The 57,671-nt window shown below is 54.3% G+C and carries 43 protein-coding genes (2 of these 43 cut by a window edge); 20 read left to right on the top strand and 23 right to left on the bottom strand.

All coding sequences use genetic code 11. From position 1 onward, the window contains the following. The 7 genes from bioC to PspCFBP13508_RS08840 form a co-directional block, all read left to right on the top strand. Positions 1 to 690 carry the 3' portion of a malonyl-ACP O-methyltransferase BioC gene (bioC, locus tag PspCFBP13508_RS08870; protein ID WP_137214238.1) on the top strand. It extends 120 nt beyond the left edge of the window, so 690 of the gene's 810 nt are visible here — the last part of the coding sequence; the start codon falls outside the window, past its left edge; it ends in the stop codon at positions 688 to 690. Next, positions 687 to 1,367: a dethiobiotin synthase gene (gene bioD, locus PspCFBP13508_RS08865; protein ID WP_016772864.1), complete on the top strand. Its 681-nt coding sequence runs from the start codon at positions 687 to 689 to the stop codon at positions 1,365 to 1,367. Before bioC ends, bioD begins: the two co-directional genes overlap by 4 nt. Positions 1,368 to 1,475: 108 nt before the next feature. Beyond that, positions 1,476 to 1,772: a hypothetical protein gene (locus PspCFBP13508_RS08860; protein WP_016772865.1), complete on the top strand. Its 297-nt coding sequence runs from the start codon at positions 1,476 to 1,478 to the stop codon at positions 1,770 to 1,772. A 275-nt stretch (positions 1,773 to 2,047) separates the two neighbouring features. After that, positions 2,048 to 3,853 carry a phenylacyl-CoA dehydrogenase gene (locus PspCFBP13508_RS08855; protein ID WP_024014564.1) on the top strand — a complete coding sequence of 602 codons (1,806 nt, stop codon included), beginning with the start codon at positions 2,048 to 2,050 and terminating at the stop codon, positions 3,851 to 3,853. Positions 3,854 to 4,044: 191 nt separating this feature from the next. Next, complete coding sequence (locus PspCFBP13508_RS08850) at positions 4,045 to 5,334, top strand: GGDEF domain-containing protein (RefSeq protein ID WP_039757672.1); 1,290 nt, start codon at positions 4,045 to 4,047, stop codon at positions 5,332 to 5,334. A 90-nt stretch (positions 5,335 to 5,424) separates the two neighbouring features. Beyond that, complete coding sequence (locus PspCFBP13508_RS08845) at positions 5,425 to 7,221, top strand: acyl-CoA dehydrogenase C-terminal domain-containing protein (protein WP_137214237.1); 1,797 nt, start codon at positions 5,425 to 5,427, stop codon at positions 7,219 to 7,221. A gap of 155 nt (positions 7,222 to 7,376) precedes the next feature. Beyond that, complete coding sequence (locus PspCFBP13508_RS08840; protein WP_137214236.1) at positions 7,377 to 9,155, top strand: acyl-CoA dehydrogenase C-terminal domain-containing protein; 1,779 nt, start codon at positions 7,377 to 7,379, stop codon at positions 9,153 to 9,155. A gap of 228 nt (positions 9,156 to 9,383) precedes the next feature. On the opposite strand, the gene PspCFBP13508_RS08835 is transcribed toward PspCFBP13508_RS08840, so the two are convergent. Beyond that, the gene (locus PspCFBP13508_RS08835; RefSeq protein ID WP_130911402.1) at positions 9,384 to 10,298 is read right to left on the bottom strand and encodes a LysR family transcriptional regulator; all 915 of its coding nucleotides are present in this window, start codon (positions 10,296 to 10,298) and stop codon (positions 9,384 to 9,386) included. A 169-nt stretch (positions 10,299 to 10,467) separates the two neighbouring features. Between PspCFBP13508_RS08835 and PspCFBP13508_RS08830 the strand changes: the two genes are divergently transcribed. The 4 genes from PspCFBP13508_RS08830 (at position 10,468) to PspCFBP13508_RS08815 (ending at position 12,867) form a co-directional block, all read left to right on the top strand. After that, complete coding sequence (locus PspCFBP13508_RS08830; RefSeq protein ID WP_137214235.1) at positions 10,468 to 11,694, top strand: aminotransferase class III-fold pyridoxal phosphate-dependent enzyme; 1,227 nt, start codon at positions 10,468 to 10,470, stop codon at positions 11,692 to 11,694. A gap of 250 nt (positions 11,695 to 11,944) precedes the next feature. Further along, positions 11,945 to 12,301, top strand: a complete 357-nt coding sequence (locus tag PspCFBP13508_RS08825; protein ID WP_039757680.1) for a type II toxin-antitoxin system RelE/ParE family toxin — start codon at positions 11,945 to 11,947, stop codon at positions 12,299 to 12,301. After that, positions 12,294 to 12,614, top strand: a complete 321-nt coding sequence (locus tag PspCFBP13508_RS08820; RefSeq protein ID WP_137214234.1) for a DNA-binding transcriptional regulator — start codon at positions 12,294 to 12,296, stop codon at positions 12,612 to 12,614. The genes PspCFBP13508_RS08825 and PspCFBP13508_RS08820 overlap by 8 nt, the downstream gene beginning before the upstream one ends. Before the next feature lie 94 nt (positions 12,615 to 12,708). Continuing rightward, on the top strand, positions 12,709 to 12,867 hold the full coding sequence (locus tag PspCFBP13508_RS08815) for a YqaE/Pmp3 family membrane protein (RefSeq protein ID WP_003228885.1): 159 nt from the start codon (positions 12,709 to 12,711) through the stop codon (positions 12,865 to 12,867). Positions 12,868 to 12,983: 116 nt separating this feature from the next. On the opposite strand, the gene PspCFBP13508_RS08810 is transcribed toward PspCFBP13508_RS08815, so the two are convergent. The 11 genes from PspCFBP13508_RS08810 to PspCFBP13508_RS27510 form a co-directional block, all read right to left on the bottom strand. Continuing rightward, the gene (locus PspCFBP13508_RS08810; RefSeq protein WP_137214233.1) at positions 12,984 to 14,783 is read right to left on the bottom strand and encodes a S9 family peptidase; all 1,800 of its coding nucleotides are present in this window, start codon (positions 14,781 to 14,783) and stop codon (positions 12,984 to 12,986) included. Beyond that, positions 14,749 to 15,921, bottom strand: coding sequence for a pyrroloquinoline quinone biosynthesis protein PqqE (gene pqqE, locus PspCFBP13508_RS08805; protein WP_137214232.1), 1,173 nt, complete (start codon positions 15,919 to 15,921; stop codon positions 14,749 to 14,751). Before pqqE ends, PspCFBP13508_RS08810 begins: the two co-directional genes overlap by 35 nt. Continuing rightward, a complete protein-coding gene (pqqD, locus tag PspCFBP13508_RS08800; RefSeq protein WP_137214231.1) occupies positions 15,893 to 16,168 on the bottom strand; it encodes a pyrroloquinoline quinone biosynthesis peptide chaperone PqqD in 276 nt (91 codons plus the stop codon). Before pqqD ends, pqqE begins: the two co-directional genes overlap by 29 nt. Next, complete coding sequence (gene pqqC / locus PspCFBP13508_RS08795; RefSeq protein WP_137214230.1) at positions 16,165 to 16,917, bottom strand: pyrroloquinoline-quinone synthase PqqC; 753 nt, start codon at positions 16,915 to 16,917, stop codon at positions 16,165 to 16,167. The genes pqqD and pqqC overlap by 4 nt, the downstream gene beginning before the upstream one ends. A 139-nt stretch (positions 16,918 to 17,056) precedes the next feature. Next, positions 17,057 to 17,968: a pyrroloquinoline quinone biosynthesis protein PqqB gene (gene pqqB, locus PspCFBP13508_RS08790; protein WP_073476540.1), complete on the bottom strand. Its 912-nt coding sequence runs from the start codon at positions 17,966 to 17,968 to the stop codon at positions 17,057 to 17,059. An 81-nt stretch (positions 17,969 to 18,049) separates the two neighbouring features. Further along, on the bottom strand, positions 18,050 to 18,124 hold the full coding sequence (pqqA, locus tag PspCFBP13508_RS08785) for a pyrroloquinoline quinone precursor peptide PqqA (protein ID WP_003444522.1): 75 nt from the start codon (positions 18,122 to 18,124) through the stop codon (positions 18,050 to 18,052). Positions 18,125 to 18,280: 156 nt separating this feature from the next. Then, the gene (gene pqqF, locus PspCFBP13508_RS08780) at positions 18,281 to 20,692 is read right to left on the bottom strand and encodes a pyrroloquinoline quinone biosynthesis protein PqqF (protein WP_137214229.1); all 2,412 of its coding nucleotides are present in this window, start codon (positions 20,690 to 20,692) and stop codon (positions 18,281 to 18,283) included. A gap of 38 nt (positions 20,693 to 20,730) precedes the next feature. Further along, positions 20,731 to 21,525, bottom strand: coding sequence for a carbon-nitrogen hydrolase family protein (locus PspCFBP13508_RS08775; protein WP_137214228.1), 795 nt, complete (start codon positions 21,523 to 21,525; stop codon positions 20,731 to 20,733). Positions 21,526 to 21,537: 12 nt separating this feature from the next. Further along, a complete protein-coding gene (locus PspCFBP13508_RS08770; RefSeq protein WP_024014552.1) occupies positions 21,538 to 23,220 on the bottom strand; it encodes an NAD(P)/FAD-dependent oxidoreductase in 1,683 nt (560 codons plus the stop codon). A 215-nt stretch (positions 23,221 to 23,435) separates the two neighbouring features. After that, positions 23,436 to 23,897 (bottom strand): Lrp/AsnC family transcriptional regulator, encoded by a 462-nt coding sequence (locus tag PspCFBP13508_RS08765; protein WP_073476545.1) that lies wholly within the window; start codon positions 23,895 to 23,897, stop codon positions 23,436 to 23,438. A gap of 272 nt (positions 23,898 to 24,169) precedes the next feature. Further along, a complete protein-coding gene (locus tag PspCFBP13508_RS27510) occupies positions 24,170 to 24,436 on the bottom strand; it encodes a PBECR2 nuclease fold domain-containing protein (protein WP_241669509.1) in 267 nt (88 codons plus the stop codon). Positions 24,437 to 25,910: 1,474 nt separating this feature from the next. Between PspCFBP13508_RS27510 and PspCFBP13508_RS08755 the strand changes: the two genes are divergently transcribed. Then, positions 25,911 to 26,360 (top strand): antitoxin Xre/MbcA/ParS toxin-binding domain-containing protein, encoded by a 450-nt coding sequence (locus PspCFBP13508_RS08755; RefSeq protein ID WP_137214227.1) that lies wholly within the window; start codon positions 25,911 to 25,913, stop codon positions 26,358 to 26,360. A 1,206-nt stretch (positions 26,361 to 27,566) separates the two neighbouring features. On the opposite strand, the gene PspCFBP13508_RS08750 is transcribed toward PspCFBP13508_RS08755, so the two are convergent. The 6 genes from PspCFBP13508_RS08750 to PspCFBP13508_RS08725 form a co-directional block, all read right to left on the bottom strand. Continuing rightward, positions 27,567 to 28,436 (bottom strand): hypothetical protein, encoded by an 870-nt coding sequence (locus PspCFBP13508_RS08750; RefSeq protein ID WP_137214226.1) that lies wholly within the window; start codon positions 28,434 to 28,436, stop codon positions 27,567 to 27,569. Positions 28,437 to 28,475: 39 nt separating this feature from the next. After that, on the bottom strand, positions 28,476 to 30,077 hold the full coding sequence (locus PspCFBP13508_RS08745; RefSeq protein WP_137214225.1) for a hypothetical protein: 1,602 nt from the start codon (positions 30,075 to 30,077) through the stop codon (positions 28,476 to 28,478). 503 nt (positions 30,078 to 30,580) lie between these two features. Next, complete coding sequence (locus PspCFBP13508_RS08740) at positions 30,581 to 31,105, bottom strand: hypothetical protein (protein ID WP_137214224.1); 525 nt, start codon at positions 31,103 to 31,105, stop codon at positions 30,581 to 30,583. Between the two features lie 443 nt (positions 31,106 to 31,548). After that, positions 31,549 to 33,033: a hypothetical protein gene (locus tag PspCFBP13508_RS08735; protein ID WP_137214223.1), complete on the bottom strand. Its 1,485-nt coding sequence runs from the start codon at positions 33,031 to 33,033 to the stop codon at positions 31,549 to 31,551. 157 nt (positions 33,034 to 33,190) lie between these two features. Further along, positions 33,191 to 33,409, bottom strand: coding sequence for a hypothetical protein (locus PspCFBP13508_RS08730; RefSeq protein ID WP_137214222.1), 219 nt, complete (start codon positions 33,407 to 33,409; stop codon positions 33,191 to 33,193). Between the two features lie 179 nt (positions 33,410 to 33,588). Then, positions 33,589 to 33,999, bottom strand: a complete 411-nt coding sequence (locus PspCFBP13508_RS08725; protein ID WP_137214221.1) for a hypothetical protein — start codon at positions 33,997 to 33,999, stop codon at positions 33,589 to 33,591. A gap of 451 nt (positions 34,000 to 34,450) precedes the next feature. On the opposite strand from PspCFBP13508_RS08725, the gene PspCFBP13508_RS08720 reads away from it, so the two are divergent. The 8 genes from PspCFBP13508_RS08720 to PspCFBP13508_RS08685 all read left to right on the top strand — a co-directional run bounded on the left by PspCFBP13508_RS08720 (position 34,451) and on the right by PspCFBP13508_RS08685 (position 46,916). Beyond that, complete coding sequence (locus PspCFBP13508_RS08720) at positions 34,451 to 35,719, top strand: hypothetical protein (RefSeq protein ID WP_137214220.1); 1,269 nt, start codon at positions 34,451 to 34,453, stop codon at positions 35,717 to 35,719. A gap of 75 nt (positions 35,720 to 35,794) precedes the next feature. After that, positions 35,795 to 36,772 carry a hypothetical protein gene (locus PspCFBP13508_RS08715; protein ID WP_137214219.1) on the top strand — a complete coding sequence of 326 codons (978 nt, stop codon included), beginning with the start codon at positions 35,795 to 35,797 and terminating at the stop codon, positions 36,770 to 36,772. Between the two features lie 61 nt (positions 36,773 to 36,833). Then, on the top strand, positions 36,834 to 37,991 hold the full coding sequence (tcmP, locus tag PspCFBP13508_RS08710; RefSeq protein WP_137214218.1) for a three-Cys-motif partner protein TcmP: 1,158 nt from the start codon (positions 36,834 to 36,836) through the stop codon (positions 37,989 to 37,991). Between the two features lie 238 nt (positions 37,992 to 38,229). Then, positions 38,230 to 38,973: a phage Gp37/Gp68 family protein gene (locus tag PspCFBP13508_RS08705; protein ID WP_137214217.1), complete on the top strand. Its 744-nt coding sequence runs from the start codon at positions 38,230 to 38,232 to the stop codon at positions 38,971 to 38,973. Positions 38,974 to 38,990: 17 nt separating this feature from the next. Beyond that, on the top strand, positions 38,991 to 40,280 hold the full coding sequence (locus PspCFBP13508_RS08700) for a three-Cys-motif partner protein TcmP (protein ID WP_137214216.1): 1,290 nt from the start codon (positions 38,991 to 38,993) through the stop codon (positions 40,278 to 40,280). Positions 40,281 to 41,076: 796 nt separating this feature from the next. Further along, entirely contained in the window at positions 41,077 to 42,279 is a 1,203-nt protein-coding gene (locus tag PspCFBP13508_RS08695; protein ID WP_241669505.1) for a hypothetical protein, read from the top strand. Further along, the gene (locus tag PspCFBP13508_RS08690) at positions 42,279 to 45,359 is read left to right on the top strand and encodes an AAA family ATPase (protein ID WP_137214215.1); all 3,081 of its coding nucleotides are present in this window, start codon (positions 42,279 to 42,281) and stop codon (positions 45,357 to 45,359) included. The genes PspCFBP13508_RS08695 and PspCFBP13508_RS08690 overlap by 1 nt, the downstream gene beginning before the upstream one ends. 261 nt (positions 45,360 to 45,620) lie before the next feature. Beyond that, positions 45,621 to 46,916 (top strand): HEPN/Toprim-associated domain-containing protein, encoded by a 1,296-nt coding sequence (locus PspCFBP13508_RS08685; RefSeq protein WP_137214214.1) that lies wholly within the window; start codon positions 45,621 to 45,623, stop codon positions 46,914 to 46,916. A gap of 547 nt (positions 46,917 to 47,463) precedes the next feature. Here the strand turns inward: PspCFBP13508_RS08685 and PspCFBP13508_RS08680 are convergent. The 5 genes from PspCFBP13508_RS08680 to rpoD all read right to left on the bottom strand — a co-directional run. Then, the gene (locus PspCFBP13508_RS08680) at positions 47,464 to 48,132 is read right to left on the bottom strand and encodes a hypothetical protein (protein ID WP_137214213.1); all 669 of its coding nucleotides are present in this window, start codon (positions 48,130 to 48,132) and stop codon (positions 47,464 to 47,466) included. Beyond that, the gene (locus PspCFBP13508_RS08675; protein WP_137214212.1) at positions 48,129 to 51,368 is read right to left on the bottom strand and encodes a hypothetical protein; all 3,240 of its coding nucleotides are present in this window, start codon (positions 51,366 to 51,368) and stop codon (positions 48,129 to 48,131) included. The genes PspCFBP13508_RS08680 and PspCFBP13508_RS08675 overlap by 4 nt, the downstream gene beginning before the upstream one ends. After that, entirely contained in the window at positions 51,365 to 52,777 is a 1,413-nt protein-coding gene (locus PspCFBP13508_RS08670) for a site-specific integrase (RefSeq protein ID WP_137214211.1), read from the bottom strand. Before PspCFBP13508_RS08670 ends, PspCFBP13508_RS08675 begins: the two co-directional genes overlap by 4 nt. An 868-nt stretch (positions 52,778 to 53,645) precedes the next feature. Then, the gene (locus tag PspCFBP13508_RS08660; RefSeq protein WP_137214210.1) at positions 53,646 to 57,392 is read right to left on the bottom strand and encodes a bifunctional diguanylate cyclase/phosphodiesterase; all 3,747 of its coding nucleotides are present in this window, start codon (positions 57,390 to 57,392) and stop codon (positions 53,646 to 53,648) included. A 125-nt stretch (positions 57,393 to 57,517) separates the two neighbouring features. Continuing rightward, positions 57,518 to 57,671, bottom strand: partial view of an RNA polymerase sigma factor RpoD gene (gene rpoD, locus PspCFBP13508_RS08655; RefSeq protein ID WP_039757703.1) — the 3' portion only. It continues 1,694 nt past the right edge of the window; 154 of the gene's 1,848 nt are visible here — the last part of the coding sequence; its start codon lies off the right edge, out of view; its stop codon occupies positions 57,518 to 57,520.

The raw sequence follows: 57,671 nt of genomic DNA, 5'->3' as shown, positions 1-57,671 counted from the left end.
ACGCAGCTGCTTGAGCGTTTGCCTGGGAGTTTCATGCCGTCGCGGTGGCTCGATCTCGGTTGCGGCACCGGCTATTTCACCCGGGCGCTGGCCTCGCGTTTCACCCAGGGCAGCGGTGTCGCGCTGGACATCGCCGAGGGCATGCTCAATCACGCACGGCCATTGGGTGGCGCTGAGCATTTCATTGCTGGCGATGCCGAACGGCTGCCGTTGCAGGATGCGAGCGTCGATCTGATTTTCTCCAGTCTCGCGGTGCAGTGGTGCGCCGAATTCCAGGCGGTGCTCAGCGAAGCCTTGCGCGTGCTGAAACCGGGCGGGATTTTTGCCTTTGCTAGTCTGTGTACAGGAACGTTGTTCGAGTTGCGTGAGAGTTGGCAGCAGGTCGACGGGTTGGTGCACGTCAATCGCTTCCGCGAGTTCGCCCGCTATGAACAGTTATGTGCCGGCAGTGGCATGCGCATTTTGGCGCTGCAGAATCAGCCGCACGTGTTGCATTACCCGGATGTGCGCAGCCTGACCCATGAGCTGAAGGCATTGGGCGCGCACAATCTGAATCCCGGGCGGCCGGGCGGTTTGACCGGACGGGCGCGGATTCTCGGGTTGATCGACGCGTATGAGCAGTTCCGTCAGGCCTCGGGGCTGCCGGCAACCTATCAGGTGGTGTACGCCGTGTTGGAGAAAACTCTATGAGTGCAGCCTATTTCATCACCGGAACCGACACCGATGTCGGCAAGACCACCGTTGCTGCCGGATTGCTCCACGCGGCGCGTTCGGCAGGCTTGAGCACGGCGGCGGGCAAACCGGTGGCATCGGGTTGCGACGTCACGCCCAAAGGCTTGCGTAATTCCGATGCCTTGGCGCTGCTGGCCGAATGTTCGTTGCCGCTGACTTATCAACAGGTCAATCCGGTGGCGTTCGAGCCAGCGATCGCGCCGCACCTGGCGGCGCGCGAAGCAGGTGTCGCGCTGACGGTGCAATCGCTGCTGGCGCCAATGCGCGGGATTCTCGCGATGAATGCCGATTTCACCCTGATCGAAGGCGCGGGCGGCTGGCGGGTGCCGTTGGCCGACCAGGACAATCTCTCGGACCTGGCGATTGCGCTGAAGCTGCCGGTGATTCTGGTGGTGGGCGTGAGGCTGGGTTGTATCAGTCATGCGTTGCTGACCGCCGAGGCGATTGCCCGCGATGGTCTGCAATTGGCGGGATGGGTGGCCAATATTATCGATCCGAAAACTTCGCGGCTGGAGGAAAACCTTGCGACCCTGGCCGAGCGCATTCCCGCGCCGTGCCTGGGCCGGGTACCGAAACTCAAGGCGTTGAGCGCCGAAGCGGTGGCCGAGCATTTGCAACTGGATTTGCTCGATTAAGTTTCTCGCTATGAACAGGCACTGTGCCATTAGTGTTTTTGACGGGTGTTTTGCTGGCGCGTCTGCTTCAATGGCGAGCATTGATCCTTTGCAGGGATGAGAGTGACGATGGAAATCTCCGGCAACACAGCTTTCTATGCTGGGCTGAGCTCGATTCAGTCCGGGCAGAACCGCGTCGATCAGGCCGCCAGCCAGATCGCCAATAACACCATCGAACGCTCGGTGACCAGCCAGTCGTCCGAAGTGCAGGTCAATCGCCTGCGCGGTGTGGATCGCGCACAAGAATCGGATCTGGCGAGCAATATCGTCGAGCTGTCGCAGGGCAAGATCCAGGCAGAGCTGGGTGTGAAGGTGGCCAAAGCTTCCGACGAAGTGCTGGGGACGATCATCGATACCTTCGCCTGATTGAATTTGTTGTAGACCCCCGAAACGCCGCGCACTGTCGCGGCGTTTTTCGTTTAAGTCCTTCTTGCTCAACTAATCTTTCTTCAACGCTCGTGGCTTGTTTGAAGTCGCGGCGATTTGTCGTCTTCGACATTTGGCAAAACTGATGACGAACGGCAAAAGAACGACGCTTGACAAGATTTCGGCGTAAACGTATGTTTCAAACAACTGTTTGACCGTCACAACAACTCAACACGGTCGTTCATTCCCGGTTACATCAGCAGAGGTTTATCGCTATGCCTGACTACAAGGCCCCCTTGCGTGATATTCGCTTCGTTCGTGACGAGCTGCTCGGCTACGAAGCGCACTATCAGAGCCTGCCAGCGTGCGCAGACGCCACGCCGGACATGGTTGACGCCATCCTCGAGGAAGGCGCCAAGTTTTGTGAGCAGGTACTGGCGCCGCTGAACCGCGTGGGCGACATCGAAGGCTGCACCTGGAGCGAGTCCGGCGTGAAAACCCCGACTGGCTTCAAAGAGGCGTACAAGCAATTCGTCGAAGGCGGCTGGCCAAGCCTGGCCCACGACGTTGAGCATGGCGGTCAGGGCCTGCCTGAGTCGCTGGGCCTGGCAGTGAGCGAAATGGTCGGCGAAGCCAACTGGTCGTGGGGCATGTACCCAGGCCTGTCGCACGGTGCGATGAACACCATCTCCGAGCACGGCACCCCTGAGCAGCAGGAAGCCTATCTGACCAAACTGGTCTCCGGCGAATGGACCGGCACCATGTGCCTGACCGAACCGCACTGCGGCACCGACCTGGGCATGCTGCGCACCAAGGCCGAGCCGCAGGCCGACGGTTCCTACAAGGTTTCCGGCACCAAGATCTTCATCTCGGCCGGTGAGCACGACATGGCCGACAACATCGTCCACATCGTATTGGCCCGCCTGCCGGATGCTCCGGCTGGCACCAAAGGCATCTCGCTGTTCATCGTTCCAAAGTTCCTGCCAAACGCCGATGGCACCATTGGCGCTCGCAACGCAGTGAGCTGCGGTTCGCTGGAACACAAGATGGGCATCCACGGCAACGCCACCTGCGTGATGAACTTCGACGGCGCCACCGGTTACCTGATCGGCCCGGCGAACAAAGGCCTGAACTGCATGTTCACCTTTATGAACACCGCCCGTCTCGGTACCGCGCTGCAAGGTCTGGCCCACGCCGAAATCGGCTTCCAGGGCGGTCTGAAATACGCTCGTGATCGCCTGCAAATGCGCTCGCTGACTGGCCCGAAAGCGCCGGACAAAGCCGCTGACCCGATCATCGTCCACCCGGATGTGCGCCGCATGCTGTTGACCATGAAGGCGTTCGCCGAAGGCAACCGCGCGATGGTGTACTTCACCGCCAAGCAAGTCGACATCGTCAAATACGGCGTCGATGAAGAAGAGAAGAAGAAGGCCGACGCGCTGCTGGCGTTCATGACCCCGATCGCCAAAGCGTTCATGACCGAAGTCGGTTTCGAAGCCGCTAACCACGGCGTGCAGATCTACGGTGGCCACGGCTTCATCGCCGAGTGGGGCATGGAGCAGAACGTTCGCGACAGCCGCATTTCGATGCTGTACGAAGGCACCACCGGTATCCAGGCTCTCGACCTGCTCGGCCGCAAAGTGCTGATGACTCAAGGCGAAGCTCTGAAAGGCTTCACCAAGATCGTCCACAAGTTCTGCCAGACCAACGAAGGCAACGAAGCCGTCCAGGAATTCGTCGCGCCGCTGGCTGCACTGAACAAGGAATGGGGCGAGCTGACCATGAAGGTCGGTATGGCCGCCATGAAAGACCGCGAAGAAGTCGGCGCGGCCTCCGTGGACTACCTTATGTACTCCGGTTATGCCTGCCTGGCCTACTTCTGGGCTGACATGGCGCGTCTGGCTGCGGAAAAACTGGCTGCCGGCACCAGCGACGAGGCGTTCTACACCGCCAAGCTGCAAACCGCGCGCTTCTACTTCCAGCGCATCCTGCCGCGTACCCGCACGCACGTGGCCACTATGCTGTCGGGCGCTGGCAACCTGATGGACATGAAAGAAGAAGACTTCGCACTGGGCTACTAAGCCTTCACGCAGTCTGACGAAAACCGCTGCTCCCATTAGGGGGCAGCGGTTTTTTTGTTTGCGGATGGCTCAGATAGTCGAGCTTCCGGCCGTTACAGAGACCGTGTGTGATCTGGATCACATTGTATGGGCTTGGCCGCACTTTGCAGGCACAATGCCATCTCTTTGCTATGACGGGTCGGAGCTTACCCTTGCCGCGTTCTTCCGCTGTACGTTTCAGCCATTTCCTGCCATCACTGCTGTTATTGCTTGCGGGGCTGGCGGCTGCGTACGTCAAAGACCTCAGCGTATTTTTCACATCGCTGTTCAACGTGTTGCCGACATTGGTTCTGCTCCTCGGTGGCGCTTATTGCGCGGTGTATCGACGTCAGCGCGAACTATTTCTTATGCTGACGGTGTACATCGCCTACTTTTTGCTCGATACCCAGACCGATTTCTACCGCGACAACGGCAAGGTCCGCGAAGACGCTGCGGTGGTGTTTCATCTGGTCTGCCTGCTGCTGCCGTTGTTGTTCGGGCTATTCGCGGCGTGGCAGGAACGTACGCATCTATTCCAAGACATGGTCGCGCGCTTTGCCGTGCTGCTGGCATTCGGCAGCGTGGCGCTAGGGCTGGAACAAAGTTACCCACAGGCGCTGCTGCTGTGGTTGTCGGAGATCCGCTGGCCGGCGCTGCACGGCGCGTGGATGAGCCTGATCCAGTTGTCCTACCCGGTGTTCATCTCGGCCTTCCTGCTCCTGGCCTGGCAATACTGGCGCAACCCGCGTCCGTTGCACGCGGCGCAACTGGTCGGCTTGCTCGGGGTGTTCTGGATGTTGCCGAAGACCTTCATTCTGCCGTTCACCCTGAACATCATGTGCAGCCAGGTGATGCTGATGATCGCTGCGGCGGTTGCGCATGAGGCCTATCAAATGGCCTTCCGCGACGAGCTCACCGGTCTGCCAGGACGACGTGCGCTCAACGAGCGCATGCAGCGTCTGGGGCGCAACTATGTGCTGGCGATGAGCGATGTCGATCACTTCAAGAAATTCAACGACACCCATGGCCATGATGTCGGTGACCAGGTGCTGCGCCTGGTCGCCAGTAAACTGTCGAAAATCAGCGGTGGCGGTAGGGCGTATCGCTACGGCGGTGAGGAATTTGCCTTGGTGTTTGCAGGCAAAACCCTTGAGGAGTGCATGCCGCACCTGGAAGTGATTCGTGAGTCGATCGCTTCCTACAGCATTCAGTTGCGCAACCAGGAAAACCGCCCGCAGGACGACCAGCAAGGGCGCCAGCGCCGCAGCGGTTCCGGCGCCTCGGCCGTGTCGGTGACTGTGAGCATCGGCGTCGCCGAACGCGTGGAGCAGCGCACTCCCGAAGAAGTGCTCAAGTCCGCTGACCAGGCGTTGTACAGCGCCAAGGGCGCCGGGCGTAACTGCGTCATGGCATTCGGGCAGAACCGCCGTGGCGCGGTGCGCATGGACGCCGCTGCGGGTTGAGTGATGACGGCGCATTCAGCGCCCGCACGATGATTGTCGCGGGTGGTGGCCAGCAGTAGGTTGGAGGAATCTGCTGACGGAGAAGCCACCATGCCCGAGTACAAAGCTCCCCTGCGCGACATGCGCTTTCTGATCGATCACGTCTTCGACTTCCACTCCAGCTACGCCAATCTCGGCGCGCATGACGCCAGCCCGGACATGATCAGCGCGATCCTCGAAGAAGGCGCGAAGTTCTGCGAGAACGTTCTGGCCCCGCTCAATCGCAGCGGCGATGAAGAGGGCTGCCATTTCGACAACGGTGTGGTGACAACGCCTACAGGCTTCAAGCAGGCCTTCGCACAATATGTCGAGGGCGGCTGGCACGGTTTGGCGGCTGATCCGGCTTACGGTGGCCAAGGGTTGCCGAGCTCGCTGGGGCTGGTGATCAGCGAGATGGTCGGCTCCAGCAACACGTCCTGGGGCATGTACCCCGGCCTGACCCACGGCGCGATGTCGGCGATCCACGCCCACGGCACCGCCGAGCAGAAAGACACTTACCTGAGCAAACTCACCGCCGGCCAGTGGACCGGCACCATGTGCCTGACCGAAGCCCACTGCGGCACTGATCTGGGCATCATCAAGACTCGCGCGGTGCCCCGGGCCGACGGCAGCTACGCGATCACCGGCAGCAAGATTTTCATCTCCGCTGGTGAGCATGACCTGTGCGACAACATCATCCATCTGGTCCTGGCCAAGCTGCCGGACGCACCGGCCGGAACCAAGGGCATTTCCCTGTTTATCGTGCCGAAATTCCTGCCGGATGCAGCAGGCGAAGCGGGTGAGCGCAATGGCGTTTCCTGCGGCTCGATCGAGCACAAGATGGGCATCAAGGCTTCAGCCACCTGCGTGCTGAACTTCGATGCCGCCACCGGTTACCTGATCGGCGAGCCGAACAAAGGCCTCAACTGCATGTTCACCATGATGAACCACGCGCGCCTCGGCACCGGCATGCAGGGGCTGTGTCTGGGCGAGGCGAGTTTCCAGGGCGCGATCAAGTACGCCAACGACCGCCTGCAAATGCGTGCGCTGACCGGCGCCAAGGCCCCGGAAAAACCTGCTGACCCGATCATCGTCCACCCCGATGTGCGGCGCATGCTGCTGACCATGAAGGCTTTCAACGAAGGCAACCGCGCGCTGACCTATTTCACCGCGCAGATGCTCGATGTCGCGCACCTGAGCAGCGATGCCGAGGCGCGTCAGGAGGCTGAAGACCTGTTGGCGTTCCTGACGCCGATCTGCAAGGCCTTCATGACCGACACCGGGCTGGAAGTGACCAACCACGGCATGCAGGTGTTCGGTGGTCACGGTTTCATTCGTGAGTGGGGCATGGAGCAACTGGTGCGCGATTGCCGGATTGCACCGATCTACGAGGGCACCAACGGCATTCAGGCGCTGGACCTGCTCGGGCGCAAGGTGCTGGGCAGCCAGGGCAAGCTGCTGCGCGGCTTTACCAAAATCGTCCACAAGTTCTGCGCAGCGAACGCCGGCCACGCGCAATTGGGCGGCTTCGTCGCGCAACTTGACGGGCTCAATCAACAGTGGGGCGACCTGACCATGAAGGTCGGTATGGCCGCCATGAAGAACCCGGACGAAGTCGGCGCCGCGTCGGTAGATTATCTGATGTACAGCGGCTACATCGTCCTTGGTTACCTGTGGCTGCGCATGGCGTTGGTTGCCCAGGTACAGCTGGACGCAGGCGAGGGTGAGGCCGATTTCCTCAAGGGCAAACTGGCGACGTGCGAGTTCTACTTCAAACGTTTGTTGCCGCGCACGGCTTCGCATCAGGCAGCGATCGAGGCGGGCAGTGATTGTTTGATGAATTTGCCGGCGGAGGCGTTTGCTTTGTAGGGCAGATCGAAAGATCGCGGCGATCTTTTGCTGGTGACTAAAAATAACAAATCAGTCACCGGCTGACCCTATGTGTCGCAAAAGTTGTTGAGGTACACTCGGGCTCAGAAAACATCATTCCACGAACCACCTGTTTAGATCTTGCGAGGTTTGCCATGGCTGACTACAAAGCGCCGCTGCGCGATATGCGCTTCGTCCTCAATGAAGTGTTCGAAGTCGCCAAACTCTGGGCCGAGCTGCCGGCGCTGGCCGAGACCGTCGATGCCGAAACCGTTGAAGCGATTCTCGAAGAGGCCGGCAAGGTCACCAGCAAAAGCATCGCGCCGCTGAGCCGTGCCGCTGACGAGGAAGGTTGCCATTGGGCGGACGGTGCCGTCACCACGCCGGCCGGTTTCCCACAGGCCTATCAGACTTATGCCGAAGGCGGTTGGGTCGGCGTCGGCGGTGATCCGGCCTACGGCGGCATGGGCATGCCCAAAGCCGTGTCGGCGCAGGTCGAAGAAATGGTCAACTCCGCCAGCCTGGCGTTCGGTCTGTACCCGATGCTGACCGCCGGCGCCTGCCTGTCGATCAACGCCCACGCCAGTGAAGAACTGAAAGCTGCGTACCTGCCGAACATGTACGCCGGCATCTGGGCCGGTTCCATGTGCCTGACCGAGCCGCACGCCGGCACCGACCTGGGCATCATCCGCACCAAAGCCGAACCTCAGGCTGACGGTTCCTACAGGGTCAGCGGCACCAAGATCTTCATCACCGGCGGCGAGCACGACCTCACCGAAAACATCATTCACCTGGTACTGGCCAAGCTGCCGGACGCCCCGGCCGGTCCGAAAGGCATTTCGCTGTTCCTGGTGCCAAAGTTCATGGTCAATGCCGACGGCAGCCTCGGCGCGCGCAACCCGGCCAACTGCGGTTCGATCGAACACAAGATGGGCATCCAGGCTTCGGCGACCTGCGTGATGAATTTCGACGAAGCCGTAGGCTATCTGGTCGGCGAGCCGAACAAAGGCCTGGCGGCGATGTTCACCATGATGAACTACGAGCGCCTGGGCGTTGGCATTCAGGGCCTGGCCACCGGCGAGCGCTCTTATCAGAACGCTGTTGAATATGCGCGCGATCGTCTGCAGAGCCGTTCGCCGACCGGCGCGCAGAACAAGGACAAAGTTGCTGACCCGATCATCGTCCACCCGGACGTGCGACGCATGCTGCTGACCATGAAAGCCTCGAACGAAGGCGGCCGTGCGTTCTCCACGTATGTGGCGATGCAACTGGACACCGCCAAGTTCAGCGAAGACGCGACTACCCGCAAACGCGCGGAAGATCTAGTGGCGTTGCTGACGCCGGTAGCGAAAGCGTTCCTGACCGACCTGGGTCTGGAAACCACCGTCCACGGCCAGCAGATTTTTGGTGGCCACGGCTACATCCGCGAGTGGGGCCAGGAGCAATTGGTGCGTGATGTGCGCATCACCCAGATCTACGAAGGCACCAACGGTATTCAGGCGCTGGACCTGGTCGGGCGCAAGATCGTTGGCAGTGGCGGCGCGTTCTACCGGTTGTTCGCTGACGAGATCCGCCATTTCACCGCTACCGCCAGTGCTGATCTGGGCGAGTTCACCAAGCCGTTGAACGATGCCGTCGACACCCTCGACGAGCTGACCGCGTGGCTGCTGGACCGGGCGAAAAACAATCCGAACGAAATCGGCGCGGCCTCGGTCGAATATTTGCAAGCGTTCGGATACACCGCTTACGCCTACATGTGGGCGTTGATGGCCAAAGCCTCGCTGGGCAAGGAAGCGCAAGATGATTTCTATGCGAGCAAGCTGGGCACCGCACGCTTCTATTTCGCCCGTTTGCTGCCGCGTATCCACTCGTTGAGCGCGTCGGTCAAGGCCGGTAGCGAGTCGCTGTTCCTGCTGGATGCGGCGCAGTTTTGATCCCGTAGACGTCATGTAAGCATTTGCTTACGTGACGTGCTGCTGTTCTCCCATATCCGTATATTGGATCCACGGCTAATCTACATTTCATGGACGTCGCGCAGGAAGCGCAAAGTAAACAACACGGACACGTAGGATTCTGCCAGGGTGGCGGAGTGAAATGGATGTCAGGGAAACAGTCTGCAAAGCCCCGCTTCGGCGGGGTTTTCTTTTGCCTGAAGAAAAGTTTCAGGCAAGCGGATCGAGAGGCGGCTTCATTTCGCGATCGATTACCTCTTCAAGCAATGTCCGCAGCAGTGCCAGCGAGGCCTGCTGGCGCTGTACATCGCGGCACACCAGGCCAACTTTCAACGGCACCCGTGGTTCGCTCAGCGGTTTCCACAGCAGATCGGCATCGTCGTATTCCTTTTGCGAACGTCCCGGCAGCACCGTCGCCAGACGGGTATGCGGCAGGCTGTCGAGAATCCCCAGCATAGTGTTCAGCTCGGCCTGCACCTGCGGGCGTCGTCCGAGGCTGGTCAGTTGTGCCTGCCAGATCTGCCGGATCTGGAACTCTTCGCCGAGCAGCAACATGGGCAGCTCAGCAGCCTGGCGCATCGAGACCTTCTTGAACTCGCGCAAGGGATGGTCTGCCGGGATCACCAGCGTCAGTTCGTCTTCATACAGCAACACCCCGTGCAGACCGGGTTGGCGCGGCGGCAGATAGCTGATACCGATGTCCAGCGAACCGTTGAGCAAGCGCCGTTCGATTTCCAGCCCTGTCAGTTCATAGATCTGCACCACCAGATGCGGCTGCGCCTTGCGCACACGCTCGAGCATTTGCGGCACAAGGCTGGTGTGCACCGTTTGCAGCACACCGATCGCCAGGGTGCGCAACGCCTGCCCCTTGAAATTACCCAACGCCTCGCGCGCCCGCTGCAAGCCATCGAGCAGCGGCAACGCGTGGTTGTACAGCGTGTGCGCAGCGAGGGTCGGCAGCAGGCGTTTACTGCTGCGTTCGAACAGGGTGACGTCGAGATTCTGCTCCAGCTGACGGATCTGTTGCGACAGCGCCGGTTGCGAGATCGACAAGCGCTCAGCCGCACGGCCGACATGGCCTTCTTCGTAGACCGCGACGAAATAACGCAGTTGTTTGAAATCCATAAGTAGCGCTTATCGAAATGGCTGAAAAATCGAAATGGCCTGAAGCGGTTTGCGCGCCTAGTCTAACCGCATTCACAAGGCTTGCAGGGCCAGAAAGCGTGACGAATTCCATTTGCTTCGTTCCTGATTACATAGGCAGTTCAAAAAACCTCAAGCGAGGTTTTTCCGCATGAATCTGTTCAGTTTGCGGCGCCAGACGCCGAGTCTGGATGACCTCTGCTTCGAGGCGGGGCCATCTGCTATGACCGACCATCTCAATGCCCAACGCCTGATGCCCAGTGTCGAGCGGCCGCATCAAGTGTTCGTTCGCGGCCAGGGTTCATGGCTGTGGGACAGCAACGATCGCGCCTACCTCGACTTTTCCCAGGCCGGCGGCGCCAACAGCCTTGGCCACAGCCCCACGGCGCTGGTCAAAGCCATCGCCAATCAGGCCCAGGCGCTGATCAATCCCGGCTGCAATCTGCATAATCGCGGCATGCTCAGCCTCGCCGAACGTTTGTGCGCCAGCACGTCCAGCGATCAGGCATACCTGCTCAACAGTGGCAGCGAGGCTTGTGAGGCGGCGATCAAACTGGCGCGCAAATGGGGGCAACTGCATCGCGGTGGCGCTTCGCGGATCATCGTGGCGCAGCAGGGTTGCCATGGCCGCAGTCTGGCGACGGTCGATCAAGTGCCATTCAACGACCTGCCGGCGCTGCATGCGGCGGTTGATGCGCAGACCGTGGCAATCATGCTAGAGCCGATCCAGAGCGATGCCGGGGTTATTCCCGCGACCGAGCACTACCTCAAAGGCGTCGAGCGACTGTGTCGTGACCTAGGCATTCTGCTGATTCTCGACGAAGTGCAGACCGGCATCGGCCGTTGCGGCAGCTTGCTTGCCGAACAGTCCTACGGAATTCGCGCCGATATCGTCGTGCTCGGCAAAGGCCTTGGCGGCGGCTTGCCGCTGTCGGCCTTGGTGGCGCGAGGCAAGGCCTGCTGCTTCGCCACTGGCGAGCTGAGCGGCACCCATCACGGCAACGCCTTGATCACGGCGGCCGGTCTGGTAGTGCTCGACAGCATCCATGACCGCAGCTTCTTTCAGCAGGTCAACGACAACGGCCAGCACCTGCGCGAAGGCCTGGCGCGACTGGCGCACCGCTACGGTCACGGCGAGTTGCGCGGCCAAGGCCTGTTTTACGGGTTGACGCTGTCCGACGAATGCGCCGACGCCGTCGTTCACGCCGCACTTCACGAAGGCCTGATATTGAACGCCGCGCAGCCTGACTGCCTGCGCTTCACCCCGGCCCTCACTGTCGGCAAAGCCAACATCGACGAAATGCTGCTGCGCCTGGGCCGCGCCTTCTCGCGAGTGCGCACCGCCCAGTTGCAATGCCGCAAGGGCATTGCCGTCTGAGCTGAGTTACTCCAACCGATTACCCGAACCGTCTCGCGGTATAACGCACGCCCCACGCCTGATTCTTTTGGCGTGGGGCGTTTTTTTGTGGCCGGGTTTTACAGACGGGATTTAGAGCTTGAGGGATCGTACCGCGGATGGTCTTTTAGAGAATGCCAGCAAGGGATGCGGCCACGGCCTGATCAGTATCACCGAAAAAGCCGTTTTGCGATCTGTACCACTGGGTGGTATGTTTTTGGAAGGGATACCTATGCCATTGAGGTTGTTCAAGACCAAACGCTTCGCCCTCCAGGCCAGCAGGGCGTGGATCACAGATGAAGAGTTGCAGGAGGCGTTTCACCAGATGCTTCAGGGACAGGCGGACGATCTTGGCGGAGGCGTGTGGAAGAAGCGCTTGAAGGCGAACCGCCACCGTTCGATTGTTTTGGCAAAAGGTGGACATTACTGGATCTACCAAGTGCTTTTCGCCAAGCAGGATCAAAGCAATATCACGCCAACAGAATTGAAGGATTTACGTAAATTGGCAAAGGTTTATGCGCAACTGACCGAAGAGCAGATCAGCGACTTGTTGGCGATGAAGGAGTTTGTGGAGATATGTCATGAGTAAGAAATTCAAAAGTGAAGTCTTTGAATCGATACACGAATCAGTCGGGGCGTTGCTTGCTGTCGGAGCAATCAACAAAGCAACGATGCGAGAATTCGATGACTCCTGTCTGGCATCGGTTCCCTTAGCGATCCCGGCTGAGGAGATCAAGGCGCTACGCGAGCGTAACAAGGTCAGCCAGCCGGTGTTTGCACGCTATCTCAACACCAGTGCATCCACGGTCAAGCAATGGGAATCGGGTGACAAACATCCCAGCGGTATGGCGCTCAAACTACTGAGCATCGTACAAAAACATGGGTTGAAAATTCTCGCTTGAGCCTGACGCAGCTATTGCACTGAACCCTGACGAACGGCGCAGGTCGATTAGCTTGTATGGCTCAAGGAGCCAACCCCCATTCAGGAGCTGCCCCATGGATTTCATTCGCATCATCATCGCTATTCTGTTGCCGCCACTGGGCGTGTTTCTGCAGGTCGGGTTTGGCGGGGCGTTCTGGCTGAACATTCTGCTGACGTTGTGCGGCTACATTCCGGGGATCGTGCATGCGGTGTATATCATCGCCAAGCGTTGAGTCCGGTAGCGTCTATTAGATAGCTTTCGCGAGCAGGCTCGCTCCCACAGGGGATTTGTGAATGACGCAGATCCAATGTGGGAGCGAGCCTGCTCGCGAATGGGACGACACGGTTTTCAGTCAACCAGCCCCATCACCCGCCGATAAAACGTCCACTCCCGCTCCAGCGCATGCGCCTGGTTAGCCGCGCGACGAAAGCCGTGGCGTTCGTCAGGGTAGTAATGCGCTTCGACCGGGATGCCGTTGTGCTCCAGCGCCGCGACCATGTCGCGGGTCTGTTGCGGCACGACCACCGCGTCCAGTTCACCCTGGAAGAAAATCACCGGCACGCGAATGTTGTCTGCGTGCAGCAATGGCGTGCGTGAGGCATAGCGTTCGGCATCTCGCTCGGGATCGCCGATCAGCCAGTCCAGATAATCGCCCTCGAACTTGTGCGTGGCCCGTGCCAAAGCCACCGGATCGCTGACGCCGTAGAGGCTGGCGCCCGCGCGGAAAACCTGCCTGAACGCCAGTGCGCACAGTGTCGTGTACCCGCCCGCGCTGCCACCGCGAATGAACGCGCGGTCACCATCGATCAAACCTTGGTCAGCGAGATAACTCACCACCGCGCAGGCATCCTCGACATCCACCTCGCCCCAGCGCAAATGCAGCGCTTGACGATATTCGCGACCATAGCCACTGCTGCCGCGATAGTTGAGGTCGGCGACGGCAAAGCCGCGCTGCGTCCAGTACTGGATACGCGGATCGAGGATCGGATAGCACGCCGACGTCGGGCCGCCGTGGATGAACACCACCAGCGGCGGTTTCGCTTCACCGCTCATGGCCGGGTAGAAGAAGCCGTGCGCCTCGCCGGAGCCGCTCGGATAACGCAAGGTCTGCGGACGGCTGATGCGTTCGGCGGGCAATGGAGCCACGCCGCCAGCGAAGATTTTCGCTGCATGCGAGACACGATCAATGGCGATCACTGCCGACGGGCTGGTCGGCGATGCAGCGATGCAATAGATGAATTGTTGATCCATCGCCAAGTGGCGGAAGCGGCTGTAGTCACCGCCGAAATCTTCAACTCCAAGGGCCAGGCGACCGAAACCATCCTCGCTCCAGCTGGCTAAGAATTGATCACCGACAGGCAGCCAAGTGCAGCCGCCCAGTTGCCAGGGCGCAGGCGCGTGATCGGCCTCGGCACTCGGTAGCGCGTGCAAGCCATCGGTCGTTTCGACCCACGGCTGCCAGTAGCCGCCACGATCTGTCAGGCAGTAGAGCCGGCCGTCGGCGTCGAAACGCGGCTGCTGGATCGACTCCTCAATCTGCTCGCCGGCAACACAACGAGGCGCAGAAAAATCACCTTCCGCAATCATCAACCGCGTCGAGGTCCACGGCTGATACGGTCGGCTCCACTCGATCCATGCCAACCGCTGGCCGTCCGGGCTCAGCGTTGGCGACGCGTAGAAATCAGCACCTTCGGCCAGCACCTTGCGCGTACCGCTCGCCAGATCGATCGCCACCAGGCGATGTCGATCCTGCTGCTCTTCGACCGCCAACACCCGGCCAGCGGCGAATTGCAGATCGCCGTAGCGGCAGTCAGTCGATGTCAGCGCGACCGGCTCGCCATCCAGCGCCTGCCGATACATCTGCTGATCCGCTTCATTGACGAAAACCACCCCGTCAGGCGTCAGACAAAACGCACCACCGCCATATTCGTACACGCGGCTACGCACGCTGAAGCCGTCCGGCGTCAGACGTTTCGCTGCGCCATCGCGCCAATGCCAGATTCGGCACGCGGCATCCTCGGGGCGGTATTCATTCCAGAACACGCCATGGGCGCCGAGCTGCAGTTCGGCGAAGTCGGTTCCGGCGGCGACGGCTTGGGCGGCGCTGAAAGGCTCAGCCCTTGGCGATGAGGCGTGAGTTTCGTTCATTGCGAAAGGCCAATTGTTCGATGGTTTGAGTGGCGGTCTCGGCTTCTTCGCGGGCCTTGAGGATCACGCCGTGATGTTCGGACTTGCTGCACACCGGGTCGGCATTACTGGCATCGCCGGTGAGCATGAACGCCTGGCAGCGGCAGCCGCCGAAGTCTTTTTCTTTCTCATCGCAAGAGCGGCACGGCTCGGGCATCCAGTCGTAACCGCGAAAACGGTTGAAGCCGAACGAGTCGTACCAGATGTGTTGCATGCTGTGATCGCGCACGTTGGGAAACTGCACCGGCATCTGGCGGGCACCATGGCAGGGCAGGGCGGTGCCGTCCGGGGTGACGGTCAGGAAGATGCTGCCCCAGCCGTTCATGCAGGCTTTCGGGCGTTCTTCGTAGTAGTCCGGGGTAACGAAAATCAGCTTGCATGGATGCCCTTCGGCTTCCAGTCTGGCGCGGTATTCGTTGGTGATGCGTTCGGCGCGCACCAGTTGTTCCTTGGTCGGCAACAGACCGACACGGTTGAGCTGCGCCCAGCCGTAGAACTGGCAAGTGGCGAGTTCGACGAAGTCAGCCTCCAGCGCAATGCACAGTTCGATAATGCGGTCGATCTTGTCGATGTTGTGCCGATGGGTGACGAAGTTCAGCACCATCGGGTAGCCGTGGGCCTTCACCGCACGAGCCATTTCCAGCTTCTGCGCAAAGGCTTTTTTCGAGCCGGCGAGCAGGTTGTTCACTTGCTCGTCGCTGGCCTGAAAACTGATCTGGATGTGATCGAGCCCGGCTTTTTTGAAGTCGCTGATTTTCTGCTCGGTCAGGCCAATGCCGGAGGTGATCAGGTTGGTGTAGAAACCCAACTGCCGCGCTTCACGGATCAGTTCGGCCAAGTCCTGGCGCACCAGCGGTTCGCCGCCGGAAAAGCCCAATTGCGCCGCGCCCATCTCCCGCGCTTCGCGGAACACCTTGATCCATTGTTCGGTGGTCAGCTCTTTGCCCTGCTCGGCGAAATCCAGCGGATTGGAGCAGTACGGGCATTGCAGCGGGCAGCGGTAGGTCAGCTCGGCGAGCAGCCACAGCGGCAGGCCGACTTCAGGTTTTGGCGGGACTTGCACGGACGAATCAGGCAAGTTCGATCCAGTGCTGTGCACGGGCAACCTCCATGAATTGCTCGATGTCGTCACCAAGCTCGGGCACGCCGGGGAACTGCTCTTCGAGTCTGGCAATGATCGCCGCGACATCGCGCTCACCGTCAATCAGGTCGCCAATCAGCGCGGCCGTTTCGTTGAGCTTGATCATGCCTTCCGGGTACAGCAACACATGGCCCTTTTGCGCCGGTTCGTACTGGAAGCGATAGCCCGGGCGCCAGCTCGGCACTTTGCTGCGGTCGAAATTCATAAGGTGATTCCTTTATGCCAGACCCGTTGTTCGGTCACGCTGTGATACGGCGGACGGTTCAGTTCATAGGCCATGCTCATGGCATCGAGCATGCTCCAAAGAATGTCCAGTTTGAACTGGAGAATTTCCAGCATGCGCTCCTGGCCTTCGCGGGTCTTGTAATGCTCAAGGGTGATCGCCAGCCCATGCTCGACGTCACGCCGCGCCTGACCGAGGCGGGTGCGGAAGTATTCGTAACCGGCCGGGTCGATCCACGGATAATGCTGCGGCCAGCTGTCGAGGCGCGACTGGTGGATCTGCGGCGCGAACAATTCGGTCAGCGAGCTGCTGGCGGCTTCCTGCCAACTGGCGCGACGGGCGAAGTTGACGTATGCATCGACAGCGAAACGCACGCCGGGCAGCACCAGTTCCTGGGAGCGCAATTGCTCCGGGTCGAGGCCAACAGCCTGGCCCAGACGCAGCCAGGCTTCGATGCCGCCATCTTCACCGGGTGCGCCGTCGTGGTCGAGCAAGCGCTGAATCCACTCGCGACGGATTTCCCGATCCGGGCAGTTGGCGAGGATCGCCGCGTCTTTCAGGGGGATGTTCACCTGATAGTAGAAGCGGTTGGCGACCCAGCCCTGAATCTGCTCGCGGGTCGCACGGCCCTCGTACATCGCCACGTGGTACGGGTGGTAGATGTGGTAATAGGCGCCTTTGGCGCGCAGGGCCGCTTCGAATTCGGTGGGGGACAGCGGGGTGTCGGTCATGTCTGTTCTCCGGGAACAACCCTGGAAATCTCTGGTGTCTGTGCTGGCCTCTTCGCGAGCAGGCTCGCTCCCACAGTTGATCGCATTCCAATGTGGGAGCGAGCCTGCTCGCGATAGACCGCGCAGCGGTCTCGATTGCTTAAAGCACGATACTCATGCCATCAAACGCCACTTCAACATTACGCCGCACCAGCTCCGCACGCTCCGGGGAATCCTCGTCGAGGATCGGGTTGGTGTTGTTGATGTGGATAAGTACCTTGCGCTGCTCGGGCAACTGCTCCAGCACTTCCAGCATGCCGCCGGGGCCGTTCTGCGCCAGATGGCCCATCTCGCGACCGGTACGGGTGCCGACGCCACGGCGCTGCATTTCATCGTCATCCCACAGCGTGCCGTCGACCAGCAGGCAATCGCTGCCCGCCATGATTTCCAGCAGCGGCGCATCGACCTTGCCCAGCCCCGGCGCGTAGAACAGCTTGCCGCCGGTGTTGAGGTCTTCAACGATCAAACCGATGTTGTCGCCCGGATGCGGATCGAAACGGTGCGGCGAATACGGCGGCGCGGCGCTGCGCAATGGCAGCGGGGTGAAACGCAGGTTCGGGCAGGCCGCTACGGTGAAGCTCTGGTCGAGCTCGATACGGTTCCAGTCCAGCCCGCCATTCCAGTGGGTGAGCATCTTGAACAGGGGAAAACCGGTGCTCAGGTCTTCGTGAACCATGTCCGTGCACCAGACCTGATGCGGGCAGCCTTCGCGCAGGCTGAGCAGGCCGGTGGTGTGGTCGATCTGGCTGTCCATCAGGATGATCGCGCTGATGCCGGTGTCGCGCAGGGCCCGGCCCGGTTGCATCGGGGCGAAGCTTTGCAGTTGCGCGCGGATGTCCGGCGAGGCATTGCACAGCACCCAGTTCACGCCGTCATCGGAAATGGCGATGGACGATTGGGTGCGGGCCTTGGCATTCAGGCTGCCGTCGCGAAAGCCTGCGCAGTTGACGCAGTTGCAGTTCCACTGCGGAAAACCGCCACCGGCGGCCGAACCCAGAATCTGGACGAACATGAACGCTCCATCATTTCAACGCGGAAAATAAAACGCCTCGGCGAGCCGAGGCGTTGCACTGCGATTCTGCGTAGGCAGAACTCAGCGGCTGGCGAAGTACATGGTGACTTCGAAGCCGATACGCAGGTCGGTGTAAGCAGGTTTGGTCCAGGCCATGAGATGTCTCCTTCTGAGGGTTGGGATAGCGCTATCCATAGTTATAGTCCACGTCAGCGCGGTGATGTTCCAATTAGTTAGGCGGCTATGTTACTCAAAATTTCAACGGCGTGACCCGTGAATCTTTGAGAAAGCTCCTTGCAGCCTCGGTAATGATCAGTTTGTCGCTTGCCACGGCGCGTCCGGCATCGATTCATTGGCCAGGCAGTGCCAGCCGCCCTCGGCATTGATCAGACGCTGCGCAGCGGCCAGCAAAGCCTGACGATTCAGCTGCTGGATCGCCGCGACCAACTGCTCACGGTAATCCGACGAATGGCCGGCAAGTTTGCCTTGCCACAGCAGCTCGGCAGCATCGCTGCTGGACAGTGTGGCATCGTCGAACTGATCGGCGAGGCTTTGGCGCTGTTGCTTGAGGCTTGCGTCATCGAGCGTTTCGATCAACGCGGGAATGCCATTGAAAAACTCATGCATGTATTCGAGCAACTTGCCCGCCGCAGTCGTCGGCGATTGCACGCCAAAGACAATCGCAGTCCTGCCATGCAACTGACGCAGCGCGCTGAACACGGCGTACCCCAATTGCAATTCGACACGCAGGCGCTGGTAAAAAGGCGTCTGGCACACCTGAGCCAGAAGGCGCCATGCAGCTTCATCAGCGATGTCGCGGCTGGCAGTCGGGCAGACCAGCAGCAAGGCGTGTTCGCTGGAGGCCGTGTTGATCTGGCTCCAGTGGTACTGGGCTTGGGTGATCGGTGTCACCGGTAGCTGATTGTCCGGTGTGCCGGGAATGCGGCTCAGCGCCAGGCCCATGGCTGATTGGGTCTGTTGATTTAGCCCTAGAGCGAGGCCGTCCCAGCGCGAAGTTGTCCACAGCTGATGGGCGTCATCGCTGGTTTCAATCGTGGGCAGGGATTTCTCTGGCAACGCTTCGAGTAGTTGGCGGATCGGCATCGACGGTATCTGCACCTCGTCGCGCGGCGAATCGGCGTCGATCATCGTCAGACATTTCAGCGCATGCTCGAGGACGCTGGGCATCGGTTCCTGAAGTCCGGTCATTTTAAGCAGGCATTGGTTACCTGCGGCGCCGATAGACAACTCCACGCCGGCTTCGGACGCGTCTTGCCGGGTTTGCTGCAGACTGCGCTGTAATCTTGAACGCAGATCGACGCTGGCTGCCGCCTCGACCTGCCAGCGCAGGTAAATCGCGCCCTCATCGCTGTTGTCCGGCAGCGCCTGGCTGAACTGCATCGGCGATCGCTCGCGACGACTGCGCGAGCGATCCTGGGCGAAGGTGCGCAGGCCACGGTGGGCGCTGCTCTGGCCGCGAATCAGACCGGCGTTGGCCAGCGGTTCACTGACGCGCAAGAAAGGATTGGCTGCGGGCAGGCGCCACTGATCGCTGAAGTTATCCACAACGCCGATTTCCTGCAGGATGCGCTCAAGGGCGGCGGCAGCCGATTCGGACAGGCCGGATGCATGCTGCTCGACGTCGAGTCGCGCCAGTTGCAACGCGCCGCGGACTTGCTGCTGGCGCTGAAGCAGGGCGGCGTATTCCTCACGTAATGGTGTCCAGTCCTGGCGGGCGAAGAAGCTCAGCCAGTCCAGCAGTTGTTCGTGAATGGCATCTAGCCGGTTGCCAGCGGCATTGAATTGAAGATGCAGCAGCGCTTGGCCGGCGAACTGATAGATCGGCGTGGCTTTCAAATCATCGGCCAGTTTTTGTTGTCGCAAATGCGCGAGCAATCCACCGGATTTGGCGCTGTTCAACCAATGGCAGAGAAAGGCCATCGCCTCGGTGGATGACTCGGGCAAAGCGTCGAAAGCAAATAACAGGTTCGCGCGAGCGCCGACCTGTTGATAACTTTTCACTGTCAGCGGTGGCGGCGCCGCCTGGGCAACGTTATCGCCAACCGGCAACATCGCTGCAAATTGCAGCGCCAACTCGCGCAGCTCATCGATACTCTGCGGCCCAACCAGACTCAGGCTCATTTGTCCGGTTCGATAAAATCGCTGACGGAAATCTTTCAGCGCCGACTGAAACCCAGGCGATTCGACCTGCAAACTGTCCCGATTGCCCGCATGAAAACCGCGCAACGGGTGCTGCGCTGGTAAACCTTCGTACAAGGCAAACTGCTGTTGCGCTGTCGGATCCTGCGACCAGGCGACAAATTCCGCCTGCAGCACCTCCCGTTCACGCAGTTGATCGTCCAGATTCATACGTGGCCGGGCGAGCATGTCTGACAGACGCTCGAGCCCCGCGCTGAAGGCCGACACAGGCAACTCGAAGAAAAAATCCGTAGTGCGCTCGCGGGTGCTGGCATTCACCTGCCCGCCGTGAAGTTGCACGTAGGCCATCAGCCCTTCGTCTGTGGGAAAGCGCTCGGTACCGAGAAACAACAAGTGCTCAAGAAAATGCGCCAACCCCGGCCATGCCAACGGCACGTCGTGACTGCCGGCCGCCACGCGCAACGCGGCAGCGCTGCGCTTGAGACCGGGCACGTGGCGCAGGGTCACGCGCAGGCCGTTGGCCAGGGTTTCAGGGTGGGGGCGGGGATGAGTCGGCGCAGGCATGGGCACTTCCAGAACAGTGAAGTGCCCATGCTAGCGGATTAGCGGCGGTTGAGCGCGCCGTAAAGCTCTGGACGGCGATCGCTGAGATAGCGGTTGGCCTGGCGTGAGTCGTTCATCCGTTGGCGGTCCAGCTCACCGACGATCAACGCTTCGTCCAGACCTGCCAGCGCGATTTGGCTACCGTCCGGCGCGGCGATGCTGCTTTGCCCGCAGTACTGAATCTCGCCTTCATGCCCGCAGTAATTGGCGTAAGCCACGTAGCACTGGTTTTCGAAAGCGCGGGCGCGCACGGTGACATCGGCGACGAAATCGAACGGAATCATGTTCGCCGTCGGCACCACAATCAGCTCGGCGCCGGCCAAGGCCAGGCGCCGCGCGTTTTCCGGGAACTCCAGGTCGTAGCAGATCAGGAAGCCGAGCTTCCAGCCGTTCAATTCAACCACCGGCAAGTCGGAGTCACCGGGGCTGAACATCGACCGGTCGAGGTCGCCGAACAGGTGTGACTTGCGGTAATTGCACAGGCGCTCGCCATGGGCGTCGATCAGTTGCACGGCGTTGTAGATCTGCCCGTCGGCGGTGCGCTCCGGGTAACCGTAAACGATCGCCAGACCCGCAGCCTTGGCAATCCGGCCGATCTGCTGCGCCCATTCACCGTTGTAGACTTCGGCCAGCGTGCTGACCGCTTCGGCGCCGATGTTGTAGCCGGTCATGAACATCTCCGGCAGCACCAGCAAGTCGGCGCCCTTGGCCTCCATCGCTACCTGATGCAGGCGCTGCAGGTTGACGGCGGGGTCCAGTGGCAGCGGTGGACATTGGTAAACGGCTACGCGCATCGGCGAATCCTCTTACTCGGGCAGGGCGATAGGGCCGATGTCTTTGAACACATCACCCGGGCCAGGGTTCTCTTTATGTGTCGAGCCGCCGAAATGTTTCATGATGCCCCACACCGCGTTGAGCGAAGTCTGCACCGCGCCTTCGACCCACGCCGGTGTCCACGACACGTCGTCGCCAGCGATGAAAATCCCGCGCTGTTCGGCCGGCATATCGTCCTGCATGAAGTGCGCGTACATGCGCTGGTTGTAGCGGTAATGGCCGGGCAGGGCGCCCTTGAAGGCACCGAGGAAGTACGGATCGGCTTCCCACGATACGGTGATCGGATCGCCGATGATCCGCGCGGCGATGTCGACTTTCGGGTAGATCTTTTTCAGTGCGTTCAAGGCCAGCTCAACGCGTTTTTCCACCGGATGCGGGAGCATTTTCAACGCGTCGCTCATCCACGAATACGACAGGCAGATCACCCCCGGCTTGTCGTCGCCGTTGTCGAACAGATAGGTGCCACGGGTCAGGCGATCGGTGAGGGTCATGCTCATCACGTCGCGGCCGGTCTCCGGATCCTTGTCTTTCCAGAATGGCCGGTCGACCATCACGAAGGTTTTCGACGACTGCATGTAGCGCGTGCGGTCGAGGGCCATCCACATCTTCTGCGAGAACAGGGTTTCATCGCATTCGATCTGAGTGGTCAGCAGCCAGCTCTGGCAGGTTGTCAGGACGGCGGCGTATTCGCGGGTGTCACCGTTGTTGTCGGTAACGGCGAAACGGCCCTCCGGTGCGTGAGCAATTTTCTTCACGCCGGAACGCGGCGCGCCACGGTGCAGGGATTTCAGGCTGGTGCCGGCCGGCCAGTGCACGCAGCGTTCCGGCACATGGCGCCAGATGCCCTGCGGCACCTGCTCGACGCCACCGACCACCAGGTGCTGGTGATCGTCGCAATTGGTCATCACCACGCGGAAGATTTCCAGCATCGAATTGGGGAAGTCCGAATCCCAGCCGCCGGTGCCGAAACCGACCTGACCGAACACTTCGCGGTGCTGGAACGACAGTTTGGCGAAGGCCTTGGAGGTGGCGACGAAGTCATAAAAGGTCCGGTCGTCCCACAGCGGCACAAGTTTGTTCCACAACTCTTTCAGGCGCGGCACATCGCGATCACGGATGGCTTGCTGGATGTCGGAGAACTGCGAACCGGCTTCCAGCGCATCTGCCCAGGCGTCAGCCACTTCCTGAAACAATGCAGGAAGATCCTTCAGGCTTTCGGCGTAATAGGTTTCGCCTTCCAGATCGATCACCGTGCTGCCAGAAGCGCCGGTCAACGGGTTGGGAAAAGGCTTGGTTTCCAGGCCGAGCTTGTCGACGTAGTGATAGAACGCGGTGGAGGACACCGGAAAGCGCATGCCACCGAGCTCGGCGACGATAGCATCGGTGCCGTTGAAGGCCTGCGAGCGCAGACGACCACCGAGTTTCGACGCCTCGTACACCACCGGCTTCAAACCGAGTTTCATCAGTTCATACGCAGCCACCAGACCGGCAATGCCTGCACCGACAATCGCCACCTCGGCGCCATGGTGTTGCTCGGGAATGCTCCCCAGCCCGGCGGGATGCTCGATCCAGTCGTCAAACGCGAACGGAAAGTCCGGACCGAAAATGGTGACTGGTTTTTTTCCGTCTGCAGGATGGCGGTTGTTCTTGTTCATGGCTGACCTTGTTGACGACCCGACGCAGGATTCGCGTCTGAGTATAGGAAAAGATGCCAGCCATTCTAGGGAGCGTGGAGCGCGTTAATAAGACGCAATGTGTCGTCGTTTTGCCTGATTGTTGTGCAGACTGACGATTGCGGGCTGCATACCGACCAAAAAAGTGGGAGCGAGCACGCTTGCGAAGCGGCTCAGCCAGAATGCCCGGCCAATGCTCAGACCGGCTGCCCGCGATCAATCTTGCTGCTCAGAATGATCGAAGTCGTGGTTTTCTCCACCCCATCGACGCTGCCAATTTGATCCAGCAATTGATCCAACTGCTCCGGCGAATCGGTGCGCAACCACGCCACATAATCAAACTCGCCACTCACCGCACACAGCTGCTGCACCTGCGCCATCGCACTCAAACGTCGCAGCACGTCCTTGCCGGAACGCGGCTGCACCTTGATTCCGACGTAGGCCTGCAAGCCACCATCGACCACACGCTGACCCAAGCGCACACCATAACCGGTGATTACCTTGGCCTTTTCCAGGCGTGCCAGACGCGACGTCACCGTCGTGCGAGCAATGCCTAGCTGACGGGCGAGCATGGCCACGCTTTCACGGGCGTTGATCTGCAGCGCGGCGATCAGTTGGCGGTCGATTTCGTCGAGGCTGGGGTGGCGGGTGTCTGGCAAGGGAGGCTCCATTGGCGTTGAGTCGGAGGGAGGCGCACTTTACAGGCAAATAAGGAAAGGCTTTTGCGCCATAGCAAAGTGGTCACAGATGAACTTGGTGAAACAAATGTTCTGACAATTGATTTGACTTGTCTGCCCTGTTTCCCAAGAATGCCAACAAGAGCGCGAAATCTGCTGCCTTGCAGGGCATTAGCAGATGTAGGTACCTCAGCGATGCTGCAACATCGGTGTCAGGTGAGACCTCTTCATCCCATTTCCTGGGGATGCAAATATCAGGATTTAGATGTTACGGGCAGCCCGATGGCTGCCCTTTTTTTGTCCGTAAGAATGTACCGCCTATACAAAAGCTCGCCTTTTCGATGCCTGTTCATGGCTCTCGCCGGAGCGTGCATAAAATTCCAGAGAACGTGTCCATCCCGAATGTCCACAACCACAAGCATGTCATTTTTTGCCTCATAGGCATTGATAAATGCCACGCGGTGTCCGCCGTTATCGTATTGGACTTTCCATATTTCAAAGGGTCCCGTTAAGGTATCGATAGCGTGTCGAACATAGCGCTCGCGGGAGTCCGTGCGTTTTTCAACGATTGGGCCAGTTTTTGTCTGGCAACCGCAACGTTTCCAATCGGCGTCAGGATGGTGACGGCCATAACGGACTCATCGATGAATCCGAAGTATTCCAAGAGTATTCCCAAGGCACCCGCTGCATCGTCAGCCCTTTTTATTTCTGCAATTGCGGCTGATCGAAGTTCTTTCGAGAGTGTTCTCAAGTCGGGTAGGCAAGATCGATCCAGGTTGCTTGGCCGGCTGCTTCCCTGATTGTTGGAGCAGCATTCATGAGCATGAAAACAATCCTGGGCGGCGATGCGTCAGGAGATTAATTGCTTGCAGGAAAGCCTAACAAGGCTGCAAACGTCCCTGAAACATCGCTTCAGAATGTTCCTACAGATAGCGCAGCTTTCTTCCTGGGTCGGAATTCGCAAGACTTGATAACTGCACCCACAAAAAAGCCGCGCATCAAGCGCGGCTTTTCAATTTGGTGGGCCCACACGGACTCGAACTCTTATGTGGTGCTCAAATTTTCCCTCCGCATACTTTCTGCCCGGTCTTTCGACCAAGAATACCTAGGTGCCATTGTGCTTTTGCCCATTCTTTCATCAAATCATGATGATTTATTAAATGCAACCCGGGTGAGGTATTTGGAGTGGTGTTCATCTCGTCACTACGGCCACATAAGCACACCTTGGCACTGCTGATCACGCTCCGTGCACCACTTCCACCGCAAAGGCTGATCGCTTCCGCTGTATAGGATGTTGTCAATAAAAAACGATGCTTATCCGTGCTTCGAACAGTTCCAGTAATTGTTACCGCGAAATATTAGAGGCAAGAAATGAACCGCGAATTGATCGACAAGTCAGCAAATAAGGCCAAACACGAGCCTGTAGTCATAGTGTGAGTTGGTGGGGGGCTGAAAAAATCTGAGTCTACTCAGTTGGCGGTCGTTCAAAATGCGACCAAAACTATCACGTCTAGTCACATGAAGACTGTAAGGCATTATTAAACGAAAACGCTGTCTGACCACTAATTCTCTCCCCCACTTACTCTCTACTTTCCCTAGTCTCATTACCGTTCGGTCATTTAGATCATAGCTCTCTTGGTTGTGGGGAGAATGTGCACTAATATCAGTTATAAAGCATAACTAGCAACCTCAAAGCGATTCATTTTGATAAGCGCAGAAAAGTAGCTTTAGAAAAATTCAACATCGAAGTGGTGCATAAGACGAAGCGAAGAGTTATGGACAGTCTTTTGAACGCAGTGTACGCGGCTGAGCGAGACCTTGAACGGCGGCCAGCGTTACGTCGAGCTGCTCCTACACCAGGGGCACGAAGATTTATAGGTCTGGACAGTGATTACTGAAGAGCGCTTGTAACTAGGGTGAATAAGTCCATTCACCGTCAATGGTGCAAGATGAGTTGAGAACCTCGTGGAAAGAAGCGAACAAAATAGGTCCCCTATGCTTACAGATACTTTTCGTGAAGATTCTAAGCGCGCCTACCGGCTTCGCTTAGAACAGTCTCTTCATATCCCTATCGATGCCTCAGATCAGGATATCCACGATCTGATTGAGGCTGGATTCCCAGCCAGCATTGTCAATCACCTCTACGATCATGGGACCATAAGCGTTGAAGCACGTGACCTGATCATTTCGCTCAAGGCCCTCAAAACGAAGTTGATGCTAAATCAGCGGCTAACAGTAGACGAGAGTGACCGACTATTTCGTGTTGCACATACTACGGCCATGGCAGCGGTGGTTTTCGGAGACGATGAGAAAGCCGAAAACTGGCTCACAAAACCGAAATCCCGATTTTCGGGCAAAAACCCAATCGCAATGCTCTCCACAACACAGGGCACCCGCCGAGTAGACGAGCTGCTGATTCAGCTAGTGGAGGGGTTGGTCTTTTGATCCCGTGAATCATGAAAGCTTGCAAGAATGGACCTTTTCTTGACTTTAGGATTTGCTGATCATGTATTACTCCCCTTGTGAGCAGTCGTTGACGGACGAAACCAATTCCGGCCGAAAGAGTTTTTCAAGCGCTACTACGCTTAGCGTACTGAATGAAAGTCGGCCATCACAGTCGTTGCGCTTTTTGGTTCGAAGGGTCAGCAGATCCCAAATTTCTCAGGAGAGGTAAGTTGATAATTTTTCTAGATATCGATGGTGTTCTGCATCCTCTTTTTCCTCGAAAAGACCGGCCTGCAAAGGAGTCTGCACCGTTTGCGTACCTCCCGAGGTTATCGGCAGTTCTGCATGATTACCCAAGCACGTACGTCGTCATCAGCAGCACTTGGCGCGTGAATCGCACCTTGGATGAATTAAAGTCGCTATTTCCTTCATATCTGCAAGACCGAATCATTGGCTCAACTCCAATCCTGGAAGATTCCCAGCGTCCTGGTGGACGAGAGGGCGAAGCATTGAGCTGGCTTGACTCTCACCCTGAACACACAAGCTGGATTGCTGTCGATGATTGCGCGGTCTGCTGGTTTAGCCTCTCCAAACTCATTCTTTGCGACGATGGGTTCCGCGAAATAGAAGAGAGGGAGCTTCGTTCCGCCATTGAAAGCGAAAGCTTGCAGCTGCTGAGATACTAGGAATTCAGATCTGGCGACCAGCACAAACCACCGATGGATCACAATGTCAGGATGTTTTCCAAGGGCATGAGTATTGCGGAGATTCGCCAACGATTTTATACCGCGAATTAGACCTCCCAATGCCCACCTGCTTGCCTCAGCGTTCGTTATGACCCTTACATAGGTAAGCCAGTAAGTTGGCAACCACCGGTGTCGCGTCGATCGACTGGATATCAGGGCAGATGGGTATGCAGATTACAAACTGACCCGCCAGCATTACCGGACGTGATTCATTGAAAACGGGTCGGATGGTGTAGGTACTCTGTAATTGGCACTAAGCAAACCGCGAGATCCAGCCCAACGGAAATGCATTCACCAGCGCCGTCAGATGTTAACTCGCTGCATACTCGTCCAGACTCGAATCATAGGTACCGCACCAACCTTAAATCCGCTGTCCACTTTATTAGCGACGTTTTCAGCATACTGGAGACATCCGCTTGAACCACCACCGAGACGCTACCCCTGAGTCCGTTTATCCAGCTTAGTTGAGACCGCTCAACGCCTCGGGCATCGCACAGCGGTTTTGTTGCCTCATTTGTGATTTAAAAGTCGCGATCAAGGCTGCCTTGGTGGGTGCAGGAATTTGTGGCTGGGTGACGAATTCGATAAACTGCTGAGCGCGTGCCTCGGCCGAATTACAATCGCCGAGCGAAACCTCCGCAACCGCCCAGTCCGCTACCAAGTACGCCCTCATGCCGTTAATACCCCAGCCCGGCTCGTCTACGATTGCAGTCAAAGCCTGTTCAAAAGCACTACGACCTTCGTTGATACGTCCCCTTAAAAACATGAGACGCCCCTTATAACGCAGTGCCTCGGATTGCAAAGTGGGTATTGATTTTCGCGATACTGCTTCATTTACGAGCTTTTCGGCATTTTCCCAGTCATAAACATTGATCGCTTCAGAGATTAAAACTATTAACTGCGGGACACCTGCCGCTTTCCCGACCTCAGGCAACAAGGAGGTAGCATATTGTATGTTCGCCAGTACCTGCGGGGTCACCATAGAGTTCAACGCCATCTTCATTTCGTCATTAGTAGACTGGTAGCTGACCTGAATGAGGTTCTGCCGCAAGTTTGACACGGCATTGACTGACTTATTGAATTCCGCCATATCTCTGAAGGCCGCTTCCTTGGGCTGACTCCAGAACACGTTAAATAATGAAACTAGGCTGAGTACAATCCCGATAATCAAAGTTAGAAAGCTTCCTCGTTTCTGCACTTTTTCCAAAAGGCTGGTGTCCTTTGGTTTTTCAAGTAGCTTTAATCGTGCATCAAACGCATTAAAAGTTGAAGCAATCAGCGATGGATCGCTCTTTTCAGCAGCGACATAAAACCCTGAGTCATCCGCCATTTCACCGATCTCCACTCTACATTCGGATTTTCCTCAGGTTTACTCCCAAGGCTGCACTTTCAATCTCAATTGCCCTTTAATCCCGGGCTTGCGAATCTGATTAAATGGCAGCGAAACCTCCACGCAAGGATTATTCGCTGTGAACAGCAGATCCTGACTGATCACATCGTTCGGCTGCTCAATCCAGCCTAGACTGACATTCCAGGCAGCTTGGGGGGCGGACTGCGCAGGCGGGGTCAGCCTCACGATTGCCGTCCCCCTAAATAGGTCGGTTCCCTCGTAATGCACATTGGGAAGGAAGCGGCGGTCTACTACGTAGTCGGGGACTTTTGCGGCAAAAGTCATGACGTAGGTCAGTGCCCTGTCCGCATCAACCTTGCCCCTCTTGGATAGAAACACGGTGGACAGATACACAACCCTCCGAGACAAGTCATTGCTCGTCAGGTCGGCATGTGATCGACATGCGGGCGAGTCTTCGACGGATTGCCGGCGCGTCAGGAACCATCGCTTGCCTTTGGGCGCGGCGCGGAACTCGAACTGGTAGCCGGCCTCGAGCTTCTTGCCTTGCTCGACCGCCGTTTCAACACTCATGGGCAAGGAAATGCTCTCGACCTCCAGGTGAATATCCACACGTACGTCGCCAAACAGAAAGCGCACCAAGTTCTGATAAGCTTCTTCGGAGTTAACGATGCCGAAGTAACCAGAGTGCGCGCGGTACGTGTACGCCGTGGCGACTTGGATAGGGGCCAATTTTTTATCCACTCCCCAAAGCGAAGCGTTCTCTATGCGAACCAACCCGTCGCTGCCATGACCTACAAAAGCTCTAACGGCGCCTTGGGCAACTTCGTAATCGCCCCTATTGGTCCCTACCATGCAGAAGATCTTGTTGGGATCCATTGCGCTACTCGGGATTAGGTCCACCCGGTCGTTGAATTCAGGGGAAATGGCGGTGAGGTTAAGGTACCTCCTCATTTCGTCGCGGTTAAACGTATTAGCCTGATCCTTGGTCAACCACTCGGGCACGTTGAACCCCAGCACGTCGATGCCGTTATGCGGCGTAGCAAAGGTGAATAACTTGTCGACTGTCGCTTTAGCTTCTGAGTATCTGCCACTTACATCTTGCAAAAAAGCCCGTGCAACCAGTCCGCCCATCGAATGAGCTACCAAATAGCAACGGAAATCTTCTGCCTTCATGCGTTGCCCTTGAGGCGGCCTGTACTCAAGCACACGTGTTTTGATCTTGAGAATCAAGTCGTTTAAACCAAGCGCATACTCCTTGATATTTCGTGACTTGCCATCACCCAATACATCGGAGCCATCGTCGTAGTATCTGAAGATGACGATGGAGCAGGAAGGAATGCCCGGAATCGGAACACCTTGCTCGTCCGTCGGCGGCGTCCAAGCCTCGTCCATGATATCCAGACCATTTTGGTACACATGCTGATACTGGAATTCTGTAGTAAGGCGAACTAGGGGCGACTCGAATACGAATTTTTCTGGTCGTTCGGTCTTCTTGGAAGCTGCCCGATAAAGTGTGGAACCAACGTTAAACCCGCAAAAAGGATCGGCTGCTGTGTCATTACGCTCGCCAACACTCATGGCATAGCCGCGGATATAAATGATCGGATAACGATGTGGCATTGTATTGTTTCCAAATGACCGTCGAGAGACGACGCTGGGTGGAATCTCATACCCTCCCACATCGTAATTCGAGAGGCCAAACAATCAATGGCGAACTGTTGCGAACAGCGGCTGCACATTTCAGAAGAGCAAACGAATACTGAGTATCTTTAGCAGAACTTGGAAGCTTACGCCATTGATGGCTTATGGCTAATAGCTATATGTGTTGTAGCAAATATAGAAAAAACTCAACCTGTATCTGATCTGAAACACAAAATATCAAGAAACGATATTTCAGATAGCGATATCGTTAATAATCGAGTTTTTTAGAATTTATTGGCACTTTGGATGGCTGGGTTACACCAAAAAAATCCGACATTTATTTATGGGTCAACGGTGGAACTGAAACGCCGAGGACTATTCCGGCCAGTTTATCCTTCCACCTGAGTCAGGGCTATCGGCCAGAAACTACCCGAACGAACACGGAACCTTTTGTAGTCGACCTGTTCGAGCGTCTGGCCATGTCAGCAACCATTCATGTTGTTGATCCGTGCAATGGATCCTGGACGACCGTTCATGTCCTGTGGGGGCACGATGGTCTGATATATCTGGTATCCCGCTTGGATGGCAGCTGGATCACCTGTCTGGCGCAGATATCGAACAGCAGCGCAATCTGCGTCTAGCTCAGCCTGATATCCGAGAGTTGGCAACATTTGGGGAGGAGAGTTCAACTGAGCAAGGATATGGCCACGAAAATGGTGCGCATACTCATGTGCACGGATGAACCGGAACCCGGGCGATCCGACGCCTCCAAAGCGCTGTACCCAGACATTGTCGTAGAAGATGACCGGCTGACCCATATAGATTGTGGCTAACCCTGAAAAACCTTGTCCAGTTCCCGGCTCAAGCATTTCGGTAACCTGTCCCACACCGGGTAATGGCCCAAGGTTGAGTATTTGCTGAGCGATGGTGGCGTGAGGAACGAGAAGGAGGCTTATTCCAACAGCGTATCCTTTCAATACTAAAAAAAAGCACGAGCCCTTATACATAGACCCTCCGAAGAAGATGGCATGTTGCTAGCGCTACAGAGTCACGGTAGTTCAATTCTTGAAAAGTGCAATCTGCCTTTCAGGTAGGCGATTTGGACCGCCTCTGATCCCGAGAACATCTAGTCATTCAATATAGGCAGGTTTGCTTGCCACGCTCGAGAAAGGAAAAAGGTCCAAAGCCTTTTGGAGGGTCTAGGGGACAATTGAACATAAACGGCGTCCTATCCATTGGTCGACAAAAATCACAATCGGCCTAAAGCGGTGCCCGAGCATCTACCACACGTAAACCGACAGGCGGTGATTCCAGTCGCCCCTCTGCATTGAACTCGCTATTTATGAAGCCAGTGGCCATTGAGGAACGAATTTATGGAAGTGTATATGCTGGAAGTCACCGCTTCTGGCTGTATGTCGTGTGTTGGTGCCATAACTACCCGCAAAAACGTTCAGTTATAATCTTTTGACTTAGAAGATAGTGCAGCTATGAGCAAGCCTACTGATATTAAACCAAAAAATGACATAACAGCTCCCAGCATATTAAGCGCTTCGTTAGTCTGCTTTATGTCCGATAGCGATACATTTGTATAGGACTTAAAAGCAAATATCAAAGATTTCATCGCGTCGCTATTAGTGCTAGAGCTTTGCTCGAAATAACCAAGTGTTGAGAAAGCAAGAATAATCACAATGGAAGATAGGATTATGTTGATAGGCTTTTCTCCATACCCCCAATATAGCTCTTGCAGTGACATCCATAAAAAACGGAAAAGGGCATAGAACCTAGTTCGCACGGCTCCATTAGATTTGATGTTTGAGAATAGCTTCCACATATTTCGCCTTTCTGCTTTTTTTTCCATTAAAAAATGCTCGCCAGCCAAATCCGCATATCCTAGATGCGAAAAAATCATTTTTGCTGAGTTATGAAAATCCTCATTTTCTTTAGGTGAAAAATTGAAAGGGTTAGAGTATTCAAATTTGCAGTCCAAAAGCTCAGTGGCAAACAGCTTTACATTGAGCTTTCGCGAACTAATTGTAGATCTATTAAATGATGAGTTGTTTAAATCAATCACTTGTTCGCCATGCTCAAACTTGCACGATGATAATTCACCGTTTTTCACGAAAAGTTCAACTGAACATTGATAGAGATTTAATGCGTGAACTGGCCCGGTTACCGTAAGATTACGTAACGTGGAAAACGTAATGGTTTGAAAGCTTGTTATTATTGGAGAGATAAGCGTTAGATTATCGATATTTGTAAATTCAAGATTTTTTTCTCCAATAAAGCCGTTTTTTATTTCTACGCCACCGCCACCAAGCTTAAGCAATCCAAGCCGTGGTGGCGCCTTAACCGAAGCTCTAGAGTTTCTCGCCTCGAGGGTTAAGCTCGGCATGAACAATGGTATGTTGAACTGTATGTATGAATTGCTATTCAAGTAGTCAAGTGAATTGGAGGTTCTTCCTGAAGGTGTAAAAAAAAGAGATATCTCTCTTATGTCTTTTATTTTATTTGGGAAGGCCCATGCGCTATTAGCAAAGGCCCAGTCGATATAACTTGTAAATCGAAGCTGCCTGAGGATTTTTAGGCGGCGTAAATTTTTAATATTGCTTTCTTCGATAAATTCATATCTAACAATCTTAGGTGCACGAATGTCCTTAAATAATGACATCCCTGCGTCGTGCTCAAGATAAGCTACATCTTCTCCGTAAAATCTGATAAATCGCGCGGGTCCATGAAATAGCAAGTCCTGCTCAGTCAATCCCTTTTGTTCCGAAAGCCACAGTGAGAAGTAAGGTAAGCTATCAAACAAAAACTCAACAATTCGTGGGAAATCATGCTCTCGCCTCCAATTGTTAAATTCCTCGTCTTTCCAAAATAGCCAATCATTTGGGGAAAGTTTGATATTTTCTTCAAAGCGATTACCATTTGAAAACATAACAACCTACCTGGGTTCTCAGAAAAAATTGAAATAGTTTAACTCCACAAAATCTGCAATTTTTACACCATTGATCCGAGCTAGGTCGCGGGATATTCCAAAGAGAAGAGCGGGGGCATGGTGGGCTGATTGTTCGTTTGTGAGTTAGAGCAATTCCTTAGCACTGCCTCAGTTGCATGATCGCATCTGTAATCGCTTTAGCATTTTTGTCCAGTGTTTCTAAAGCCGCAACCGCGTTATCAGCAACAATATCTGCACCGCTTCCTGAGATCCAGTGAGTAATTTCTTCGATCGCTGCGCCGAGGGCGTGCTGATTGTGAAGAAGCAACGTCAATGCATCCGCAGTAAAAGTGTTGGAATCTGAGTTACTTGGCATCTGGCCGTCCTTGAGCAAAATGTGCTTGATGACTTCTGTGTTCTTGGATCAGATTAGCCCAATTATCCACGTTAATGACGTCGCACTGAATTATCTGCTACATGAAATGCGATAGTTTCGTCTCTGAAACGGATTGGATTAGTAGGTGATACGCCAGTCCTTTCTGAGGACTGATACCGCTAAACAAAGGCAGCCATGGTGGAGATTGAAAACCTGCCAAGAATGACCGCTTCTGGCCGTTTTTTACCCGTCGCCAAGCGCAGTAATCGGCTAAACGCACCTTGAACCGGAGCGTCTGCTAAAGCGATCTTGGCGACAGGTAGTCGATCTTCCAGAATCAAACCTTGCGAATAAAACCGAAGACGGCTGATTGCGATCTGGCACGCTTGGAGTTCTTCGGTGAGTAAGTCACCGTGCACGCGTCGCAGGGTAACCATCACCAGGGGACCGGTTTTGTCCGCGAAATTTTTGATGAGCCTGCCATACCACCACACCATCCGACTTCCTATGGGGAGGTTTGGGTCATGTTCGTATAGGTTTGCCCAAACAATTGAAGGGGTGACTTTTTCTCGCAAGATCCTGATGAGCACTACAACTCCTCGTGCTTGGGTGGGTGGTTAGGGCGAGCTTGATCATTTCGAGCTGGCGTAAGGAAGCTGTAGATCATCGAGAGTTGCACATAGGATGGGCAATTTGATACTACTCTCCAGCGACCGACCGACCGACCGACCGACCGACTGCGACGAGCAAGACCAAACGCAGCCTGCCAAATGGGTGCTCTGTAGAGGTGCCAGACCATGAGATTTCAATGGAAGATGATGGACCCAGCTCCCATCGAGATGGAAAACGCCATCGCCATGTCTATCCAAATCTTGAAGGTTGGACTCGCCTCATAGCCGGTTATTGATGGGACTTCGATCGACTATACGGGCCTGGGCGCTACCTTGATTGGCTTTAGATGCGTTGATACAGATCATTCAGGCGGCGACCCGATTCTGTACAAGGTCAAAAATAAGAGATCCTCATTCCTCAGGGAGCGTGATGAATAGCATAAGGGACTTTCTGTACAGTGAAGCTGGAGCCCGCGCCCGCCATAAAACGCGCAAGCGACGGTCAGTTTTTATCGACATTCATGACATTGAACCGCAATCCAAGAAGATGCCGGGTGTGGAACGGGACAGGTTTCAAACGCGTGTTGCGCAGCAGCTGGCGCTGGCAAGACGCACAGCGTTCAAAGGAGATGTCGCTCTAAAAATTGATCTCACAACCACAAGCAAAAACGCCCCGCAAGCGCACACTATTGCGAAAAATCTACTGGATCTTTTAAGTGAGCGCCGCCCCGATGTTCCGTGGCCGCGCAAGCACCTGCTATACAAGGACGATCGACAAATTCAGGCGCTATCCGTCACCTGCCGGCACGGGAAAAGTGACCCCCGCATCTCCATTGAGGCCAGACCTTTCAAATCGATGCTCGACGATCTTGAGCTCGCTGCCGAAATCATACGGAAGGAAGATATGAGCGATGATGCTTGGCAGCGTGAGATATATGAAGAGGACTGGGTGAAGACGTTTTCTGATTTCAGAGTCAACGAAACAGAAAAGCGCAGGATATACGGGGATTCCTTTTACAATAACTACATCAACTTGCTGCGCTCGAGCGCGCAGCGAGAGTTACTGGGTCGCAGTGGAGTTAACATTCCCGTATTGGGGTGGATGTTCGGCCGTCCTAGTGATATCCCTTTGGGTTTTGGAGCGGGGGGATGGGCAAAACTGCTGGGTCAATCAAAACTACGTCTCCAAGTTGGCGAGTTACCTATTGGCAAGGGAAGCTCGGAGACCTTCAAAAAAGCAATATCTGCCGAGATTGCCGCCTTCAAAAAGCGTTGGGATTGGATCATTGATCCACTCGTCCTCGCGGTCGGCCTCGAGGTGGTTGTTCGACCAAACCCGGCTACGCCGTCGGCTGTGCTTCACGATCTCGATAATATTGTTCGAGACTACCTCATACCGAATATTGTTCCATCTTTCGGGACGGTTACAGATCAACGTTGGACTATTGATTTTGACGAACTGCGACGCATAAGTCCTGACATTGCAGATGCTTGGGGCCCTAATCCGACCCCACCGATAAGTACCAAGCGGGGCGTGACCCGTTATGAAGTCTGGCGTTTGCCCCCTATTGCGAACGAGCGGGGATTCGTAAGTGTGGCTATTGTCGCAGACGTCGACGGTACAGGTGACATTATTGACAATATTGACGCAACCATCCGTAGAGATGGGGTGAAGCGACTAGGGCGTCATATTTGGTAGTTATGCTTCAAGACATTTTAACTTTAGTACATGGACTAAGCAGTTTTTGTTATCAGTATTGTGTAGAGGCTCATTATGACTATCGTTAACAAGACCACCGGTTTGAATGAACTGATTAAAGAATTTGATGTGCTAATTGAAAATTTCAGGTCCTTGATTGCTAGGGCGAAACCAGGGGCGGCTATCGAAAAAACCAAGCTGTGGAAATACAAAAAAGCGCTGCAGAACCTGAATGAGCTTGGCGACTCTGAACTGGCGTCACTCCTCGGTTTAGTCAGTAAGTACTGTGCGATGAATAAGGTGTTTGACGAGCACAGCAAAATTGTTATCCCGGACGATAAGCTGCTCGAGTTGCTAGGAGGACGGCATGTAATTCATGATGTAGCTGAAAATTATAATGGTACTTTTTTCGAGCTATCCATAGCAGTCAGGTTTGCACAGCGTTTTGGAGACGCGGCTGTGATTGATATGACAACTGATTGTGACGTCATATTGAATGGCGAATTTGCTGTGGAGTGTAAATATTTACACAGTGTCAATAAATTTAGGAGCAATATTTCCGATGCCATGGCGCAGTTAGATGAGCGAATAGATAAGGGCTTTGCTAAGGTTGGCGTGGTAGCACTCGATCTATCGAATCTGATGGATAGTGAAAAAATTCAAACGTTCGGCCAGTTGGTTTTCGATAGTTTTGCTGCTTCGTATGAGGAGATAATAAGCAGTCGTGGATATATTGCACACGATCTCAATAGTGACGGCGTCGTGAAGTCTGTCTTGCAGGACCGAAATTTTGAAAAAATCATGGGAGCTTTTATTGGGCATCTAGCCGAATCGACATTCCATATGAATTTTACGAAGCAGGAATTAGAGAAGCTTGATTATAGAAAAATGGCGATTGTCTACCAAACCAGCAATTATCTTTGCTTTCACTATCAGGAAAATGTCGTTCCAGCGCCGTTCAGGACTTTGAACTATTACATCCATCACGGATTGCCTGAGGAGGGCTACACCTCGCTGCAAAGATTTTTCCATAAATTGGCTGTAGGTATCTGATCTGATTACGCTGGGTTAAAATGTAGCTATTTATTGTATGGCACTCACTAGGAGCAATATATTGCCCGTCCCAAAGGAATACCACGGTCGCGAACAAGCGTACGTCAAACATACGATTTTGAAGACATACCTGCAGCGCTTGTTCATGATCATCGGGCGCAAGGAGACCGTTGTCAATTACGTCGATTGCTTCGCAGGGCCTTGGTCCGAGGAGTCTGATGACCTCAAGGACACGTCTATCGGAATATCTCTTCACCAGATGAAGGAGTGTGCCGATGCATTAGAGGCCCAGTTTGGTGTCATCGTAAAATTTCGTGCGCTGTACATCGAAAAAGACAAGAAAGCCTTCTGCAAACTAGAGTCATTTCTCAATGGTCGACCGCACGATCCCGTGCAGGCATCCTGCATACAAGGTGACTACACCACCAAAATTGATGACATTATTCGTTGGGCATCGGGCCATTTCACGTTTTTCTTTATCGACCCCAAGGGGTGGAAGACCGTGATCAGCGCGCCGGTTCTTGCCCCGCTATTGGCAATGAACAAAGTCGAGTTTCTCATTAACCTTATGTACGATTTTTTCAATCGCGCATTGTCAATGAAATCCCATCAAGCTGATGTGGGAGGCCTTTTAGGGAAAAAGATTGATTTGACGAGTGCTGATACTTCTTCTGAACGGCAGGCGATGGTGATCGCTCAGTACCGAGAAGTAGTGGGTGAGATGTATGGTGGTAAAACAGCCTATGTATCGGTTGAGCGGCCAGGCATGGAGCGTGTGCTTTACTTTCTTGTGTATCTGACTCGGCATCCGCTCGGCATTATTGTATTCAAGCAGGCAGCTGAGCAAATGGAAATGATTCAGCGTGTCAGCCAGTTTGAGACGCGTCTGCGTGCACAGATTAACAAGTCACCAATGAGCGACCTTTTTGCATTGGAGCAAGATGAAGTAGTCGTCGACAAACCAGTTGACAATAAATTGGCCGCTAAAAAATTCTTGCTGAGCAAGCTTTCGGTGACGCCATTGTTGATTGACTACGATTGCTGGTCAGAATTTTTGGAGGGGACAGATTTATACCCAACCGATCTTCAGCTCGCGTTTAAAGAGTTGATTAAAGAGGGGCGTATAAAAAACCTTGATGCGGATGTCAGCCGCAGGCGAAAAAATCCAGTCCAACCAAATTGGCCACGGAAAAGTGAGCGTTGGGCACTTAATGACTGATTTACTGAGTCTTCGGAGATTTTATAGGCGTACTCATAGCGAGGGATCGCTGGCAAATCAGTCAAAAAATTCTGAGTGAATCTTGCATTTATAGAAATCGGGTTACCTTAGGACTACGATTCCCGCTGATTACATGCGCAGTACGGATAATATAGTAATCAGTGGATGCGAGATGATATCAATTTGACATGATTTCCAGCATCTTACTAAGATCGCGCACGAAAGGAGTGATAGTGCAATGAGTACCCAAACAAGCATTGAGTGGACCGAGATGACTTGGAACCCTGTGGTGGGGTGTACCAAAGTCTCACCGGGCTGCAAGCACTGCTACGCGGAAAACATGGCTCACCGCCTGCAAGCTATGGGCACCCCCGGCTATGAAAATGGCTTTCGGTTGAGCTTGCGTCCAGAAAAGCTCCAGGAGCCTCTACAGCGCAAGAAACCGACCATCTATTTCGTCAACTCAATGTCTGATCTGTTCCATGAGCAGGTGCCTGACACCTACATCGATCAGGTATTCGACGTGATTCAGCGGGCTACTCAGCACACGTTTCAGATTCTCACGAAGCGCGCTGAGCGACTTGCCGAGTATTTCAGTACCCGAGCTACACCAGCCAACGCCTGGTTGGGCGTGTCTGTGGAAGATAAGGCATATGGTGTGCCTCGCATTGATTGCCTTCGCAAGGTTGATGCAACAATTCGTTTTCTCTCGGCCGAGCCCCTTCTCGAAGACTTGGGCGACATCGATCTCACTGACATTCATTGGGTGATTGTCGGTGGTGAGTCAGGGGCGAAAGCGCGACCGATGCAGCAGGAATGGGTCGACAACATCCATCGGCAGTGTGATGAGTTCGGCTCTGCGTTTTTCTTCAAGCAGTGGGGAGGCTGGGGGGCTGATGGAGTAAAACGCTCCAAAAAGGCCAATGGTCGCCTTTTGAACGGTCAGACCTGGGATGAAATTCCCTTGCTAAACCTAGCCTGAGCTAGAAAGGATTTCGAGTGGCCAAGGACGAAAAATACAAGTGGGATTTGTCGGCTGGAATCTACCCGCACATAGATCCTCACAGCAAAATAAAACACCAGATTATTCATGACTACATTCGCTCCTACATTACTGTAGTCATGAGTAATCAACTCATACCACGAATCGGCATCAATATTGTCGATGGCTTTTGTGGCGGTGGTGTTTACAAGGACGATTATGGCCGTCGAGATCATTACGGATCACCGATAATCGCATTGGAAGCTGTTCAGGAAACTGTCGCAGAAATCAATATTCAACGGAATATTCCGCGTGAAGTACTGACGCAAAATTTCTTTATCGATATAAAAAAGGAGAATATTGATTATTTAAAGGCGGTGCTTACTACGAAAGGTTTTGGGCATCGCCTGGAGAAAGATATATTTACTCTGCGATCAAGGTTCACCGATGCCTTGCCGAGTGTTATAAAGAAGATTCAGGACTTCAAATTTTCTGAGCGTTCATTGTTCTTACTGGATCAGTACGCGTACAAAGATGTGCCATTCTCAAGCATCAGAACAATCTTTCAGCGGCTGGCCAACGCGGAGGTCTTGTTGACATTCAATGTGGACAGCCTGATTGACTATTTGTCTGAGCGTGACGAAAACAGAAAGGCGCTGCAAAACATTGATCTGGAAAAATATATCCCCTGGGAAAAGTTGCGCTCCTTCAAGGCCACAATGCGGCACGAGTGGCAGCACCTGATTCAACGTTTTCTCGCAGAAGGAATTCTGAAGGAAAGTGGTGCTGAGTTCATGACGGTATTTTTCATCACTCCCGGGGGGCATAATCCGCGATCGTATTGGTTTATTCATTTGGCAAAAAGCTACCGTGCCAATGCAGTCATGAAACAAATACATTGGAAATACGGCAATAATTTCTCGCACTCCATGACGCCGGCGCTTTTCGTTGGTTATGACGCCAACAAGGATATTCAAGTTACGGATCAGCACGCATTCGGATTTGGTGAGGAACATAATTTTTGCGGCGTCACGGGCAAACGGATTGAAGCCGAACTGTCTGAGCTATTGCCACGAAAAATTTACGACCAATCACATGTCTCTTTCGGGCAGATGATGATTGATATGGCCAACAACACGATGGCTGATGAAAGTATTGTGAGGCAGTCGTTGCACGGCCCGCTCGTTAGCGGAGCTATAGACGTTTACGATAAAGACAGCCGAACCAAGCGTCGTAAAGGCAGCAGCATCAAATCGTCTGACATCATCATACCGTCGCCTCAACGGACTATGTTTTTTACATCCTGATCGCGCTACCCAAGGTAGCCAGAGTCGCTGACTCCAGATGACGATACAATTGTTTAAGAATACCTAAGTCGGTGAAAATGCTTAGCTCTTTGATACACTCGACGGGCAGAAGGAAGCTGAATCACCTGAGCACTTCGCGTGTACCGAAAGTTATCCGTCGGCGTCTGGTCCGGGAGATTGGTTGGTGATAAGGATCGTAGAAGTAGAACAAGTGCTGCGGGAGCAAGCGACCTCTCTTAGGCTGATGAGCTTGCAGGCGCTAAACCCAGCCCGCGAGCCCTATAGGGCCATCCTTCTCCAACCTACCGGTTTGATTGAAGCCAACGAGCAGCGTGTTGGCCATGCGGATACGGAGCTTGGGCATGCCCTTTGTAGCGGCTTCCTCGACTCCGCCGTTCGGCAGCATGCGGATTTGGCGGTCGCACCCGAATACTGTGTCCCCTGGACTGTCGTAGAAGAAGTAGTTGCCGGACGCTATCGACCGCCACAAGGCTCGATATGGGTACTTGGATGCGAGAGCATTTCCCCGAATGCTTTGCAGGACCTGGGGAACCGTTTCCAAGCTACAGACGATTGCGTGTTTCTTCACGAGTCACTTGATCCAAGGCAAGCGGCACAAAGACGGTACGTCGACCCACTGCTCTACGTCTTCTGGGCCCAAGACTCAGATGGTCAATCTGTGCTGGTACTTTTGGTACAACTCAAGACTGTGGCTTGTCGAGACTATCGTGATGTAGAGCAAACCTCGTTGTGCCTAGGGCAAGCGGTGTACGTCTTCAATCGCGGAGTCGGAAACATGTGCCTTGCATCCATCATATGCTCCGACGCCTTCGATTTTACTGAGCATGTTGGTGAACTCCATATCAACTGTCTTCTGATCCACATCCAGCTCAACCCCAAGCCAGCACATGCTGATTATGCGAGCTATCGAACCAGGCTTTGCTCTATAGGATCGAACAATCATGTAGAGCTTCTCTGCTTGAACTGGGCTCAAAACGTCATGGAAGTCAAAGACGGAGGACTGATTTCTGGATGGAACAACGTTGCCGGATCAGCTTGGTACGCCCCGCCAGCCAAGTTTAGTGCCGATGATGGACTTATCGATGCGCTTCATCACCGTGGCTTGTACTACTGCCTGCTTGATCAAAGGTGGCACGCCTTCTTTCTGAACTATGAAGGGCAGATCATCCTTCTGCAAAAGCAGAAGCTTATGTTCCCTGGTGAGCAAGCACTGGCCCCAAAGAACTTCATCCAAGTTGAAGAGCGCTGGATCTGGAAAGCTGACAGTAGCAGTTGGGAGCCGGGAGCCGTCGCGAATGATGGTTTTGCTGAGGCGCTGGCGGGGTACCGTTCGATCAGTGCAGATTTACTTCGGGCATCTATGGCCAGCCCACTTGCAGTGGAGCGTGCAGTTGAGATTCTCATGGGGCCTCGAGGTAAACCAACCACGTGGTACACCACTAAGGAATTGGATGCTCTGCGCCTCGATAGGGATGAAGAATCCATTCGCCGCGTGACAGTCCACCAGGATAAGGATGTGAGCCGGCCTGGAGTGTCGTATCGCACGCTAAGATTGCAGCGCGCTCACGATGCCATTGGGCTTGCCCAGTCTGCCGTTCCCTGGCCGGCGGCGGTTCGTGACTTGGCCCAAGGTTTCAAATTCTCGTGGCGACTACAAGCTCCGCATCACAACATTGAACCCACCTCCGGTGGTCTCGGTTCTGCGGCACTTGTTTATCTCTCTGACCAAGCGAACGATGCTGCCATCGAAAGCGCACACCAAATGCTTCGCTCAGCCCTCACCGCGCAAGCGGCCGATAAGGCCATAAAAGCAGACTTGAGCGCCGAAGAAATTAGCGATGCCATCGTACGTGCCCAAGACAGGATATGTGTCGTGTTCCGCAGGGACAATCAATACTGCGTTCGAGGTCCTAAAGGGACGAATCTCATTGACATACCCGCCAGCGCGTCTCCAGTCGACTTTTCAGAGGATAGATAATGATCAACGCGCAACGTGTCGAGGCTATGCTCAAGAACCGATATCCTGACCTTGAGCATGTCGGAAATGGCTTATTTAGAGGCGTTGACCGTTTCGGTGAGCGTGATTACGCCGTTCGTTACTTCGATCTGAATGATCAGATCGCTGAAGCTGCGGCCTGTCTCAAAAGTTACCAGGAAGAAGTTCTCTCTCGGATGTACTTCTCAAGTGATGTCTCGACGGATCTGCGTTGGAATCATTATCTGTATTTCGTCACCAGTGAAGAAGAGGCTCAAGGTGGTGAGTTCGGTCGGCTGAAAGCAAAGATTGAAGCAGATCGGGAATATGCTCGTAAGCGAGTTATTCAAGAAGATGAGATCGCTCCACTGCTTGCAGATGCCGGTACACCGCAGGCTGTCAAAACCATGCCCGTCGACCTCGCGACAGCATGGTCGGAGGCGCTCTCCAGGCATAAGCTGAACTTCATCCTCGACAGCGACATCACTGTGCCCGAAGCGGTACGCAGAATCGTTTCTGGTGCAACCGACACTGTAGGGCAAGCCGTTGCACCGGTTCCCCTGCTCCCCGGTGAACAGGCCGCAGTCGATAACTTTATCCAGAGCCTGGCCATCACAGGTTTTCGCTCTCACCCTGAGCAAAAGGTTCATGAACTTGGTCGGGTCAACCTGATAGTCGGCAGTAACGGAGTTGGAAAAACGTCACTTCTCGAAGCAATCGAATATGCTTATTGCGGAACGAATCGTCGGGAATCTCCCGTTCTCCCGAAAACATCTGTGGTGCTGGATTTTGGGGATACGGAAGAAAAGCTGAATTCGACCACGAATGCGACGCGCCTGCGCGCGCGACACTCAAATTGGTACGCCAAAACCGACGTAAAGACCGCCACTATTCACCACAGTTTTGCGAAGTTTAACTTTCTCGATACCGATGCAGCCGTTGAGCTCAGCGTTACATCGAGTTCTGATCAAATTGGTGAAGATGTAGCTCGGTTGGTGCTCGGCGCCGCGTCAGAACAGCTTGGTGATCGGCTGCGCCGCGTCCTTATGCAGTTGCAGGACGAACTGAAGGGTTTTAACCGAGAAAATGTCACAAACCAGCGGTTAAAAGAATCATCTCAAAAGCGCCTGGATCACCTCAAAGCAATCCCAAAGCTGTCTGACAGTTTGTTCCTGGAGTTGCTGACGGCTACCCGAGCGTCGGGCTGGATTCAGCCACCTGCAGAAAAGGGGCAGCTTGACGCGTTCAGGGATGATCTTCAAAAGGCCACATCCGCAATCACGATTATCAGTCGATCATCGATCGATGCACTTCACAGTAATTTCAGTGACGCTCAACTAATCCTTGCAAGTCTGGAGGACGAGGCCAGAAAAGCAGAAGCGCTAGATCAGCGGGCCCAGGCCGCTCGACTGGCGCAATCCAACGCGCACAGGGAGGCGCAGGCCACTTCGGAATCGATCGCCGCAACAGAGTCACTGGTGCCGTATGCTCGCACCGAGTTTTCACGTTTGATTCAAGAGACACAGGATCTTCAAGCACGCGTGCGTGCTTCGAGCGCGAGGTTAGCAAGCACTGCCAGCCTCATTGATATGAAGCCGCTCCAGATGTACCTGAGCAAACCTCTGGCAGCGGTAATTGCATTGGCCACTAGTCAGGTAGAGGAGTATCGGCGCCGGCTTGAATCAGCTCGATTGTCACTTCAGGCTTTTGAGAAGAGCCAAAGCGCCATAACCGTTTTGAAGCAGCGACTTCTGGGCACCGCCCAGGAATTACTCCAAATTCAGGTTGATCCTAATCACTGCCCCCTTTGCAAAAGTGAGTTTGAGGACGGTCAGTTACTTTCCCGCATGATGTCCAATATTGAAGGCAGCGCATCGGAGCATGCAGCGATGCTGCAAGCGGCGATCTCGTCCGAAAGCGAGGAGTTGGAAAAAGCCGTTGTGACGCTGGAGATATTGATGCCGGTTAAATCGTTTGTCGGTAATTCTGATCAGCTCATCACCGTTGTAGAGGCACTCCGACTGATTGATGAGGAAAAAACTACGTTGGAGCAAGACCGATACGAGCTTGATGCCAGTCTATCGAAGATGCAACAGCTCTCGGTGGAAGGTCTGTCTAGTGATGACCTTTCCCGGAAATTACTGATAGCAGGGCTGTCTGAGTTAACGTCACTCAATGAGCTGCTCAAAGTGCTGGCTGAAAAAAAGGACTTGTTAAATGCCTCTCAGACTGCCTCCGCTTCCGCGCTTGAGGAGTTGAATGAGGTGAGGGAAGAAAGTGAAACCTTGGCCGCTCGCTTATCGATTGAAGTTTTAGACGACACCGAGCAGTTCGCTCAGGCTGTCAGAAAGCAGTTTCTGGATTTGGATGCAGCTTTGGGTGCTCGACAGACCTTAACGTCGATCCTGACTGTCGATGCTGAATCGACCACTGAACAGATCGTTTTAAACCTCGACTCAGTGCGGCAAATGCTTCGCAACGTTGCCCTTGCGGAAGCTGTGGAGACCTCCAACGATTGGGAGTTCAATCAAGAAACGTCGACCATCGCTGAGCTCGATACCAAGATCGATGAATTGAACACGCAGATACAGCGTGCAGTTGAAGCCGGCGCAGTGCTCGGAGAGCTGGCTCAACAACGTTCCGGTGGAGAGCTGACCAAGCAGATTTTGACTGAAAATGCTGCGGAGATCGCACGAATATTTGCAAGCATCCACATGCCCAACGAGTTTGAGCTCAAGACCGATCAAGGCAAACTTGTAATTATTCGCAGGAGCAACAGCGCAGAGGTCCAGCTTCATCAAATGAGTACCGGCCAGCGGGCTGCCTTCGCCTTGTCGCTGTTTTTGGCAATGAATGGCCGCCTGCAGTCTGGGCCACCTATTTTGCTCTTCGATGATCCGGTGGCACACGTCGACGACATCAACATGCTGTCATTCCTTGATCACCTGCGAGATTTGGCAATCAGCGGTTCGCGTCAAATCTTCTTTGCTACGGCGGACGGCAAGCTTGCAGGGCTGTTTCGTCACAAGTTCCGATTCCTAGAGGATGACTTTAAGGAACTACGGCTATCGCGATCTTCGTGACGGTGAGCCCGCGACGTCGCCCTAGCATCGTCCTACTGAGCCGTGATGAACCTTTGAAGGGGGCGACGCCCACAGCCACGTAAAATTGCTGGCTGCGTTTATTGAGTAGATGCAGCACGGAGCTAAGGCAAAGAATTTTTTGCCTTAGCTAGTCGAATAATCGCAGGCCATATCCAGGGGCAAAGGCAGCGTAGTGAATTCTCCGCATGTAGAAGGGGGTAGATTCTTAGGGCCGATGCCGGCGCATAATTGAGAACCCTCATGAGCACACCCATTACGCTGTCAGTGGGCGATATCGAACTCACCTACAACACTGGCTACATCGGTATGGACCACGGCATGCTCTTTCAAGAGCGGGACCGCCAGCGCAGGCGGCACCCGCACGTTAATTACGAATATTGCGCGCAGAACTCGCAAGACGTCACTCAGCGCGAAATGTGCTTTTGCCGAACGCTTGGCTCGATGGTTTCGAGGCTCGAACTGCTCGGTTATACGTTGAGCTCTGTTCAAGCTGAATATGAGTTCCAATCAGCGTTTTACCTTGATCAGTATCCTGTCTCTCTGAAAGGTGGACCGCAACCTGAGCGATTGAACTTCAATCAATTCGTGGCCTTCATACGTGAGCACGCTATTCGGGAACTCGGCAGCGTATACAACCCTACCTATGATGCAGACTACGCTCGGGGCGAGGGCCGTTTTGCCAACGACCCCGCGGCGGCCCTGCTTCCGGGAGGAGACTTCGACCGAGACACTGGAGGGTATTCAGAACGCAGTCACTTTGGTGCCCTCATCAGTTTTCTAGGGCCTTACTCGACCCTCCGAGTACTTGCTGAAAATCCTACCAATCTGGATCTCGAAGTCGTTTGGGATTATGGCAATTTCGTAGATGCTGGTTGGGCAAAAAATGAGGACTTCACAGCCGGCGCACGCCGCTCACAGACCTATCTAATCGCGACCGAAGGAACGTCAGATACGCATATTTTGAAGCGAAGCTTTGCGCTCCTACGGCAGGATATTGAGGACTTTTTCCGATTCATTGATATCGAAGAACGACACCCATTCTCTGGTACAGGCAATCTATCCAAGTTTGCCGAAGGGTTGGTGAAGATCGATGTTCAGAACCGCGTGGTGTTTCTATTCGACAATGATGCCGAGGGGATCGACACGTATCGGAGTCTCCAAAGATTCACCTTTCCAGTCAACATGAGAGCAATGGTTCTTCCCGACTTGGGGGCGCTGCGTGACTTCCCGGCACGAGGCCCCAGCGGGGTAGAAAGCGCCGACATCAACGGACGTGCTGCAGCCATCGAGTGCTACTTAGACTTGCGCTTGAAAAACCGTCCGCCAGCGCAAGTGACCTGGACGAACTACAAGGAATCTCTGGGCATCTATCAGGGAGCGCTCGACTTTAAGGATAGCTATGCCAAAGCGTTTTACGATGCTTCGCCCGACTTAATTGCATCGGGTACCTACGACGTTAGTAAGCTCCGCATGGTCTTGCAGTCGATCTATAGGCAATGCAGTGACATGGCAGCTCAAATGGTTCGTATCGCTTAGAGGAGCTGAGCTCGCTCAGATGAAGTGTATCGTAAGCATCCGACATTTACCCGTGATGTGCCTATGCTTGGATTGGCTGAGAGTTTCGGTCGCTCCGTTGCATTAATTTCTCGAACCCCCAGAATTCGTTCGACAGGTACGCGCGGAGCAAGAGTAAAAAACTAATGTCATGATGGTGCAGCAGCAAGGTTTTTTGGATTTACATGTTTCAGTTATATGGCGCAATCGGTTGCGAATTCTAAAGAACTAGCTTTATGCACAATTATGTGAATTCATAATTTATCTCGTAGCATGGCTGGGTGAAATAACGAGGTGCGCAGGACGCTGAGAAAAACTGGGTGGATCTAACCTGAGGCTCTGGGGTCGTTTTCTGCCGGTCTCTGTCATGACTGGGGGGCGCATTGGTCAGCTGGGCCGCATGTACGATTGCTGTGCCGTTTTGCCCTTGTCCAAAAAATCATGCAGCAAGGTTAAAAAATCTTTCCCTTAAGCGCTGAAAATGGCCATAGGGACAATATTCTTTACTCACAAAGCAGTGCGTTTTTCTTTACTGATCGCCATGGTTTTTCTCTTTTGCTTTCATCCATTGGATGAAGGGTGTAGCCAGCTCTTTTGGGACCAGTCCCTCTACCGGCTCAAGATCGTTGTATGCACAGCTAATTTTCATGGCGTCTAAATCAGCAGCAAACATACTATCGCTCGCATCAAGTATCAATTTGAGAGCACGGCAAGTCTTGTCAAATTTCGTCATGAAATCTTGATTAGTAGGTTTTAACTCCGGCAGGTTCATAGGCGAAGCGCCATGATTACGAAGGGCTACCCTAAGGGCGTCTACCTCCTTTCTCAGCCGTTCTGTCTCTGCTTGAAGTCTTTCTGCACGTTGTGTTGCCAGCTTTCCTACAAGCTTTTCTTTCTCAGATTCCATGTTGTCAGATGAGTGCCAGTGCCTGTGAAAAAGCGGCCCGAGCAGTGTCCAGTACTCAGCACTCTGGACAAGGGTTCTATAGCCGATTTTCTTTTCATTAACGGGGAGGCAATCATTGTAGAGGTCGGCGCAAAATTTAGAGAACTGTGTGATTCCACCGAATGATGCTTTTCCAACGAAAGATTTCAGCTTTGGAATGACCTCATCCTTGATTCGAGTGATCCTGTAGTCGCGACGGCGTTTTTGTGCACCTGCAAAACGGTTCTGTCCTCGTTTAGCTCCCTTACTCATGCAGGAACACTCCCAGGGTTCGATACCAGCTTAAGAATCGGGTTGGAGCGGTCAAGCACCAAGGGCTTGTCCATGGCACTGCTTAGGTCATGCAGGGAAAGGTTAAGGGCTTCGCAGGTAGATCGAATCAGCCCCCTGAACTCATCAATCAATGTAAATCCAGTCGGGGCCTCCTGTAGCATGCGATTGAAGTCTCCAGTGAAAGCCAGAAGCTTGTTACGCGCGACCATGATCTGTTGCTTCAACTGAGGGGTGAAATACTCTGCCTGTGATTTGGCTTCCGCTGTGCGAGCGATCAAGTTGGATAGGCTGTGTTCACCGAAGTCGAGTTTCTCAAGGCGCTCAGAGATGATCTCAGGTCTTTCCAGCAGAAAATTAGATCGTGTCTTCATCTCACTATGCATTTGCTCAAGGCAGTGAGCGGTGACGCTCCATGAAATGATCTCTGAGGCCAAGAGCTTGCGATGGTTGGCTTTCTGCGACAGGCTCTGAACCGATGCCCCATTTTTTCTGGCCTCAGCTATGTGGCTTTCAAGCTCACTGCACTCATCAGTGAGCACGCGTATAAGCCCATGGATCCTGGGTAGGTGGTCCACGGTTTTGATTGAATAGTAGCAACCACCGCAGGGCATCCTTGACCCAGGTACGGCCCCCAAGTCTTTTATGACATCTGCTGGGCACTGGTTTCCAAAAGGGCAAATGTGAGTGGGCATAAAAGCAAGCGAATCTATAGGGCGCTGCTTTGCGGCTTTTATTCCGGATACCACATCATCCTGAGTTTCGCGGTCAAAAGAAATGGCACCGAAATCAGCAAGGGACTTTTCTTTGTCTCGGCGGAATGCTTGTTGCAATTTGGATGTCACGTCTTCAGCCTTAATGGTGGATATTGCTGGACGGTCTAAAAGCCAGCCCTGCTCTACGCTCATTTTTTGATGGCGGGCTACCGTATTCAGGTACGCCGAATCAAGCTTCGCGTAATACATCACATGGGCATCTGTAGCATGCCCTGTGAGGTGGCTGCCTATGATGTGCGGAGGGAGTATCCGGATGTACTCAGATACTACGGAGACCCGGCAAGAATGCGGGGTGTGCTTAATTAGTCTGCTGGCCTCAGCTTCTAGCTTAACTGCCGCTAAAGCGTGTATAGGATCTTCAATTGATTCCATCTTGGCCAAGGACTCAGGCATCTGATTCGATGTTTCAACTTGCAATTGATATCGGCAGAATAAGTCGAATGAGTAAATTAGTTTTTTAAAATAGTTCATATAAGATGTCGGATGAAGGGTTCCGGGTGTCATCCATTTTGGGAAGATAGTTATGATTTTTCCAAACACACTGTCTACATGATCGTCATACCAAACTTCCTCCGACATTGGAGAATCACCAAACCATTCCAGCATTGAGTATTGCCGATCCAGCATTTGAATTACATCTTTGGATACTGATGCGTTCCAGGCACCATTTACCTTGTCTGTATTGATGTGGAGCTTGCATACTGGAGGAAGTTTCCGAGAACGGTCAATATTCTGATCGTAGGTTCGTCTGTCAAGCCATCGGATATGGATGCTTCGAACACCTGTTTCCAATGCAATGATATTGTGACGAATATAATTAAGCTGTGGATAGAACACCCATGAACCTTTGTTTTTGACCGCGCTATCAATAATTGGAATGAGTGATCTAGAAATAAGAGTTAGCGGCTCATATTTCATTGGCTCGTTCGAGCGGCTCTTGGGAGATGACGGATCGAATGATGGGTTTTTGTAGAATACTAACGGAATGTAGCCGAACTTCGCTGTTTGGATTATCTTCTGCGCATCGTTCCAGTTTTTCGATTCTATATCAGCCCTGTACTCTTCTGTGTACAAGTTAATTTGCTCAAAATGAACCATTTCCGATAGATGCGTCGAGAACGATTCGATGGCATAACAATACTGGATTAGGTAAGGAAATAGCTCTGATTCAAATGCTGCTTTATTCGTGCCAGATCTTCTTTTTACTATTGGATAATCAACATCAACGATCGGGTTTACGAAACCCGATAAAACCTCATCGGAGGTTGAATGAGCAGCCATATAGTCAAAATATGCACTGAGTTGGTACAAGAGATGCTGCATCGTATCAGAAGATCTTCCAGAACGAAGTTGTTTTAATAGGCCATCGAATCCATCGCCCTCAATATGTTTACGATTGAATTGGTTTGGTAGGGGTGGTGGAATACCAGCAGCCAACAGAGTGCTGAACAAGAAAGTGTTCAGCACGGCAAGCGACCGCCGGTAAGACCTATAAGTTTTCAGTCCGCGGGCTCTTTGGCTTTCAATGAACTTTTCTTGATATTTCAACCATGCCAAAACGCATTCGGAGTGTTCGCCGGGAATGTGGAACTCCCCTCTGTTAATAGCACTGGCCGATGCCTGGACATCGTTTTTTAATCCGTGCTCGGGATATTCGGGTTGGCATCGGTTCGGGTAAAGCTTTTGGATATACGAAAAAAAAGCCTTAGAACAGATGGGGTATTTTATCCAGTCGCTTTCACCTTTTTTAGCTGAAAGAATCGCATTGGCGCATGCCGCTACATCCACCGGATCGATATCTTCGATCTTATACCAGTTTGTCGCTCGTATCAGCCTCCACGCATACCATCCAAAATTGTCTAAAGCGGAGGACTGCATTACTGTGCGAATATCGGGGATGTCCGTATATTCGACATGTGTTGTATAAGGGAGACTTACCAGCGCTAAGACCTCTGGATATGTTGAAGCTGCAAATTCTTTGAAGTTACCGCCAGTTACGGAATCTTTAACAGTCGGTTTTTTCAGCGTCATAGGTAGAAGTGCCGCACCCGCATGCCAAAGGAAATGCAAGATTAGCAGAGAGTCTTGGCGTAACCGCTCTAAAGAAGATTTGTTGAGCCAGCCATGCGCGTTTAGAGGAAGAACGCGTTTAGCTAAGTCAGTTGTTGGTGTCTTTTGAGCGCATAAGTAAATGCTTTGTACCCAGTTCTGATCGTAGAGTGGAGCGAGAGAGGCGTCAAGGTGGTTGTCGAATAGGCGGAAAATAGATGCCTGATAATACTCATTCCTTGATGAGCTTGTTACCTTGCTTGGTGAAATATAAGCTCCGTTGTATAGCTCTTTTTTTACGCACTCCTTGGAGCGCGAAATAGCAAGCTTTATCGAATCGGAAAGCTCCAAGCCTGATTTTATGATCAATACCTCACGAGTAAGATTGATCATCCGATCGCGCCTTCGATTCGCATGGATTCTTTTTGCAGAATCTCCAGCTGGCGGATATAAAATTCTTGTCGTATGGTGTTTATCGACTGCTCTCCGCGCATGGTTATGTATTGGTTGGCGTGCTGAAAGTAGGCATCAATAAAGTCGATATTGTGTTTTGCGTACTTCATTGTAGACGTAATGTTTGAATGCCCCATCAGTATCTTGACATATGTTAGCGGGAGACCTGGTAGTTCTCGGCCTGTAACAGGTATATAATTTAACGTATAGGTTCCGTACATGTGCCTTAGGGAATGCAGGCTAATCCCCTTGCAGTCTATCAGTCCTGCCCTACTTGCATAGTTTTTAAACGTTTTATCCCGGCTGCTTCGGTCGCTGGTGAAGTAAGGTCTTCCATTGGCATGTTGAAATAGGAAATCGTGCCCGCAGCTAGAGTTATATTCTAGGGCTAGATACTGCTCCAAGTGCTCAAAAAATATCTTACGGAAAGGTTCTATTAGAAACGTTATTTCTGTATCGCGACCTTTCCACGCGAGCAGGCGGTGCTCGGCTTCAGTTATCCCTGAATTTTTTCTTGAAAAAGGGTCTCTCAGATATACAGCTAAATTGTCAGCATCAATATCGATGAACTTCACTTGAAGGATTTCGCTCGTTCGGCCTCCGGATGCAGCCAATAGCGCATAAATTGCCATATCACGGTGAAATACCTTGGATCTCTTGGGCCTTTCTTGGCGAACGAGAGACACAGATATTTCGATTGGAAAGGCGACGGTTTTATAACCCTGCTTATCGTTTTTTCTGTCCCGGCGGCTAGCGCGCGGAAAGAGTGTTTCCTGCTTTCTCTTCGGGAGGGCTGCAACGAGAGCATGTCTTATCGTACCGGCCAACCAAGATTTTGCTTTTATTGCAGATATTTCGTGATTTTGTTTGTATTCAGGACGATTTATGTACAACCGGCTGAAAAGTGGGTCTGGTGAGATGCTGTTACGGGTTTCACAGACTCGAAGAAACCACCGAATAGAAGATTCAATCGTTTGAGCAAGTGACAACTGGCTGGTGGTTCTTTCCTTTCCAAGCTGTTTTGCCATTCTTGCGGCTATAGGATTTGATGAGTTTTTGCCAAAAAGGAGGAAGGACTGGTAGCTGTAGATAATCGACGAAATTGAGAGTTCTACATCCGAGTCGAACTGGGATATGGAAACCTCATACACATAGTCGATGAATCGGCCCACGTGTTCAGAGTAGAGACGATCGGTATTGAAGGCATAGCCGCGCTGAGCTAGCCACTGGGAATAATGGGTGAATGGCTCAAACTCGCGCTGCTCGTTCGGGATCGTCGGGTCAAGGTGCAGAAGGAGGTGCGAGGCCTCGACCGTCACTGGGGCTTGAACGAGGATAAAATTTTTCATACGCACCGCTTCCAAAAACCATGCCTATTAAGCATTTGGTGCGGCGTTTGCGGTGTCAACAAGAAATGTGCATGTGAAGGTTTTCGGGCACAAGAGGCGGAGCCATACCTGGAAGGTCTAGGTCTGCGCTAGAACCGTTTCTGCCCCGTTTGGTGACCTCCCGAGCCACCAACGAGTCGGTCATAGACAGTCCAGATCTGCAACGGACTCTGGTTCGACCTTGCCTTCCTGTGCAGAAGGGCCGTCAACAGATCGTAGTGAGCGCTGCCCTCACCTTGGGTCGACTCGATTAAGTTTCGCATGAAAGAGATGCAGGCGATCCGGTGTGGAGCAATGGATCGCTGTTACTCGCGATGTTAGGACTGAAGGCGAGTAGTTCGACAAAAAAACCGCATCGTGGATGCGGTTCTTTTTAGAATGGTGGGCCTCCCCGGAGTCGAACCGGGCACCAACGGATTATGCTTACCACTTCAGTTTTCACTGCCCCTTTCGGGTTTGTGGTCTGGACTGTCTCTTACCTTTCGGCCCGCCCGTACAGTCTCTACACCTTCCTCTGAGAGGCTTGGCTCGGGATTACCACGCTTGCGCAGAGGCTTCCCCGAATTTGAGCGATTCTACCAAGGGACAGAGTGAACTTACCCCAAGGCAACCCATTTGTTCAGCACCATGCCTAGAAGGTTTAGGTGCTGATCTGTTAAGTCCGCTGCTCTAACCAACATGAGCTAGAGGCCCAAAAACATCTTCAAAGCTTTCAAATCGAGGGTTTAAATACCACCCTGAGTTGCATACCACATAAGAACCGTGGACCAAAGGATTATGAGTCCTCTGCTCTAACCAACTGAGCTATAGGCCCTCAGTAGGCGGCGGATTATAGCGACGGTTTCGCGGCTGTGCTATCCGAAAAATCCGATGCGGTTACATGCAGAAACGTCGCGGCGAATTCGTCCGGTGGCAGGGGCAGGCTGACGATGTAGCCTTGGATCTGTTCACAACCTTCTGCGGCGAGGAATTGTTGTTGCGCCTGGGTTTCCACGCCTTCGGCAATTACCGTGAACTGCATGCTGCGGCCGAGCGCGATGATGGCGCGCACAATCGCCGCGTCGTGGGGGTCGTCAGGCAGTCCGCGGACGAAGGACTGGTCGATCTTGAGGATGTCCAGTGGCAGGCGTTTGAGGTAGCTGAGCGAGGAATAGCCGGTGCCGAAGTCATCGATCGCCAGCTGCACGCCGAGGTGTTTGAGTTGGTGCAGCACTGCCAGCGCCTCTTCGGCCTGACTCATGATGAAATTCTCGGTAATTTCAAGTTGCAGTAAATCCGGCCTGAGGCGGTTGTCCTTGAGCAGTTGTTCGATGCGCACCAACAGGTTCGGTTGACGCAGTTGCGCGCCGGCGAGGTTCACCGACAGCGGCCCCAGCGGTTGGTAGATCTCGTTCCACTCGAACATTTGCCTGCAAGCGGTTTCCAGCACCCAATCGCCGATCTGCAGGATCATGCCGTTCTCTTCCGCCAACGGAATGAAATGCTCGGGCGGCACGTCGCCGAAGGTTGGGTGGCGCCAGCGAATCAGCGCCTCTGCACCGACCAGACTGTGATCGACCAGGCTGATTTTCGGTTGGTAATAGAGAAACAGCTCATCACGCTCGATGGCACGGCGCAGTTCATGCTCCAGCGCTATGCGCTCGCTGGCCTGGGCGGTGAGGTCGCGGGTGTAGCTTTCGACGCGGTTGCGTCCTTTGGCTTTGGAGCGGTACATCGCCGCGTCGGCGTTTTTCACCAGGGTGGCCACATCGCAACCGTCGCGCGGATAGAGGCTGGTGCCAATGCTGGCGCTGATAAAGAACTCGTGTTCGCCGGCCTGGAACGGCGCGCCGAAGCAGTTGAGCAGTTTCGTCGCGATGTTGTCGGCGTCGCTGGCTTGCTGCAAGCCCGGCAACAGGATGATGAACTCGTCGCCGCCCAACCGTGCGACTGTGTCGATATCGCGCAGTTGCTCCTTCAAGCGCACGGCGATGCCCTTGAGCAACAGGTCGCCGACCGGGTGGCCGAGGCTGTCGTTGATGTGCTTGAAGCGGTCGAGATCGAGAAACAGCACCGCGCCCTGGCCGCCATTTTCCTGTTGGCTGGTCAGGGCCATCTGCAGGCGGCTTTCGAACAGGGTGCGATTGGGCAGGCCGGTGAGCGGATCGTGGTGAGCCTGATAATCGAGCTTGGCCTGGGCATGCTTGAGGCTGGAAATATCGGCAAACACCGCAACGAAGTGAGTGATGAATTTGTCGCGATTGCGCACGGCGCTGATGGTCAGCCAGCTCGGGTACAGCTCGCCGTTCTTGCGCCGGTTGGAAATCTCGCCTTGCCAGTGTCCCTCGTCGGTCAATTGATGCCACATCGCTGCGTAGAAAGCGCTGTCATGCAGCCCTGACGCCAGCAAGCGTGGCGTGTGGCCCAGTGCTTCGCTTTCGCTGTAGCCGGTAATTTCGGTGAAGGCACGGTTGACCGCGCTGATGTGTTGTTGGGTATCGGTGATCAGCACGCCTTCTGCCGTGCTCTCGAAAACGGTCGCGGCCTGCTGCAGTTTTTCCTGCATGAGATGGCGTTCAGTGATGTCGCGGGCGATGGTCAGCATGCAATCCTCGTCGCCGATCGGCAGCGGGCGACTGGACACTTCGCACAGGCGAATCTGCCCGTCGCTGCGACGGATGTGGCATGTGAAGTCGCGGACGAAACCGTCGCGTTGCAGCAGGTCAAGCATCTGTTTGCGTTCGTTGAGGTTGACCCAGATGCCCAGATCCAGCGTCGAACGATCCACCGACATCGCGCTGTTGAAACCGGTGATGCGGCTGAAGCCTTCATTGACCTCCAATAGCAGGCCGTCGCTCTGGCGTGACAGCAGCAGGCCGTCCGGCGACGCATGGAAAGCCTTGGCGAATTTCTCTTCAGAAGTTTGCAGTTGCTGTTGGGTTTCCTTGAGCTGGCTGATGTCGCGCACCACGACCACCAGCGCCGGCGTGGTGTCGAGGTCGAAAGGCTCGGCGGAAATCAGCCCGGTGAAGACTTGGCCGTTGTTGCGGCGAAAGGGCATTTCCAGATTACGGATGCTGCCGGCCTGCAAACGCTGCAAGAGGCCCGGCCCGACGCCGGGAATGCCCCAGATATTGAGGTTGGTGGCGGTCTGGCCGATCACGTCCTCGGCCCTGAGGCCGATCTGCTCCTCGAAGGCCTCGTTGACCTCCAGCAGGCAGCCGTCGGACAGGCGTGCAATCACCAGAATGTCCGGGCATTGCTCGAACACCGAAGCGAACTTCTGCTCGGACAGCCGCAGCGCTTCTTCGGTGCGTTTGATTTCGCTGATATCGATCATCAACCCGCGCATCACCGGTTCGTGGCCATGCTCGATCAGGCTGACAATGTCGCGCACCCACAGGCAGCGGCCGTCGGCGGTGATCACGCGATAGTCGACGATGTGATCGCGGCCCTGGCGTAGCGCTTCCTTGCAATAGTTCTGCGTGCGGGTCAGGTCGGCCGGGTGAATGATGTTGTGCCAGAAGCCCGGAATCAGCCAATGGGACTGTGGATAGCCGAGCAAGTCTTCAGCGTGCGGCGAAACATAGCTGTAGGTGAAGTCGCTCATCCGCGCTTCCCAGGCGATCGCCGACAGGCTCTCGACCAGGCCGCGGTAGTGATATTCGCTGCTGCGCAATTCCTGTTCGAGGTCGATGCGCCGGGTGATTTCCGAGCTCAGGCGGCGGTTGATGCGAATCACCACGGCCAGCACTGTCATCAGCAGCAACAGGCCGGGCAGGCCATACATCAGCAGATCTGACCAGAACGTCCGGTGGTCGAGCACGTTACCGACCCAATGTTCCTGGATGCTGCTGATTTCCGCCGGTGTCATGTCGGCGAGGACTTTGTCGAGAATGCCCACCAACACTTTATTGTCGCGGGGCACGGCCATCGCCAATTGATAGCGATATGGGGTTTCGCCGCTGACGTAGAGGCCGTCGAGCTTGAGCTGGCGCAGGCTCCAGACGCTGGAAGCGAGATCGCCGACCACCGCGTCCACTTCATCGGTCGCCAAAGCTTGCAGCGCCGAACTGACGTTGGGCATGGCGACCAGATTCAGGTCGGGGTGGTGAGTGCGTAGCAGTTCGTGGGGAGCGTAGTTGTCCACCACGGCGATTTTCAGGCCATACAGATCATCGAGTTTGCGCGGCTGGGCGCCACCGACATGGGCGAGGATGACGATCGGGAAGTCGAGGTACGGTCGGGTGAATGACAAATAGTTCTGGCGTTCCGGTGTAGACATGATCCCCGGCAGCAAATCGATCTTGCCCTTCTTGACCTGCTCCAGCACCACCGTCCAGCTCACTGGTTCGATAGGTGTAAGTTTGATCGCCAGGCGTTGACGGATTACGTCGATATAGTCGGCAGCCAGGCCCTGATAACGGTTCTGATCGTCCCGAAATTCGAAAGGCGGCCACGACGCGTCGACACCCAGGCGCAAGTCAGGGTGAGCCGCCAGCCAGCTGCGTTCTTCATCGGTGAGAGTCAGCGCGTCAGCCGTGGCGGTGCAGATCATCAATGACAGCAGAAACAGCACGGGCGCCAGTCTGGGCATAACGCTCTCGTCAGGGCTTGGAGTGATTGTTTCGAGTGTAGACGGGGTACGCGGCGGGAAGGGTGGGGCGGGGAATTTAATCTGCCATAAAACAAAACCCCCGGCCTGGGCCGGGGGTTCTGGTATCACTCGTCGAGGAAGGAGCGCAGATGCTCGCTTCGCGTCGGGTGGCGCAGCTTGCGCAGCGCCTTGGCTTCGATCTGACGAATCCGCTCACGCGTTACGTCAAACTGTTTGCCCACTTCTTCGAGCGTATGGTCGGTGTTCATGTCGATACCG

Source organism: Pseudomonas sp. CFBP13508, assembly GCF_005233515.1.
Lineage (GTDB): Bacteria > Pseudomonadota > Gammaproteobacteria > Pseudomonadales > Pseudomonadaceae > Aquipseudomonas > Aquipseudomonas mercuritolerans.
This window is presented reverse-complemented; position numbering and strand designations above follow the sequence as displayed.

Excerpts from the sequence above, each read along its gene's own strand:
- bioD (WP_016772864.1), top strand. The coding sequence starts at position 687 with ATGAGTGCAGCCTATTTCATCACCGGAACCGACACCGATGTCGGCAAG.
- PspCFBP13508_RS08860 (WP_016772865.1), top strand. The coding sequence starts at position 1,476 with ATGGAAATCTCCGGCAACACAGCTTTCTATGCTGGGCTGAGCTCGATT.
- PspCFBP13508_RS08855 (WP_024014564.1), top strand. The coding sequence starts at position 2,048 with ATGCCTGACTACAAGGCCCCCTTGCGTGATATTCGCTTCGTTCGTGAC.
- PspCFBP13508_RS08845 (WP_137214237.1), top strand. The coding sequence starts at position 5,425 with ATGCCCGAGTACAAAGCTCCCCTGCGCGACATGCGCTTTCTGATCGAT.
- PspCFBP13508_RS08840 (WP_137214236.1), top strand. The coding sequence starts at position 7,377 with ATGGCTGACTACAAAGCGCCGCTGCGCGATATGCGCTTCGTCCTCAAT.
- PspCFBP13508_RS08835 (WP_130911402.1), bottom strand. The coding sequence starts at position 10,298 with ATGGATTTCAAACAACTGCGTTATTTCGTCGCGGTCTACGAAGAAGGC.
- PspCFBP13508_RS08830 (WP_137214235.1), top strand. The coding sequence starts at position 10,468 with ATGAATCTGTTCAGTTTGCGGCGCCAGACGCCGAGTCTGGATGACCTC.
- PspCFBP13508_RS08825 (WP_039757680.1), top strand. The coding sequence starts at position 11,945 with ATGCCATTGAGGTTGTTCAAGACCAAACGCTTCGCCCTCCAGGCCAGC.
- PspCFBP13508_RS08820 (WP_137214234.1), top strand. The coding sequence starts at position 12,294 with ATGAGTAAGAAATTCAAAAGTGAAGTCTTTGAATCGATACACGAATCA.
- PspCFBP13508_RS08815 (WP_003228885.1), top strand. The coding sequence starts at position 12,709 with ATGGATTTCATTCGCATCATCATCGCTATTCTGTTGCCGCCACTGGGC.
- PspCFBP13508_RS08810 (WP_137214233.1), bottom strand. The coding sequence starts at position 14,783 with ATGAACGAAACTCACGCCTCATCGCCAAGGGCTGAGCCTTTCAGCGCC.
- pqqD (WP_137214231.1), bottom strand. The coding sequence starts at position 16,168 with ATGAATTTCGACCGCAGCAAAGTGCCGAGCTGGCGCCCGGGCTATCGC.
- pqqC (WP_137214230.1), bottom strand. The coding sequence starts at position 16,917 with ATGACCGACACCCCGCTGTCCCCCACCGAATTCGAAGCGGCCCTGCGC.
- pqqB (WP_073476540.1), bottom strand. The coding sequence starts at position 17,968 with ATGTTCGTCCAGATTCTGGGTTCGGCCGCCGGTGGCGGTTTTCCGCAG.
- pqqF (WP_137214229.1), bottom strand. The coding sequence starts at position 20,692 with ATGCCTGCGCCGACTCATCCCCGCCCCCACCCTGAAACCCTGGCCAAC.
- PspCFBP13508_RS08775 (WP_137214228.1), bottom strand. The coding sequence starts at position 21,525 with ATGCGCGTAGCCGTTTACCAATGTCCACCGCTGCCACTGGACCCCGCC.
- PspCFBP13508_RS08770 (WP_024014552.1), bottom strand. The coding sequence starts at position 23,220 with ATGAACAAGAACAACCGCCATCCTGCAGACGGAAAAAAACCAGTCACC.
- PspCFBP13508_RS08755 (WP_137214227.1), top strand. The coding sequence starts at position 25,911 with ATGCTTACAGATACTTTTCGTGAAGATTCTAAGCGCGCCTACCGGCTT.
- PspCFBP13508_RS08750 (WP_137214226.1), bottom strand. The coding sequence starts at position 28,436 with ATGGCGGATGACTCAGGGTTTTATGTCGCTGCTGAAAAGAGCGATCCA.
- PspCFBP13508_RS08745 (WP_137214225.1), bottom strand. The coding sequence starts at position 30,077 with ATGCCACATCGTTATCCGATCATTTATATCCGCGGCTATGCCATGAGT.
- PspCFBP13508_RS08740 (WP_137214224.1), bottom strand. The coding sequence starts at position 31,105 with ATGTATAAGGGCTCGTGCTTTTTTTTAGTATTGAAAGGATACGCTGTT.
- PspCFBP13508_RS08735 (WP_137214223.1), bottom strand. The coding sequence starts at position 33,033 with ATGTTTTCAAATGGTAATCGCTTTGAAGAAAATATCAAACTTTCCCCA.
- PspCFBP13508_RS08730 (WP_137214222.1), bottom strand. The coding sequence starts at position 33,409 with ATGCCAAGTAACTCAGATTCCAACACTTTTACTGCGGATGCATTGACG.
- PspCFBP13508_RS08720 (WP_137214220.1), top strand. The coding sequence starts at position 34,451 with ATGAATAGCATAAGGGACTTTCTGTACAGTGAAGCTGGAGCCCGCGCC.
- PspCFBP13508_RS08715 (WP_137214219.1), top strand. The coding sequence starts at position 35,795 with ATGACTATCGTTAACAAGACCACCGGTTTGAATGAACTGATTAAAGAA.
- PspCFBP13508_RS08705 (WP_137214217.1), top strand. The coding sequence starts at position 38,230 with ATGAGTACCCAAACAAGCATTGAGTGGACCGAGATGACTTGGAACCCT.
- PspCFBP13508_RS08695 (WP_241669505.1), top strand. The coding sequence starts at position 41,077 with ATGTGCCTTGCATCCATCATATGCTCCGACGCCTTCGATTTTACTGAG.
- PspCFBP13508_RS08690 (WP_137214215.1), top strand. The coding sequence starts at position 42,279 with ATGATCAACGCGCAACGTGTCGAGGCTATGCTCAAGAACCGATATCCT.
- PspCFBP13508_RS08685 (WP_137214214.1), top strand. The coding sequence starts at position 45,621 with ATGAGCACACCCATTACGCTGTCAGTGGGCGATATCGAACTCACCTAC.
- PspCFBP13508_RS08680 (WP_137214213.1), bottom strand. The coding sequence starts at position 48,132 with ATGAGTAAGGGAGCTAAACGAGGACAGAACCGTTTTGCAGGTGCACAA.
- PspCFBP13508_RS08675 (WP_137214212.1), bottom strand. The coding sequence starts at position 51,368 with ATGATCAATCTTACTCGTGAGGTATTGATCATAAAATCAGGCTTGGAG.
- PspCFBP13508_RS08670 (WP_137214211.1), bottom strand. The coding sequence starts at position 52,777 with ATGAAAAATTTTATCCTCGTTCAAGCCCCAGTGACGGTCGAGGCCTCG.
- PspCFBP13508_RS08660 (WP_137214210.1), bottom strand. The coding sequence starts at position 57,392 with ATGCCCAGACTGGCGCCCGTGCTGTTTCTGCTGTCATTGATGATCTGC.